We start from the raw sequence: 57671 nt of genomic DNA, 5'->3' as shown, positions 1-57671 counted from the left end.
ATCAACGAGCATGTTTCCTAGTGTCAATTGGCCGGGTGTGGAAGGGCAGGTGTCGACGGATTCGTCGGACTGCGTGTCGACTTTTACATATGTAGTAAACCGTTCAATAATCTCTTCTTTCATTTCCAATCATCTCCTTTCTCTTATTTTATCATGACAGGATGCGAGTTTTCTATTGCACAATACCGTTTCGAATCGCAAAAACGACTGCCTGTGTCCGATCTTGGGCATTGCATTTTTGCAGGATGCGGTGCACGTGAGTTTTCACAGTGCTTTCGCTGACGAAAAGCTTTTCACCAATGTCTTCATTTCTCAACCCATAGGCCATTTGCTGAAGAACCTCGAGCTCTCTTTTTGTAAACGGATCTGCCAGTTCTTCGGCTTGAGTTTGTTGCTTCGTGCGAAATGTGTCACTGATAATTTTAGCAGCTGTCGCTGTGCGGAAAATCGCTTCTCCTCTGGCCGCGGCGCGAATGGCGTCAATCAATTCTTCTGGAAGCGTATCTTTCAGCAGATAGCCGACTGCGCCCGCTCGAATGCCTTCAAATACATATTCTTCGGTATCAAAGGTAGTTAGAATGACGATCTTTGTATCCGGAAGGGCGGACATAATGTCTTTGGCCGCTTCGATACCTGAGCAATGTGGCATTTGGACATCCATCAGGATGACGTTGGGTTTTGTTTGCTTTGCCAGTGCAATAATGCCGTGCCCGTCGCCTGTCTCACCAGATACGGCCATATCCGGTTGTGCGTTGATGACATAGCGGAAGCCTTCACGCACAAGCGGCTGATCATCGGCAAGTGCGACGCGTATTTTATCTTTGTTCATCTTTTTGCTCCTTATTCGTTGTCGTAAGCGGCAATGCCAGTTCAATTTGCAAGCCGCTCGGCTGTACGGCGCTGAAAGAAAGGGAACCACCTGCTTTTTCAGCGCGCTTTTTCATTCCTGTCATTCCAAATCCGCAAGTAAGATTGCCGGTGAAATGTCCGTCATCGGTGATTGTGACATAGAGGTGGGTTTCGTCGTTAGAAATGACGGCAGCCGCATGGGAAGCGTGAGCGTGACGGATGATATTGGTCAGCGCTTCTTGCAAGATGCGGTAGATCGTTTCGCTTACGTTTTGAGGCCAAGACTCTTCTGATAGGGAGGAAGTGTCAAAAGAAACGTGCAATCCGCTTCGTTCCTCCACTTGATGGATAAGCCCCCGCAAAGCGGTAAGGCTAACCATCGATTCACTTCGGCCCATTTGGTGAACGACAGACCGTACTTCCTGAAGACACTCTCTGGCAATAGCCAGTACATTTTGAATGACTTTTTCAGAATCCTCCTTGCTGCTTTTCAGGATATAGGGAAGAGATTGAAGCTGAACAATTACAGAAGTCAGCTCATGCCCGATGCTGTCATGAATGTCTCGGGCAATTCTTGTACGCTCTTCAAGGACCGCGTACCTTAAAGAAAGGACAGAAGCCTCCTGCAGCTCAGCATGCGCTTTTTGAAGTTCTGCATGTGCCTGCTCCAGCTGCACATGCATTTTCGCTAATTCAGCATGATTTCGCTCAGCCTCTCTCCTCGCCTCCCGCCTAAAACGCATGGAGGAGAAAAAGACGTAGAGTCCGATCATGATAGTGATGTTGCCAATGATGGAATTTAAGCTGCCTTCAAGTGATGATAGTAATAATATATTGCCTCCAATTAAACATGCTGTAAATATAAAGGAAAGCCGTGAAGGGAGCCTGAAGGCCGCATAAATCATTAAAAACACAATCAAAAAATAGGCGGCTCCCTGGTTTTGGCCGGAAACAGCCCAAAGAAAAACGGTCAGGAGCCAAAGACCGAAGAATATGCCCAAATTGACAGCAGCGGATGCTACAAAGGGAGTGATCCAAATGAATGCTAGATACACCGCAAACACAAACACTAACAAAATGGGGTCAGCTTTGGTTGGATGAGATAAAAATTGTATGCAATTCAAAATGAGAATAAGGCTGAGCACTAGCTTCTTGTAGTGCCGAGCCGGAGATTGTCGGTTCATGCTGGTCCTTCTTTCAGTTATTGAATGGATACTTTGCCAGCGGCCAGCCGTCTGTATGCTTTGTAAAGCATGATGTTGCGGGCTGTGAAGGTGCCGAGGGGAATGAAGAACATAGAATGAATAATGGCAATAAAAATCTCGTTGCTCTCAGGCAGCCATGTTCTCGCAGCCATGCGCAAAGAAAGTATCACTAGAATGAGAATAACACTTCCAAGGGAACCGCGTGAAGTGACCTTTCCGGTCTCCGGATGAATCCTTACGTGTACCATCTTCCCAATGCCAAACCCGCACGCCAGCCCGATCAGTAATAAGATGCCGCTGATCGCCACGTGTAAAACAGACTGAAAATACGCCGGCCGAAATGAAGCTGATACGCCCCATAAGAGCAGCAGCGGAATGATCAGCAATTTCACGGGTTTTACCGTTCTTTCCCGGTACATAGATAAAATAATAAAAATAAATACAATCAAAATATAGGGGCTCATCGCCATGACACCAAATCCTTTCTGCATTAAGTATAGCGAATAGTGGAAAAGAAAACGTCAACCGGCAGATTGATTTTACAGCTGCTACACGTATTCGGCATAATATGGCGTGAAAAGGCTGAAAACCTATATCGGATAGCCTGCAAATATGAAAAAACTATTAATAAACGATTAAACTTCTTGAAAATGGATGTAGACCAGTCATAAACACTATATAATTAAATCAGGTCATTTTTTAGGAGGGTTTACATCATGGCAATACTTGTTACTGGCGGTGCCGGGTACATCGGAAGCCACACATGTGTGGAGTTATTGAACAGCGGCTATGAGATTGTTGTTCTTGATAATTTGTCCAACAGTTCAGCTGAGGCACTGAACCGTGTAAAAGAGATTACAGGAAAAGATTTAACGTTCTATGAAGCGGATCTATTGGATCGGGAAGCGGTAGATTCGGTTTTTGCAGAGAACAAGATTGAAGCTGTGATTCATTTTGCGGGGTTAAAAGCAGTCGGTGAATCTGTTGCGATTCCGCTCAAATATTATCATAACAACCTGACGGGAACGTTTATTTTATGTGAGGTCATGGAGAAATACGGCCTAAAGAAAATCGTATTCAGTTCGTCTGCGACGGTGTATGGCGTTCCGGAAACATCACCCATTACGGAGGACTTTCCATTAGGCGCGACAAATCCTTATGGGCAGACGAAGCTCATGCTAGAACAAATATTGCGTGATCTGTACACAGCCGACAATGAGTGGAGCGTTGCACTGCTTCGTTACTTTAATCCGTTTGGCGCGCATCCAAGCGGACGGATTGGTGAAGACCCGAACGGCATTCCGAATAACCTCATGCCGTATGTAACGCAGGTAGCCGTCGGCAAACTTGAGCAATTAAGCGTATTCGGCAATGACTATCCGACAAAAGACGGGACAGGCGTACGCGATTATATTCACGTCGTTGATCTCGCAGAGGGCCACGTCAAAGCGCTTGAAAAAGTATTGAACTCCACTGGAGCAGATGCATACAACCTTGGAACAGGCACAGGCTACAGTGTGCTTGAAATGGTCAAAGCCTTTGAAAAAGTGTCAGGGAAAGAGATTCCGTACCGTTTTGCGGACCGCCGTCCAGGAGACATTGCGACCTGCTTCGCAGATCCTGCAAAAGCGAAGCAAGAACTGGGCTGGGAAGCAAGACGAGGCCTTGAGGAAATGTGTGCCGATTCATGGAGATGGCAGTCTTCTAATGTGAATGGGTATAAGAGTGCGGAATAAGAATGGGGGCCTTCTCAACAGAGAAGGCCTTTTTTTTAGAATAACATTGCCTATATTATTTCACTTAGTCAATATAAAATTATGAATATCTTATAAATATCATCATTCACAGTTAATTTTACTTATAAAATATATGCTTTTTTTCTTATCGGTCATTTCTGTTATTTGTTAATAGGAAAATCTTTTTTTCTGTAGCTCATCTATCATCTGAATATATCTCCGCACATACCTCTTGAACCAATTCAAACCGTCCCTTATAATGCTAATATTGGAAAGTAAAGATGATATGATAAAAACAGTGGTTTTCTAGGGTTCCGCAATGCAAATTGGACTGTGACCGAGAGAAAACACATAGCAGCCCGGCTGTTATGACACGGTGGGATAAAAGCCCAGGAGTTTCTGCTCTTTTGAGAGAGCGTACTCCTGGGTTTTTTTGTTGATACTATATTGAGAAGGAGTGTTTTTGATGAAAAAGAAAATGCTTGATGTGCTAATGCTTCTGATTGGCGCTTTTTTCTTCGCGCTTGCAGTGAATTTGTTTGCGATTCCCAATGACCTTGGGGAAGGCGGGGTCACTGGGATTACGCTGATTTTGTATTATGTGTTTCAATGGTCTCCTGGGGTAACGAACTTTATCTTAAATGCACTTCTGCTTTTAATCGGCTACAAGTTTCTGGACGGTAAAACGACTGTCTATACAATCATTGCCGTAGCGGCGAATTCGCTTTTCCTTCATCTGACACATGGGTGGAGCACCCCGTCTGATGAATTGATCATTAATACGATTTTCGCGGGTGTATTTGCGGGTGTCGGTATCGGCATGATTATACGTGTCGGCGGAACGACAGCCGGCTCTGCGATTCTGGCCAGAATTGCTAATAAATATTTAGACTGGAATATCAGCTACGCGCTTCTGTTTTTTGATTTACTCGTAGTATTTAGCTCTTATTTTATTATTGGTGCGGAAAAAATGATGTTTACGATCGTAATGCTGTATATCGGAACGAAAGTGATGGACTTTATTATTGAAGGCTTGAATACGAAAAAAGCGATTACGGTCATTTCGGAAAATAAGGGTGAAATTGCCGAGCAGGTAAATACCTTGATGGATCGGGGCGTGACGATTTTATCAGGGAAGGGAAACTATACGGGACAAGCAAAAGAGATTTTGTACATTGTCATCAACAAACAGGAGCTTTCTATGCTGAAGAAAATTATCAGAAGCTGTGACAAAAAGGCGTTTGTGATTGTTCATGACGTACGCGATGTGTTTGGCGAAGGGTTTGTTGATATATCTAAATAATAAAATCCCTCTGCACTTGAAGCAGAGGGATTTGTTCGTTTAGAACGGATATTTGCGGTATTGCTTCTGGATTGATATCCATTTCGTCACAGTAAATTCCTCGACCACCCATGGATTTCCGAAGCGGCCGACACCGCTGGCTTTGTTGCCGCCAAAGGCGATATTCGGCGAGTCATTAACGGACTGGTCGTTGACATGGGTCATGCCGCTGTCAATTTGCAGGGCAAATGTTTCGCCTTTTTCTAAATCAGAAGTGAAAACAGCCGAGCTGAGGCCGTATTCTGTATCATTTGCCATATCAATCGCTTCCTGATCGCTGGAGGCTTTGATAATGGTGGCAATCGGGGCAAACAGCTCCGTTTGGGCAATTTTGCTGTTGTTGTCTGCACCTACAAAGACAAAAGGTGTGAGCACGTTTCCGACGCGTTTTCCTTCAACCGCAAGCTCAATGCCGTCTGCCTTTGCCTGCTCAATGATCTCCAGCGCTTTCTCGATTTGGCGCTCGTTGATCAGCGGGCCTACAACGGTTTTCGGATCGGTTTGGTCGCCGTACGGAAGCTGTTTGACACGTGCGGTGAATTTTTCAACAAACTCATCGTACACATCTTGATGAACAATGATTCTGTTGATAATCATGCAGATTTGTCCCTGGTGAATAAATTTTCCGAAAATCGCGGCGTCTACAGCACGATCGACATCCGCGTCTGAAAGGACGGCAAATGGGTTGTTGCCGCCGAGCTCAAGGGCCATTCGTTTAAAGTTACGCCCGGCGATTTCACCGATATGGCGCCCGACTGCGGTTGATCCCGTAAAGCTGATCAATTTTGGAATTGGATTGGTCAGCATGCCGTCCCCAATTTCCTTTAGGTCCGTCAACATGACATTGAGGACACCCGCAGGAAGACCGGCGTGTTCAAATGCCTTTGCAATGATGGTTCCGCCGGAAAGAGCAGTTTGAATATCAGGCTTGTGTACAATACTGTTTCCCAGCGCAATCGAAGGCGCAATTGTTCTCATTGATAAATTCATCGGAAAATTAAAGGGAGAAATCGATGAAATGACACCGAGCGGTAGGCGGTAAATCTTATTGATTTTCCCTTCAATGTCGGATGGAACCTCTTTGACACCGCCTAATTCGCCAGTATATGTCATGGCTTCATCTAAAATCGCAATTGTTTGTTCAAGCTCGATCGTTGCTTTCATGATTGTTCCGCCGGTTTCGCGGGAAATCATCATGATGATGTCATCGCGGTTTTCCTGTAAGTAGGCGCGCGCTTTTTGCAGAACTGCTTTTCGTTCTTCTGCTGTGCTCTTGGCCCACTTTTTTTGCGCCTGTTGTGCAATGTCAAACGCATCCTCCAGCTGTTTGTTTGTTGCCAACGATGCTGTTGTAATGACAGACTGGTCATACGGATTCAAAATGTCCTCCGTACGCCCGCTTTCCCCTTCGGTCCATTTTCCGTTAATAAAACTTTTGTTTAACGCTTCTAGTCCCATTATTGATCATCCTCCTTTGGTCCTGCATATCCTCTTCTATTTCTGTTAATGCCAATATGTAAACGAATGCGTCCATCTATGCCAAATATACTCTTTTTTATTGGAGAACAAAAGCGTTTCGCCTTATACTGGATATACAAATCCTTACATAAGAGAGGAGACCTTATGAAATCGCTGCTGTCTATTTATCCCGGTTTGAATGTGTCTGAGGAGCTTTGCGTAAAGGAAGACTATCTATGCTTTTTTGATGAGAACAGTCAGAAGTATATCTCCATTCCGAAAACGGAGATCAGTGAGAAAGAGACGTTGCTGCTGCAATCATTTTTGACGCCTGCGGATGAGGCCAATCAAATGTCTTTGAAATCGCCGGAAGAAAACAAGTGGTTTGCGTTTCTTTTTTCCAGAGGGGAAGTACCGGCGAATATAAAGAAGCGAACGAGATTTGTTCATTTTCATTTACTCGGTAAAATAGAGCGGGCATCTTTTGCGGAAGCGGTCCGCCATTTCTGGCCGGTTCCTTTTGTGATTGTGTGGATGCATGAGGACAGAGGCGTGATTGTCGAGCAGGAAAGTGAAGCGGCGGCTGGGAAGGACGAACTGGAATCACTAGCTAAGGTTCTTGAAAGTGATTTCTACTTCAGTGTCCGTTTTTACGCCGGGAGATTTTACGAGCCCGATGAAAGTCTGCGAACACATTACGCCCGTGAACAGACGTATTTTCTATTTGCTGAAAAACGGCTGCCTCAGGTGCAGAGTGTGACCTTTGAGATGATCTTTCCTTTTTTATTATTAGAAGCAGAAAAAGAAAAACTTGAAACGCTGCTCTCTGAAGAAGCTGAGCTTTTGTTCGGAGATGAATCTGACCTGAGGAAGACAATCAAGCTCTTTATTGAAAACAACTCAAACGTGACATTAACGGCGAAAAAGCTGCATCTGCACCGCAACAGCCTGCAATATCGAATTGATAAATTTATTGAGCGGTCAGGGATAGACATTAAAACGTATAAAGGCGCGCTGCTTGCCTATTTTATCTGCCTGCAAAGCGAAGTTTCAGAATAAATTGGAAACATGCATGAAAAATGGTTGCTGATTTTATGAATGCTGCCCATTTCAGCGATAGAGGAATGCTGTTACACTCTAGTTGAGAAAGCGTTTACAATAACAAAGGGGGATGTTAGATGGCTGAATTGCGGATGGAGCACATTTATAAATATTATGATCAGAAGGAAGCGGCTGTTGATGACTTTAACCTTCACATTGACGATAAGGAGTTTATCGTATTCGTCGGCCCGTCCGGCTGCGGAAAATCAACGACGCTTCGGATGGTCGCAGGGCTTGAGGAAATTTCGAAAGGCGATTTTTATATTGGAGGAAAACGTGTAAATGATGTAGCGCCAAAGGACAGGGATATTGCGATGGTATTTCAAAACTACGCGCTCTATCCGCATATGACTGTCTACGATAATATTGCATTCGGGCTGAAGCTTCGGAAAATGCCGAAGCCTGAGATCAAGAAAAGGGTAGAGGAAGCCGCTAAAATTCTAGGGCTGGAGGAATATTTGCACCGAAAACCGAAAGCGCTGTCAGGCGGGCAGAGACAGCGGGTCGCGCTTGGACGGGCAATCGTGCGGGATGCAAAGGTGTTCCTGATGGATGAGCCTTTGTCAAACCTGGACGCGAAGCTGAGGGTGCAAATGAGGGCGGAAATCATTAAGCTCCACCAGAGGCTGCAAACCACAACAATTTACGTGACGCATGACCAGACAGAAGCGCTGACAATGGCGACACGGATCGTGGTCATGAAAGACGGAAAAATCCAGCAGATCGGGACGCCGAAGGATGTATACGAATTTCCTGAAAACGTCTTTGTCGGCGGTTTTATCGGCTCACCGGCGATGAATTTTTTTAAAGGAAAGTTGACGGATGGCCTAATCAAAATCGGATCTGCGGCATTAACCGTGCCGGAAGGAAAAATGAAGGTGCTCCGTGAAAAGGGCTACATTGGCAAAGAAGTCATCTTCGGTATCCGTCCTGAGGATATTCATGATGAATTGGTTGTCGTGGAGTCGTATAAAAATTCTTCGATTAAAGCGAAAATCAATGTCGCTGAGCTGCTCGGTTCTGAAATCATGATTTATTCGCAGATTGATAATCAAGATTTTATTGCGCGGATTGACGCCCGCCTCGATATTCAATCAGGTGATGAGCTGACAGTTGCGTTTGATATGAATAAAGGCCATTTCTTTGACAGTGAGACTGAAGTGAGAATTCGATAAGCTCAAAAGCCGGACATAGAGACATGTCCGGTATTTTTGTGTTCTTTTTAAGGTTTACAGAAAAAAACACAGCGGGTAGTGGTTGGTAAGAAAGGGAGATAGAGATGTGGCATCCGGCAATGTGGGGCGGGATCTCAGGCTCTGCTGTATTACTGGGCGTGCCGGCGTCCATGTTTTTTTCGATTCACAAACAGATCATCGGCTATAGTATGGCTTTTGGCACAGGTGTATTAATTGGCGCGGCCGCTTACGAACTTCTCGGAGATGCAGTAGCAGAAGGCGGAATGGCAGCGACAGGCGCCGGATTTATTATGGGAGCTGCCGTGTTTACGGTTTTTGATTACGCGGTTTCCAAAAGAGGCGCGTCACAAAGAAAAAAATCGGGACAAGCAGCTGCCAGCGGCGGAGGAATAGCCATTTTTATCAGCAACATACCTGAAGGGCTGTCCAGTACAGCAGGAATGAAAAGCAGCGGGTTTTAGAGAACGAAAATGATACTGCTTTGGGCTGCGGTACTCGTGATATCCCTTTTTGCATCATGGTCAGGATACTTCTTTCTCCACGGTGCTTCTGAAGAAGTGATGTCAGCAATTGCAGCATTTGCAGGCGGGGGGATCATTGCGGTGATTGCTTCGACGATGATGCCTGAGGCGTACGAAGACAGCGGCCCGATGACAGGGTTAATCGCCGCACTTGGGTTGTTAACCTCGCTGGTTTTGAATCAGTTTTCTTAATTGTGAGCCGGTCATGCATCCATGTCCGGTTTTTTGTGCTTGAAAATCTCAGAAACAAACCGATGAAAAAAGGAGGAAGAAATAGACAGAAAGCAGGGAAACGATGAAACGTTTTATCCTAAGCATATTTCTTTTGGGAAGCTGCTTGGCTCTCGCGGCTTGCGATGATCAAGAGGCGAACGCGGAGCAGCAGGTGCCGAAAGCCGAACAAAAGAAACCGGAAGAAAAGACAGTACATGTACAGAAAAAAGAAGACGATACATCCGCATGGATTAAAACAGAGAAACCGGCAAAGCTGCCGATTTTGATGTACCACAGTATTTCCTCTGGAAACAGCCTCCGTGTTCCGAAGGAAGAATTCGAAGCGCATATGAAGTGGCTGCACGAAAACGGTTATCAGACATTAACGCCGAAAGAGGCGTATCTCATGCTGACGCAGGATAAAAAGCCGAGTGAGAAATGCGTGCTGATTACGTTTGATGACGGATACACCGACAATTACCTAGAAGCGTATCCGGTGCTAAAACAGTACGGGATGAAGGCGACGATTTTTATGATCGGCAACTCAATCGCACATAAACACCATCTGACAGAGGAGCAAATGAAAGAAATGGCGAAGCATGGCATATCCATTGAAAGCCATACGATTAACCACCTTGAACTGAACGGGTTAACGCCTGAACAGCAGTACAGTGAGATGGCTGATTCGAAAAAGCTGTTTGACAACATGTTTCATCAGCAAACCTCTATCATCAGCTATCCGGTAGGGCGCTACAATGAGGAGACGCTGAAGGCTGCCAAGGAAACGGGCTATCAAATGGGCGTGACGACAGAACCGGGCGCGGCATCTAGAGACCAGGGAATGTACGCCCTCCATCGCGTGCGTGTGTCCCCGGGCATGTCAGGCGCGGCTTTTGGCGCGTACATCGAATCCATGAAATAAAAAAAGGCGGCGCTCAATCGCCGCCCCCTCCGCCGCCACAGCCGGAATCGCTGAAACCTCCGTCACTGCCGCATCCATCATGGTGCGAGCTATGGCCAGAATAACCGGAAAACCCGCTGTCCGCCTGCTGGCGGCTTTTGTTTTCCGAGGGCTGCGGCTGGATGACTGAAAGAAAAACAATAATAGCTATAATCAATAAGATGATCACAATCACTTTGATCACTCCCTTTTTTCACCATATCTGTTATACGGGTGAAACGCAGATCAGTTTCACTTCAAAGAGATCGATTCTTTCAGACGGTCTCTGAGCCAGCGCTTCAGCACCCCGTGTCCTTTGTTTGACAATAACGTGCTGACACGCCAGTACATAGGGGGATGAGGAGCGAACTGAAAATCAATGAATCTGAAAAGCCAGCTTCTATCGCGGGTAAGAGAGTCGATCTGAAGCGCGTCCTCATCTGCTTCAGAGCTGTAGGCGCTTTGTTTCTGTATATTCCGATCCTGCCGAACCGCCAAGATTCTCAAAACTTCAGCCATTTGTTTGTGCCCGCCTTCCAGCAGTGATGCGCCAAGGTTGTCAGCACGCACCTCCATCCATTGTGAACAAAAGGATTGATAGAGCTGAAACAGGATGATGATTGCCATGATGAAAACCCAAAGCACAATTTTATGGGCCTCGGGATGGACGATATGCTGTTCAAATAAGAGGATGATCCCAACGACGGCTCCAAGATAGAGAAATCGCAAAAGCTGTGATGACAGTACGTCACGTTTTTTTATATGTATCGCCTCATGAGCCAGAATGCCTTCGATGACACGCAACGGAAGTGTTAGTGTGGCACTTGTCAGAATGACCATTGACCTCCCGACATTCATGCCGACTGCCATTCCGTTGTAATCATCACTCTCCGTTTCGTATATGCGGACATGGGAAATGCCGGCCTTGCTGAAAATCCTGTGGGCCGCTGCCTGTACATTCGGATGATGACAAGGCTTGGTATCCATTGCCGCCCGCAAAACACGGTCTGACAGATACATGTTGAGTATCCAGTACAGCATCACGGCAACGGCCATAATCCATGGAGAGGCATGTAATCCATATAAAACGAGCACCAATAAGGCGTAAGCCGAGACGCCTTTTACACTGGCGGCAAAATATAGCTTCCCAAGCAGCCGCTTCACATTTTTCCTATGATAAAACGGTAAAACAGAAATCACAGTATCCTCGTTGTTTTCCGATTCTGTGTATTGACGGAAGATCGCTTTCCATTTTTGCGGTTCCTTCACCGTCAGAAACAGCGTTTCACCGGGAAGAGACAGTTTGATGACTTGATGAAAGCTTGTTGTCAGGTCTAACCGGGATGAATACATCGTCAAAAGCGGATGAAGCTTTAAGAGATCAGCCGTTGATTCAAGCTGAATGTCTCTCAAATCGGAAAGCGGGTATGTACGGGTTTCATAAAGAGAGCTGATGTGCAATTTTTCTAAGGATGCTGAATACAATACGTGCACGCTGAAAACATTCAATATGCGTTTCACCAGTGCCCCTCCGCCGGATACCATGCCGAAGAAGATGACATATTTGAGAGGGCTTGGGTCAGGTCCATAGATGAAAAAAATGATGGCGCCCGCAAACACAACGGCGGTAAGCGTGATGTCTGACAGGAGGCGTGTTTTGTTTCTGGCAAGCTCGATTTCCTGCCAGTCTCCCGAAGGTTTTGCCGCACGATCTGAAACAGTGAGGTCCACCGCAGTCCAATAGCAATAGAACATTGTCGCGATCGAGACAATACCGTCCATAAATGATAGATGAGAGAAGATGTAAATAGCAGTGCCGACCCAAAGAACGATATCAATCCAGAAATCTATAAGTGGAATAAATTTAGTTGCCAGAGCTGATATAAAATATAATCCCAGCCCGAGAATCATACAGAGAAGTAGTTCAGTTCCCATAGGTATGCTAGAGTCCTTTCTATCTATTATTTCCAACTATTACTATAGCATGATGCGGGAACTTGAAAAAATAGGAACATGCAAAAAAGCAAGCTCTTTCATGTTACGAAGAGCTTGCTTGCGGTGTATCAATAAAACTGGTGAAGCAGCAATAAGGTTAAGGATACTGTAATTGCTCCCCCGATTCGGGTAGACACCTGGGCAAATGGCATTAGCTCAAGCCTTTCTGCGGCGCTTAAAATGGCGACGTCTCCGGTGCCTCCTTGTCCTGAGTGGCACGCATTGATAATGGCGGTCTCAATCGGATACATGTTCAGCCACTTTCCAGTGAAGAAGCCGACGGCCATCATGGTCACAACGACAGACAGAATCGTAATGATATTGCTAAGGTTAAAGGCAGCGATAAGCTTGTCCCACGGCGTCATGGACACCCCGATTGCAAAGAGCAGCGGATAGGTCACAGCGGTTGAAAAGAAGCGGGACACCCCAAACGCGCCATTTTCTATTGAGGCAGGCGCCAATCTAAACAGCTTAATCAGGACAGCCAGTAACAGCATGGCAACAGGTGCCGGAAATCCAAAAAAGTCGTGAGCGAGCATGCCGACTAAGTATAAAGAAACAGCAAGGATACCGCCTGACGCAAATAAGGAAAGGTTAAACATTTGCTGTCCGCTTTGCGATTCCTCCAGCGCAGGGGACTCCTTTTCAGAGCGGTCCACTTTGCCGTTGCCTGTCCATTCCGGTTTTTTCTTTCCGATTCTATTCAGCAATCCCGCTAGGATAATCGCGCACAGGCTCCCCAGCATAATCGACGGCAGAACAAGTGCGAATGCTTCCCCTTGAGACATGGGCATAATGTCAGAATAACCAATGGACAGCGGAATAGCACCTTCTCCGACTCCCCCTGCCATGATAGGAATAACAATGTACAGCAATGTATGCTGAAATCCGAGCCCAAGCAAAGTGCCGACAGCCAGTCCGACAATAGCGGCTGCGACAGAACCGGCAATAAGCGGAATAAAGATTTTCATGAATGCTTTTATGAGTGTTTCTCTTTTCATGCCGAGGATGCTTCCGACGACAATCCCGGCGATAAACAAGTATAGAAAGTTTGAGTTTTCTGTAAATTCTGTGGTGGATTTAACGATATCATTAGGCAGCAGGTGATAGTAGACGACAGCGGACGGAATAAAAGTAGCTAGGATGGCCGGGCCGCCGATAGAACGAACAATCGGGATCGATTTGCCGATTTGGGCAAAGGTGAACCCGAAAAATGCCATGACCGCAATGGATGTCAAGATGTCACTTTTTACATCGTGATGCATGACAAAAACAGTGATTAATATAAACAGCAAGACATACACAGGAAGCGGTATGATGCCTACTTTTATATTCATGGCTTTTGCAAACCAATTCCCTTTTCGAACCCCTTCGTGAATTGTATCCGTTTGCAATTGCATTTGTGTTTGAAGCTCTCCCATTGAAAAACCTCCCCTATTCTTGATGCAGTGAAATTGTTCACTACGTTAATTATACTAAAAAATTGAAATTATTAATATATTAAAAATTTACTATTCAACTTTATTCTTGTCCCGTTACTGATGAAAAGAGGCATTCTGACTAAAATCGGTCTATGACGGAGTGCTGAGAAACGAGTGCTGGTGCTGGACAAGCAATTTATTCGCAAGGAATGATATAGTTGATGTACGATAATAAAGGGCCATTTATCCTAGCAACCGTCATCAATCAGCAACAAAATAGACAATAATCCGTCACATAACGCGGGGCTTTTTAGGTATTTTAGGCTTTATTTTTGAAATGAATCGTTGTAAAGTACTTAATATGAACTAGTCAGAGAATGTGTCATTTGATCAGTCTGGCAATCTAGCATCATATTGAATGACTTACTGACACATTTGTGAAATATTGAGCAATATTTTTTTCGTCTATTTTGTGAAATACTGATCAAAGTCTCGGTGCTGATTGTGAAGTATTGAGCAAATTACTAACCGGAAATGGAGGAGAAAGCATGAGTGAATTGGTTTTAGCCCGCATTCAATTTGCATCAACAACGTTGTTTCACTTCTTGTTTGTGCCGTTGTCTATCGGGCTTGTGTTTATGGTTGCGTTGATGGAGACTCTTTATCTTGTGAAAAAAAATGAGCAGTACCTCAAAATGGCAAAGTTTTGGGGGCACTTATTCTTAATAAATTTCGCAGTCGGTGTTGTAACGGGGATTTTGCAAGAATTCCAGTTTGGACTGAATTGGTCTGATTACTCCCGTTTTGTCGGAGATGTATTTGGTGCTCCGCTTGCGATTGAAGCATTATTGGCGTTTTTCATGGAATCTATCTTTATCGGATTATGGATTTTCGGCTGGGACCGCCTGCCGAAAAAAATTCACGCTCTCTGCATTTGGCTCGTGTCATTCGGAACGATTATGTCATCTTTCTGGATTTTAACAGCGAACTCCTTTATGCAGGAGCCGGTCGGCTTTACGATTAAAAACGGCCGCGCGGAGATGAATGATTTTGGCGCGCTGATTACAAACCCTCAGCTTTGGGTTGAATTCCCGCACGTTATTTTTGGTGCGCTTGCCACCGGGGCTTTCTTTATCGCCGGTGTGAGTGCTTTTAAACTATTGAAGAAAAAAGAAGTGCCTTTCTTTACACAATCCTTTAAACTCGCAATGATCGTCGGCCTTTGTGCCGGTCTTGGCGTTGGCCTTAGCGGTCACATGCAGGCCGAGCACTTAATGGAATCGCAGCCGATGAAAATGGCTGCCAGTGAAGGACTTTGGGAAGACAGCGGCGACCCTGCTGCTTGGACGGCTTTTGCCACGATCGATACAAAAAATGAAAAAAGCTCAAATGAAATCCAAGTTCCGTATGCCTTGAGCTACCTGGCGTATCAAAAATTCAGCGGAAGTGTCAAAGGGATGAAAACACTTCAGGCTGAGTATGAAAAAATATACGGAAAAGGCGACTACATTCCGCCTGTCAAAACGACGTTCTGGAGCTTCCGCATCATGGTTGGCGCAGGTGTTGTTATGATTCTTGCTGCGTTAGGCGGCCTTTGGTTGAATCGGCGCAAAAAGCTGGAAAATAGCAAATGGTATTTGCGCATTATGATCGCATTGATTTCCTTCCCGTTTATGGCGAACTCCGCGGGCTGGATTATGACAGAAATCGGGCGTCAGCCTTGGACGGTTATGGGCTTGATGACTACAGCTCAATCCGTGTCGCCTAACGTAACGGCGGGCTCCCTGCTATTCTCAATTATCGCCTTCGGTGTGATGTACTTGATACTCGGCGCGCTGCTTGTCTTCTTGTTCATCCGTGAGATTAAAAAAGGTGCGGAGCATGGTGATCATCATGATGTTCCTGTATCAACAGACCCATTTAGTCAGGAGGTATACCATGTCTCTTCATGATCTATGGTTTATACTCGTTGCTGTATTGTTTGTAGGATTTTTCTTTTTGGAAGGCTTTGATTTCGGGGTCGGCATGGCGACCCGTTTTCTTGGCCATAATGAATTAGAGCGCAGAGTGCTGATCAACACGATCGGGCCGTTTTGGGACGCGAATGAAGTATGGCTTTTGACTGGTACAGGCGCCATTTTCGCGGCGTTTCCGAACTGGTATGCCACGATGCTGAGCGGTTATTATATTCCGTTTGTCATTGTGCTGCTAGCGTTAATGGGCCGCGGGGTCGCGTTCGAGTTTCGCGGCAAGGTTGATCATTTAAAATGGGTAAAGGTTTGGGACTGGGTCGTTTTCTTCGGCAGCCTGATTCCTCCATTTGTGCTTGGTGTGCTGTTCACGACATTATTCCGCGGGATGCCGATTGATGCCGATATGAACATTCACGCACATCTATCCGATTATTTCAATCTATACTCTGTACTTGGCGGTGTGACTGTAACACTCCTTTGCTTCCAGCATGGATTAATGTTTATCACGCTGCGTACGATCGGTGATTTGCAAAAACGCGCCCGGATCATGGCGCAAAAAATAATGGGTGTTGTTTTTGTAGCGGTTCTGGCCTTCGTGGCTCTTTCTGCCTATCAGACAGACATGTTTACACGCCGCGGCGAGATTACGATTCCGCTCGTTGTTTTGATTGTCATTTGCTTTATGCTCGCGGCTGTCTTTATCCGTAAGAAAAAAGATGGCTGGACATTTGGGATGACTGGCGCGGGGCTGGCGCTGACTGTAGGAATGATCTTTATTTCCTTATTCCCTCGAGTGATGGTCAGCTCAATTCAAAGCGCGTACGATTTAACAGTAGCTAACGCTTCTTCCGGTGATTATTCGCTTAAAGTCATGTCAATTTGTGCATTAACCCTATTGCCGTTTGTCATCGGCAGCCAGATCTGGAGCTATTATGTCTTCCGGAAGCGCGTCAGCCATAAGGAGCCTATGACTTATTAATGGGAAAAGACCTGTTTCGATATAAAGGAATGAAGCGGATTCTCACTGTGATTACTTGTTTAACGCTGATTCAGACAGCCGCTATTATTATGCAGGCAGAGTGGTTGAGTGAAGCCGTAACTGGACTGTTCAACGGGAAAAGCATTGCCTCGCTGTTTCCAGTGATCGGCTTTTTCCTCATCGCTTTTGTCGCCCGGCACGGGGTGACGGTGGCGCGCCAGAAAATCGTCTATCAATATGCCGCCCGGACTGGCGCAGATTTGAGAAAGAGTTTTCTTGATCAGCTGTTCCGATTAGGCCCCCGCTTTGCAAGGAAAGAGGGGACGGGGCAAATGGTGACCCTGGCGATGGAAGGCATCAGTCAGTTCCGCCGCTACCTTGAGCTGTTTCTGCCGAAAATGGTCAGCATGGCGATTGTGCCTGCGGCTGTTGTCATTTATGTGTTTTTTCAGGATCGCACATCAGCCGTCATTTTAGTCGCTGCTATGCCGATTCTGATCATCTTTATGATTCTCCTCGGCCTTGTCGCACAGAGAAAAGCGGATCGACAGTGGAAATCCTATCAGAGACTTTCCAATCATTTTGTAGATTCTCTTCGCGGACTGGAGACATTGCGTTTCCTAGGTTTGAGCAAGTCGCACAGCAAAAATATTTTTCACGTTAGTGAGCGGTACCGCAAAGCAACGATGAGCACGCTTCGGGTGGCGTTTTTATCTTCATTTGCCCTCGATTTTTTCACGATGCTGTCGGTGGCGACAGTCGCAGTGTTTCTGGGCCTGCGCCTTATTGATGGCGATATCTTGCTTGGCCCGGCTTTAACGGCGCTAATTCTTGCACCTGAGTATTTTCTGCCAGTGCGGGAAGTGGGAAATGATTATCACGCGACGCTGAACGGGCAGGAGGCAGGCAAAACCATTCAAGAGATTTTGTCGCAGCCTGGCTTTAAAGAAGAGGCGCCGCTTCGGCTTGGGACGTGGTCTGATCAAGATGAGCTGAAGCTGTCAGGTGTGTCAGTCGGCAGGTCCGTGTCCGATGTTGATCTGTCATTCAAAGGCAAGAAAAAAATTGGAATTATCGGTGCAAGCGGCGCCGGAAAATCTACACTAATAGATCTCCTCGGCGGGTTTTTGGAACCGGATGGCGGTACGATAGAAGTCAACAGTTCAGAACGGTCCCACTTGCAGGACGACAGCTGGCAGAAAAACCTCCTTTATATCCCGCAGCACCCGTACATTTTTGATGATACACTGGCGAACAACATTCGCTTCTATCATCCAAGCGCTTCGGCTGAGGATACAGCAGGCGCAGCTGCCGCGGCGGGGTTGGCGGAGCTGGTGGACAAACTTCCGGACGGATTAGAGGGCCGGATCGGGGAAGGCGGCCGGGCGCTCAGCGGCGGCCAGGCTCAGCGTGTCGCACTGGCCCGCGCCTTTTTAGGAAACCGCCCGATTCTGCTGCTGGATGAGCCGACCGCCCATCTGGATATTGAAACCGAATATGAGATAAAAGAAACGATGCTGGATTTATTTGAGGACAAGCTCGTCTTTTTCGCGACTCACCGCCTTCACTGGATGCTCGATATGGATGAAGTGATCGTGCTGGACGGGGGCAGGGTTGCGGAAATCGGGACTCACAATGAATTGCTGGAGAACAACGGTGTGTACACCAAACTCGTGGAGGCACAACTGGGGGAAAGAGCATGAGGAAAGAAGAATGGATCCTGCCGTATATCAAGAAAAATATCCGCCTGTTCGTTCTGGTTATCTTTTTAGGCGCTGTGACAATTTTTTCTGCTGCTTTTCTCATGTTCACCTCAGGGTTTTTAATCTCTAAGGCGGCGACAAGACCGGAAAACATCCTGCTTATTTATGTCCCGATTGTCGCTGTGCGTACTTTTGGGATTGCGCGGTCTGTGTCACGATATGTGGAACGCCTCATCGGCCATCACATCATTTTGAAGATCGTGTCCGACATGCGCGTCCGCCTTTACAATATGCTTGAGCCGGGTGCTTTGATGCTGCGGTCCCGTTTTCGCACGGGAGATATGCTCGGCATTTTGTCTGAGGATATTGAGCATTTACAGGATGCCTTCTTAAAAACAATTTTTCCTGCGATCTCGGCCTTGCTTCTGTATGCTGTGTCAGTGATAGCGCTCGGCTTCTTCTCTTGGCCGTTTGCCATATTGCTTGCGCTGTATTTGTTTGTTCTTGTTGTATTGTTTCCGATTGTGTCTTTGCTCGTAACGAGAGCGAAGAATGCGAAGCTGAAAAGCGGACGAAATGTGCTGTACAGCCGTCTGACAGATGCTGTGATGGGTGTCAGCGACTGGATGTTCAGCGGACGCCGGCATGCGTTTATTGATTCCTATGAAAAAGAGGAACATGATTGGTTTGAGCTTGAACGGAAAAAACAACACTTTACAAGATGGCGGGATTTCGCCGCGCAATGCCTTGTCGCCGGCCTTATTTTGTTGATGCTGTTTTGGACGGCGGGGCAGCATGCAGACGGCGAACTCGCCAAAACGATGATTGCGGCTTTTGTGCTTGTGGTGTTCCCGCTGACAGAAGCCTTTCTGCCACTTTCAGATGCTTTGGGCGAAGTGCCCGGCTATCAGGATTCCATCAAACGCATGAACAAGGTGGCTCCTCAGCCGGAGGTGTCACAAATCAGATCAGCGGCTGAAACGCTCAATCTCCAAGATGTCACCCTGTCCTTTCGTGATGTGACGTTCTCTTATGACAATAGCAGCCAAGTGCTGCACAGCTTTACCTTTACGCTGCGCCAAGGAGAAAAAATGGCGCTGCTCGGCCGGAGTGGGTCTGGGAAATCGACTTCGCTCGCTCTAATTGAAGGCGTCTTGAAGCCGGACTCAGGATCTGTGACGTTAAACGGTGTAGAGACAGCACTGTTACAGGATCAAATTGCCGATGCGGTGGCTGTGTTAAATCAAAAACCGCACCTGTTTGATACAAGCATTCTGAACAACATCAGGCTTGGAAACGGAGAAGCAAGCGAGGAGGATGTGCGCCGCGCCGCAAAACAGGTCAAGCTGCATGACTACATTGAGTCACTGCCTGATGGATATCACACCTCTGTACAGGAAACCGGCATCCGATTTTCCGGAGGCGAGCGGCAGCGGATCGCACTTGCCCGGATTTTGCTGCAGGATACGCCGATCATCATCCTCGATGAGCCGACAGTCGGCCTCGACCCCATCACCGAACGCGAGCTGATGGAAACGGTGTTTGACGTGCTGAAAGGAAAAACGATTCTATGGATTACGCACCATCTCACGGGAGTGGAAGCGGCCGATAAAATCGTGTTTCTCGAAAACGGAAAAACGGAAATGGAAGGAACGCATGAGGAACTGCTGGCGTCAAACGAACGGTATCGCCGCCTGTATCATCTTGATGTTCCTGTAAAATAAAAGACAGCCCCCAAAGGCTGTCTTTTTTGTTTGAAAAAGAAAAGGTATAGGAAAAATAGGAAGAGAAAGCAGAGGAGGGATAGTGATGAATATTCCAATGTGGACGGAAGAGCATGTGAGGGCCTCGCTTCCTGAAAGAGATGCAGAGAGCCATAAAGGCACATATGGTACAGCTTTGCTGCTGGCGGGCAGCGACGACATGCCGGGCGCAGCGCTTCTTGCGGGCCTTGGGGCCATGCGGAGCGGGCTCGGAAAGCTTGTCATTGGTACGTCTGAAAGCGTGATCCCGCTGATCGTTCCTGTTCTGCCTGAGGCGACCTATTGGCGTGACGGCTGGCAAAAAGCGGCGGACGCTCAGCTTGAAGAGACGTACCGGGCCATTGCTGTCGGACCGGGGCTTCCGCAAACCGAAAGCGTACAGCAGGCAGTTGATCATGTGCTTGCGGCGGATTGCCCCGTGATTTTGGATGCCGGAGCGCTGGTGAAGCGCACGTATCCGAAACGGGAGGCTCCCCTCATCCTCACGCCGCACCCAGGCGAGTTTTCCCGTATGACAGGGGTGCCGGTGAACGAACTGCAAAACAAAAGAGCGGAATACGCAAAGGAATGGGCGGCTCTGCTGCAGGCTGTCATAGTGTTAAAAGGAAATCAAACTGTTATCGCATTTCCCGATGGTGACTGCTGGCGCAACCCAACCGGAAACGGGGCGCTCGCCAAGGGGGGCACCGGTGACACGTTGACGGGCATGATATTGGGCATGCTTTGCTGCCACGAAGACCCGAAGCGTGCCATATTAAACGCAGTCTATCTGCATGGTGCATGCGCCGAGCTCTGGACGGACGAGCACTCCGCCCATACGCTGCTCGCTCATGAGCTTTCTGATATGCTGCCTCGTGTGTGGAAGCAATTTGAATGATAAAAAGCTGTCTTCATAGAGAAGACAGCTTTTCTTGATAACTCTGTTTTTTCAGACGCGGTTTCATCAATACATAATAAAGAACAGAAGGCACGGCCAAGCCGATAATCCATGCGATATCTCCGCCTCCAAACATTTTGGCCAGCGGCCCAATGTAAAAGGACGTATTGATAAACGGAATTTCCAGCAAGATGGACAGGACGAACGCAATCGTGGTAATCCAATTGACTTTTCCATACGGCCCGTTCACATCGAACATGGCCTTGACTTGATAGTTTCCGTGGCGGACAAAGTAGTAATCGACTAAATTGATTGCCGTCCAAGGTATTAAGAAATAACTGATGAAAAAGATAAAATTCAAAAACAGCTCCATAAAATTGCTTTGCCCGAGAAGGCTTAAGACTGTGCCGACAAGCGTGACGCCGAGGATCATGATGATTCTGACTCTGGGCGTGACTTTTAACTTCAGAAACGGCTCAAGCGTTGTAGTTGTAGACATGAAAGCTCCATACAGGTTAAAGACATTGATCGCCATTTGCCCAAATAACACAATGATCAGCATAATAGCCGAGAAGGGCCCGAACAATTGGACAATCTGGCTGCCTGAGTTTGCTGTAAAGTCAGGAAGTGCTGTCGTCAGCAAAGCGCCGAGCAGCATCATCCAGATGGAGCTGACAGATGTACCTGCATAGCTGTACCAAAATGTTTGAGAAGCCGGTGTTTTAACTGGCAGATATCTTGAATAATCGGCAACATAAGGTGCGTAGGCAAGCTGCCACGTCGCGACTGCGCTGACTGCCACTAAGAAAATTGGCAGATCAACCGCTCCGGGAATCCAGCTGCCTGCCGGAATCGGTAATTGAAAAATGAGTATCGTTGCAGCAAAAAATACAGCAAAAGACGTCCAAGAAAGGATTTTTTGCATTTTGTGAATCAAATCATGGCCGAAAATGGTGAGTAAAAAACATACGGCGCTTAAACCTATAATGCTCCATGATCCCGGGATGGGAACAAAGCTGCTTAAGGTTCCGGCCGCCAGAATCGTGCTGCTCGCGAAGAAACCAAGGTAGATAAACATAACTAAGAAGAGGGGAAGAATCGCTCCGATTACGCCGAATTGGGCACGGCTTTGAATCATTTGCGGGATGCCAAGCTGAGGGCCTTGCGCGGAATGAGACGCCATAAATATGGCACCGATTAAGGTTCCGCAAATAATAGCGGCAACACTCCAAAACAGATTAAGTCCCATTGCCACGGGAAGCGTACCGGTCACTAACGTGGTGATATGCATATTAGCCCCAAACCATACGGGGAATAAATCTTTCGCTTTACCATGTCTTTCTTCATTTGGAATATGTTCAATCGTTCGCCTTTCTACTTTCAATGCATCGTCCTCCATATATAATGAATTTTTTTGAAATAGACATAAAAACATAGCTTAACAGACTGTACTTCGCTTTACAAATTTAGATGTTGATGAAAACCGATGAGAAACCAGTGAAGTCAATAGATCAAAAGAATTATAAAAAAAGTTGAACGCTCTGAAATCCGGTGTCGTCTTATAAGTCAGAAAAACAAAAAAGGGGGGATCGCGGCTATTGAATACACACGAAGAACACCAGCTGATTCAACAGGCGAAAGAGGGAGACGATGAGGCATTTACAGCCCTATTCCACTATCATTATTCTTTTTTATATAAATACTTGTTGAAGCTTTCCCTTCACCCTGATCTCAGCGAGGAACTTGTTCAGGAAACCTTTCTAAAAGGGTACATTCATTTAAAGAGTTTCCAAGGCCGTTCCAAATTCTCCACGTGGCTGATCTCTATTGCATCGAGGCTCTACCTCGATCACCAGAAAAAGAGAAAGAGAGAATGGAAACGGAATCAGGCGGTTACAGAGGAAACAATACGCAAAATAAAGTGGGACATGTCGATGAAAGGATCTGAGTGGAGCGAAACGCTTGATCTCTTTTCTAAGCTTGACTCGAAGCTGCGCACGCCTGTTTTATTAAGGCACTATTACAGCTATACCTACGCCGAAATCGGGCTGATGCTGCAGATCAAGGAAGGCACGGTTAAGTCTAGGGTACATAAAGGGCTCCAGCAAATCAGGAAGGAGTGGACTGATGAATAAAGAAAAGCGATCTGTTCATTTAAAATCGGAATTACAGAAAATCGACCAATGCGCCAACCCGAACATACCGAGTCAAAAAGAGTTGCTTGATCAATTGTCACAAAAAAAAGCCGAACGAAGAAAAAACCTGCTGAAAGAAGTGATGTTATTTATGTTCTGTGCGCTGGGGATGGTAAGCGCGGCGATGCTGGGATTTCATCAAGTTCCCGCTGTTTTTGTTGTGCTTCAGGCCTGTGCGCTGGCTGTCCTGCCAATTTTGATTGCGGCTGAGAAAAAACGATACCTCGGCGAACGTGAGGTGAAGCGCTGATGTCCCAAACAGAAATGATCGTAGCGGTGGCTGCTTGTCTCATCCTATTGGCACAGGGAACCTTTTTATTCATTGATGCCAAAAAACGGGATCGTTTGGCATGGGTATGGGGAATTGTCGGGCTGATTCAAGCGCCGATGCCTCTGATTTGCTATTACTTTTTTGTGATTAAGCCGGACCGGGAGAAAAGGGGGATCAAGCAATGAATATTTCTTGGGAAATGATTTTGCCGCTGGTTGTATTGCAGCTTGTGCTGGCGGTATTCGCCCTTATCAGCTGTATAAAGGAAGAGCAGACAAACGGGCCAAAGTGGATGTGGGCAGCAGTTATTGTATGTATCAATATTATCGGGCCGATTCTATTTTTTACCGTCGGCAGAAAGCAAAGGTGAGCAGGCATGCTGTCTATTGAGTCATTATGCAAATCGTACCGGCATCATCAAGCTGTAAAGAAAATCAGTTTTCACGTGAATGAAAACGAGTGTGTCGCACTATTAGGCCCTAATGGAGCTGGTAAGACCACAACGCTGCAAATGCTGGCCGGGCTGCTTTCGCCAACTTCTGGAACGATCAAGCTGTTAGGGGAGAAAAAGCCGGACAGGCGTTTGATTGGGTACCTCCCGCAGTATCCTGCTTTTTATTCGTGGATGACTGCAAACGAGTTTTTAACCTTTGCCGGGAGACTGTCGGGTCTTTCGAAGAAAAAATGCCAAGAGGAAATCGGCGAGATGCTACAATTTGTCGGCTTGCAGGAATCCGCGCACAAAAGAATCGGCGGCTATTCAGGCGGCATGAAACAAAGACTCGGGCTGGCACAAGCGCTGCTCCATAAACCGAAGCTGCTGATATTGGATGAACCGGTGTCTGCTCTTGATCCATCAGGACGGTTCGAGGTGCTGGACATGATGCGGGAGCTAAAGAAGCATATGGCTATCCTTTTTTCTACACACGTTTTGCATGATGCGGAGCAGGTGTGTGATCAGGTGGTGATCATGAAAAACGGGGAGATTTCATGGAAAGGCGAATTACAGCAGCTTAAGAAACAGCATCAAACGAACGTTTTCACCCTTACAGTGAATGAGAAGCTGAAGGGCTGGCTAGAAGAGAAGCCTTACGTCTCAGCTATTGTCTATATCAATCCGTCTCAAGCTGTTTTCGAGCTGTCAGATATACAGGCTGGCCGGACTTTGCTGAGTGATTGTATCCGAACGGGATTGACCGTCACCCATTTTGAACAGAAAACGGAGTCGCTTGAAGACGTTTATCTAAAGGTGGTGCACGCATGAAGGTGATGATAACGCTATTGCAGAAAGAGTGGCTCGATGGGTGGAAAAGCGGCAAGCTGATCTGGCTGCCGATCGCGATGATGATTGTGGGGTTGACACAGCCGCTGACCATTTATTATATGCCGGAAATCATTGAACACGGAGGAAACCTTCCTGACGGCATGAAAATCAGTTTTACGATGCCTTCCGGGTCTGAAGTGATGGTCAGTACGCTTTCTCAATTCAACACGCTTGGCATGGCTCTAATCGTCTTCAGTGTCATGGGCTGCGTGGCGAATGAAAGAAATCAAGGCGTAACGTCTCTGATCATGTCGCGACCTGTGACGGCAGTCCATTATATCGTGAGCAAATGGCTTACCCAAAGCGTGATCGGCATTGCGTCGTTTGCAGCTGGATATGGTCTTGCTTATTATTACATCCAGCTGCTGTTTGAGGACACATCCTTCAGCCGTTTTGCCGGCAGCCTTGCCCTCTACGCTCTTTGGATCATGTTTATTGTGACTGCAGGCCTTGCCGGAAGCACGATGTTTCGGTCTCTCGGAGCAGCCGCGGCTGCCGGGATCGGACTGACAGCTGCAGTTTCCTTTGTTGTTTCGCTATTTCCTGATGGAGCGAAATGGCTTCCGGCCACGCTTTGCAAGCAGGCTGAGCACATCATTCTTCATGGAGAGCGGGCGAATTTTTTCGGGTGGTCGCTCACATTTTCCATTTTGTGCATCGTGCTTCTGGCCATGTTTTCAGTGTGGCGTTTCCGGCGGTATGAAAGCTATTAATTGATCATATTTCGTTTTTGCACAAGCATTACTAGAAGGGCGGCAAATGCCAGCGACCCGGCTCCATAAAAAACCTCTGCCAGCCCGAAAAGCTGTGCGATTTTTCCGGCAAGAAGGGGCCCGAGGAAGATGCCCAGCGCATAAAATGATTGATAAAATCCCATGGCCGACATTTTTAAACGGGCCGAGCTGATATCAACGACCCGGCTGAGCAGCAGAGGAAACACGAAACCGAGCGCCAGCCCGATGCAGGCGTGTGTGATGCAAACTGTGAACAATGTAGCTGAAAAAGGAACGAATAGCAAACAGGCTCCGGTGACAGCAAAACTGGTGAGCATCACGGAATAAGCGATTCGGCTTGTCATGCGCAGAAATACAAAGCTTAATGTGGCGGCTGCGTGAGGGAGGAAAAAGGCGCTCATCACCAAAAGCAGCTCCGCGTCGCCCATTCCGAGCTGATGAATGTAAAGCGGCGTAAAGCCAAACACTGTCATAAATAACACCGCATGGGCCGTCATAGACAGGATGGTGAAAAGCCTCAGCTTCGGCAGCCGCAAAGTGTCTTTGATATATTGCGGCACACGGATTGTGTCACGGTTCGCGGGCAGAGCCGACGGGTCTTTAATAAAACAGCAGATCACCAGACCGGCGACAGATGCTGCGAGCGCCATCCAAAACGGAACCTGCCTGCCTAAGCGGGCAGCCGCAAGCCCGCAGAATACAATGCTGACAAACTGAGGCATGACGGTGAAAAACTGCATGATGCCCATTGCTTTTCGTGCGTTGTCATTGTTGAAATAATTCGCGTATAAAATGGTCGCCATCACCCACATAGAGGCGGTTATCCCGGCAAACAGCCGTGCAGCCAGCACGAAGAAGAAAGAATCAAACAGCAGAAAAAGCAGGCTGCTGAGGACAGAAAACCCAAAACCGGCAATTAACAATTGTTTGCGCAGAGAAAACAGGATGTCTGACAGAAGGCCGAGCGGAAATCGAAGAAGGATTTGCGTCACCCCGTAGCCTCCGAGAATGATGCCGATGGCACCGTATGAAAAGTGCAGGTCCTCCAAATACAGGCTGAAAACAGGTACGTAAATATAGCCTGAAAACCAAAAACAAAATACCATGCATAAAAAAACGGCGTGGTCTAAAGCGCCGATTGTTTTTTTCTGAGACATCATGTCCTGCTGTAATTCCATCTTTCCTCTCCACCCTTTTCTTCCAGTACAACACAAATGCTGAAGGCGTTTCAATACAAAAATAAAAAACAGGACTGCAAATAAGTCCTGTTCATAACTTCTTCCCGCTATTTATGCTATCTTGTGGAACTGCTGCTTGTTTAGGCTGATACTCTGACGTATAAATGGCAAGAAGGATTAATATTGCACCAAGCCATTCAAAACCCTTTATCATTTCGTTTAATAACATAAACGCGAATAGAGTGGCAAAAATAGGTTCTGTTAATTCATAAAATTGAACTTGATTCGCTTTAAGGTAATTTAATGCTTTTGTTGTGCAGTAGAAACCTCCAATTGTCGGCAAAAGCGCAAGTGCTATGAGCGATGGATACGCATGAGCCTGAGGCAACACAAATCCTTCTGCAACAAACGGGAAAAAAAGATAGATGCTTCCGAAAAGTGTAAAATACCATACTAAAGCAAGCCCACTCTTTAAAGCGAACTTTTTAGTGGCTACTAAAAACAAGCCATAGCCCATACCAGCAATGATTGCCAACAAGGTACCGATTGAAAAATGAAAATTCATTGTTCCTTCGCCCATATGCATGAAAAGCAACCCGGCAATTAGTAAAATTAATCCAACCATTTGGAACATATTTTTTTTCTCACGCAGGAAGACTGCCCCGCAAAGAAATGTAGTAAGCGCTGAGGTTCCCAATAATATAAAGACGACGATCGAAACTTGATCATATTGATAAGCAGCTGTTTCAAAATAATAGAGAATAAATATGCCTAAGAAAGAGCAAATAATTAATTGTTTACTCCTACCCCTGAGTTCTCTTATTTCTTTTTGTATTCCTTTATGAAACAAAGCTGCAATTGAAATGAATAGAAAAGCAAATAAACATTTATAAAATGAGATGGCGGCGGAAGTTAGATTTGACATGAATAGATTTTTGCTGATGATTCCAACACTGCCGTTCAGTAAAGCTGCTAAAAGAGCCAAAATCGCTCCTATTACATAATGATTTTTCATCCTGCCACCTTTCCTGAAATCGGTAGTTTTTGATTCTTAATAAGATCTTTTATTAACGGCGGATTTGAATTGGAAGAGAAAAACACTCCGCCCATATAGCTGTTTAATGTTTTATAATTTTTTTCATCATGATGAGATGGGCTTTTTTTATGTTCCAATAGGGAATGCTGGCTTGAAGGTGATGGGTTAAATGATAGGCTTCTCCATGAATGCTTAAAAAAAAGGCTTCCAGCCAATGGCTATAACGATTGCGGGTCATTTTTAAACTTTCATTATTTCGATAAACTAACGGATAATGCTCGGCCAATTCAATAAACCAACCAATTGCCATAAATGAAGTAAAGAAGGGAACCACCCAGAATAATAGAAAATAATGAAACACGCCAAAATAAATGATAACTGCTAAAATGATAAGCCAGTAAACAGACATATAAAAATATTGTCTAGGGTGTTTTTTAAATTGAAGCATTCTATTTTTAAATACATAATAAGAATAACTTATAATATTTAATAAAAATAGGGGCTTAAGTATATATTTGTATAAAAAATGCTTATGGCTATTTAACTTGTATAAACCTATATCGAGATGGTATTGATAGTCGGGGTCCTTATCGGGATTGCCTAAATGGGTGTGATGGCCCTTGACGTGTGAATCTTTATAAATATTGAATTCTTGTCCAATTAAATAACCGGAGAGATATGTACCTAAGAAATAATTAAGTTTTTTGTTTTTTGCTAAGCATAGATGTGATGCATCATGAAGAATTGTGGCTAGTGCTCTTTGCCTCGACCCAATTAACAAAACTGATAAAGGGTAGAATAAATAATTAAGCTGGCATAAATAGATGGCAACAGCAATAACTAGAAAATTAAACAATACCTACCAGCCCGCGATAATTATTTGATTTGTACAAGGGCCTTAATTCAGTTGTGATTTCTTTTGAGAAACGGTAATGAAGATAATCCACGTCTGCACTCCTTTTTTGAGAATATTTACATGAACATATTAATCGCATTTTTGTTAAAATTCAACATTATATTCAAAAAGTATACAAAAATTATACAAAAAGAGCTGCCTGATCGGCAGCCTTTTTGTATATTAATACGGATCAGACGGATGGCTCTCCTGTTCAGCCTGCATGGCAGCCTGCTCAGTCTCTGTTGTGCCGATCGGTCCGTTACTATTGTTTTCTGAGACTTTTTTCAGCCCTTCCGCTACACGTTTTCCATAGTCGGGATCAGCTTTTGTAAAATTTTCAATCATCTGATCCTGAATTTCTTTTCGGCATGTGGAAAGGGTATTGACCAGATTTGTGATCAATTCGTTCCGTTCAAATTCAGTAAATCTCCGGTACGTTTCTCCGGCCTGTCCGAAGTTGTTCGGTCTGTCGATCGCTTCACGCTTTACATCACCTTCAACATGCGGCGTATGATCTTTTCCATCCTGCTTCGCTTCCTTTAGCCCGCCCATAATCGATGGTTCATAGTTGACGTGCGGGTTTTGGCCTTCTGCTCTATCGACCCGATATTGCATTTGCCCGCCTTCCTGATTGGTGGCAACATGTTTTTTCGGCGAGTTGATCGGAAGCTGCAGGTAATTTGCTCCTACACGGTAGCGCTGCGTATCTGAGTACGAAAACGTCCGCCCCTGAAGCAGCTTGTCATCTGAAAAATCAAGTCCGTCAACAAGCACTCCCGTTCCGAATGAAGCTTGTTCCACTTCCGCATGGTAGTTTTCCGGGTTTTTGTTTAGTACCAATTTGCCGATCGGCTTCCATGGGAAATCGTCTTTATACCAAAGCTTTGTCGGATCAAGCGGATCAAAGTCCAGTTCAGGATGCTCATCATCGCTCATGATTTGGGCATACACTTCCCATTCTGGATAATCGCCATTTTCAATCGCTTCATACAAATCCTGTGTGGCATGGTTAAAGTTTTTCCCTTGAATCTCTTCCGCTTCCTTTTGTGTCAGGTTGCGGATGCCCTGCTTCGGTTCGAAATGGTATTTCACGAGTACGGCCTTGCCTTCCTCATTCACCCATTTATAGGCGTGTACGCCCGAACCCTGCATTTGCCGGTAGTTGGCTGGTATGCCCCAAGGCGAAAACAAGAATGTGATCATATGTGTCGCTTCAGGAGATTGAGAAATGAAGTCGAAAATACGTTCACCATCTTGGATGTTGGTCACTGGATCAGGCTGAAATGCGTGCACAAGATCCGGAAATTTCAGTGGGTCGCGGATAAAAAAGATTTTCAGGTTGTTCCCGACCAAATCCCAGTTGCCGTCTTCAGTATAAAGCTTAACGGCAAAACCGCGCGGGTCTCTCAATGTTTCAGGTGAATGTTTTCCATGATTCACCGTAGAAAAACGGACAAATGCCGGTGTTTTCTTGCCTTTTTCCTGAAAGAGCTTGGCCCGAGTGTATTTTGAAATCGGTTCGTCTCCAAAGCTTCCATACGCTTCAAAATACCCGTGTGCCCCCGCTCCTCTGGCATGAACAACCCGCTCCGGGATGCGTTCACGGTCAAAGTGGCTGATTTTTTCGAGAAAATCGTAGTTCTCAAGTGTTGTAGGCCCTCTGTTCCCGACCGTTCTCACATTTTGGTTGTCAGTGACAGGGTGCCCCTGTCTATTCGTTAAGGTATCCTCTGACTCGTTTTCCCCGGATGTCTTATGAGAAAGCGCATCCTCACCGCGATGGGCATTGGTTCCGTGCTGTTTGTTTTGATGATCATCTTTCATTGGTTGACCCTCCTTTTTTGAACGGTAATAATATTCCCTTAATGGAAAGATTTTAATACAGTTTTTTTTCATCGGGGTCGGGAATGGTACAATGTACAAAAATCGGTAAAAGGAGAGGTCGATTTGTGACGAGAGAAAAAAATCCGCTGCCCATCACGTTTTACCAAAGAACCGCTCTTGAGCTTGCCCCGGCGCTTCTTGGCTGCCTTCTCGTAAAAGAGACAGATGAAGGCACAGTGTCAGGCTATATTGTGGAAACAGAAGCCTATATGGGTGCCGGAGACAGAGCGGCCCACAGCTTTAATAACCGCCGGACGAAGCGGACTGAGATAATGTTTGCAGAAGCTGGGAGGGTGTATACATACGTGATGCACACCCATACATTGCTGAATGTCGTTGCCGCAGAAAAAGATGTCCCGCAAGCGGTATTAATCAGGGCGATTGAGCCTCATGAAGGCCAGCTGTTAATGGAAGAGAGACGGCCGGACCGGCATCCGAGGGAATGGACAAACGGGCCAGGAAAACTGACGAAAGCGCTTGGTGTCACGATGAATGACTACGGTCGCTGGATCACGGAACAGCCGCTTTACATCGAAAGCGGGTATACACCGGAAGACATTTCAACCGGCCCGCGTATCGGCATCGACAACAGCGGAGAGGCGCGCGATTATCCTTGGCGTTTCTGGGTTACGGGAAACAGGTACGTATCACGGTAGAATGTTTAAGCACAAGGCAATCAGGGGAATGGTTGAGAAAAAAGAAGGGAGAATCGGAGCTTTGAAAAAGATGATCAAAACCGTTATCAAATGGGCGCCGGTCATTTACCCAGTTGTTCGAAAAATCATGAAGGATCGGAAGGCGTCTAAACGAAAGAATATGTCCGCATCCCGAGCAGCCGGCTGACCCCGGTTGTTTTTTATGGGTCAGTTTTCCCTCTAGTCTTCCCGATGTTCATTGACTTGCCATTCTCCCCATTATAGAATTTATATACATTTCGCATTCCTTCATCATCCTTTCTGCCTATTCACTTTATCCCTGCATCTACTTGATAGGAGGTTTTTCTCATGCTTCATGGGCGACTTCGTGATATTCTGCGCTTGCTGATGGCGGCTGAAACCCCGGTGACAAGCTCGTATTTTGCCGCGCATTTAAATGTGACGACGCGGACGGTCCGCAATGATATAAAGGAACTGCAAAGTGTGCTAAGCGGCTATGGCGCCTATGTCCAATCGGTAAGGGGCTCAGGTTACAAACTCCGCATTCATGACGAGCAGACATTCAGAACGCTGCTGCAAGATGTGTTTCAGCAAAAAAAGAGCCTGCCGGTATTGCCGGAGGAGAGAATGGCTTATCTCATGAAACGGCTGCTGCTGGCAGAGCATTACCTCAAACTCGATGAACTGGCTGAAGAACTATTTATCTCAAAGTCTACACTCCAAATGGATTTAAAAGAAGTAAAGAAACGGCTGCTGCCTTACCGCATCGTCATGGAAACACGCCCAAATTACGGCTTCAAGCTGCGCGGGGACGAGGTGCAGATGAGGTACTGTATGGCGGAGTACATTGTCGATGAAAGAGAAACGGAGATTGATGTTCTGAATGAAAAGGCTGATATTTTGCCAAATGAAGAAATTGAGATCATCCGTTCCGCCATCCTGAAAAAAATAAAAAACGACCGCATTCCTCTGTCCAACTTAGGGCTGAATAACCTCATTATCCATATCGCCATCGCCTGTAAACGGATCAGAACGGAAAACTATGTATCTCTTTTCCCGGAAGATATGGATCATATCCTGCATCAAAAAGAATATCAGGTTGCCGAAGCCATCGTAAAAGAGCTGGAATCAGTGCTTGCTGTTATATTTCCGAAAGACGAGACGGCCTATATCGCCATGCATCTCCTCGGCGCAAAACGAATGACACAACCACACTGCGGGGAGGACGCATTTTCAATAGACGAGGAAACCGATCAGCTGACATTTGCGATGATTGAAACCGTTGATCGTGAACTGAAGCTCGGCATCCTGCATGACAAAGAGCTGAAAATCGGCTTGGCCCTGCATGTGAAGCCGGCGATCAGCCGCAACCGATACGGCATGAACCTTCGAAATCCGATGCTGGCAGCGATCAAGGAACATTATCCTCTTGCTTTTGAAGCCGGGATCATTGCGGGGATGGTCATAAAGGAACAAACGGACATCGACATTCATGAAAATGAAATTGGGTACCTGGCTCTTCACTTTGGCGCCGCGATTGAACGAAAAAAAACAGAAAGTCCGCCAAAACGCTGTATCATTGTGTGCGCATCGGGTGCAGGAAGCGCCCAGCTACTGCGTGAAAAACTCCGCTCCCATTTCGGCAAGCGGCTCGATATTCTTAGTACTGCCGAGTATTACAGTCTTGACCAGATGTCCTATGAATCCATTGATTTTGTCATCAGCACCATCCCGATTAAAAAAGAGCTCCCTGTACCAGTGCTGAAGGTCAATACACTCTTAGGCGGAACTGACTTTGCAAAAATCGAATCCATTCTGAGTAATGAAAAAGAAAAAGCGGCCCGTTATCTTAAAAAAGAACTCGTTTTTTTCCAGAAGGATCTGCGCTCAAAAGAAGAAGTGATTCAATTTTTAGGGCAAAAAGCGGTCGAATGCGGCTATGCCGATGAAGAAATCATAGATTCCATTTTTGAAAGAGAAGATATGTCGCCAACATGCTTTGGTAATCTTGTTGCCATCCCGCACCCGCTCGTTCCGCAGACAAAAACTACGTTTTGGGCCGTTAGTACGCTCAAAAAACCGATAGATTGGGAGAATCAGCGTGTTCAATTTGTCTGTTTGCTTTGTGTCGAAAAGGAGAACAAAGCGGATTTGCAAAGCATGTATAAACTGCTTGGCAGTATTTTGGATGACCCGGCAGCAGTGAACCAGCTGATCAAATGCCGTTCGTATCAAGAACTATCTGATGTGTTTGACCAAAAATACTGAGCTGACAGCCTGTATACACCTTTTTTCCGTTTCCTGCGGAAAAACCTTGAGTGTTTATGAAAGCGATTTCATAATATGATGATATCAATAGCAGGACATGACAAAATTGATCAAACTCTAGGGGGTCTTTTACATGAATATCTTACTCGTTTGTGCAGCAGGAATGTCTACTAGCTTATTGGTGAGCAAGATGGAAAAAAGTGCGCAGGAACAAGGAAAAGACTATACCATTTGGGCAGTTTCAGGCGATTCTGTACAAAATCATATTGATAAAGCGGATGTATTGCTTCTCGGCCCGCAAGTCCGCTATATGCTTCCTCAGCTAAAAAAATTAGGAGAGTCAAAGGGGGTTCCGGTCGATGTCATTAATACCGTCCATTATGGCACGTGCAACGGGGCGGAAGTGCTGAAATCAGCCGAACAGCTTGGACATGTGTCATAGAGAGGGGCGGGCTATGTGAATAAAGTCAATCAGATCTTAGAAGAAAAGGTCATGCCTATAGCGGGAAGAATTGCGGGACAGCGCCATTTGCAGGCGCTGCGTGACGGTATCATCCTCACAATGCCGCTGATTATCATCGGTTCTTTTTTTCTCATCATCGGCAACCTCCCGATCCCGGGATACGCTGAGTTTATGGCAAAAACGTTTGGCAGCTCTTGGTCTGAAAAACTGGCCTACCCAGTTGACGCCACCTTTGAAATTATGGGTCTTGTCGCCGCGTTCGGCATCGCCTACCGGCTCGCCGAGAAATATGGCGTTGATGCCTTGTCGGCCGGAGCCATTTCCCTAGCGGCATTTTTGCTAGCGACACCGTATCAAGTGCCATTTATGCCTGATGGTTCGACCAAAGAAATCATGGTCGGCGGCGGGATTCCGCTCTCGCTGATGGGAAGCAAAGGCCTGTTTGTCGCCATGATTATCGCCATGCTGTCGACAGAGATTTACCGTCTCATTGTCCAGCGCCATTTGGTCTTCAAAATGCCGGATGGCGTTCCGCCGGCAGTCAGCAAGTCATTTGTCGCGTTAATCCCCGGCTTTGCCGTCATCTTTCTGATTTGGGCAGCCCGGCTGATTGTTGAAGCGACACCGTTTGAAAGCCTTCATAATATTGTAAGCGTTTTACTCGGAACCCCGCTTTCCATTCTGGGAGGAAGCCTCGGGGGAAGCCTTGTCGCAGAAGCTGTGAAAATGCTTTTATGGGCCTGCGGTCTTCACGGCGCTAACATTGTCGGCGGCGTCATGGCACCGATTTGGTATGGTGCCATGGATGCCAACCGGATCGCCTTCCAAGCTGGTGAGGCACTGCCAAACATTTTCACCCAGCAATTTTTCGAAATCTGGATCAATATCGGCGGAAGCGGCGCAACTTTGGCACTGGTTGTCACGATGTTCCTGCGCGCCCGAAGCAAACAAATGAAGCAGCTCGGAAAGCTTGCGATCGGCCCGGCCATCTTCAATATTAACGAACCGATTATTTTCGGAATGCCAATCGTCATGAACCCGATGCTTTTACTTCCGTTTATCATCACACCGCTTATCACACTGACACTCACTTATATCGGAATGAGCACCGGACTTGTCGCCAAACCGGCGGGGATCGCAGTGCCGTGGACCATGCCGCCAATCTTTTCAGGCTATTTGGCGACAGGGGGGAAAGTTTCAGGCGCGGTCATGCAAGCCATTAATATCGCCGTATCCTTTGTTGTCTACTATCCGTTCTTCAGAATGTGGGATAAACAGAAGCTGAAAGAAGAAACCGATTTGGAGCTGGTCCAAACGCCTGCAGCATCAGAGGGCAAAGAAGCTGCTCTGTAGAGAAAGGAAGTGTATCGCGTGAATGTAAAAATGGAGCAAATCATATTTCAGATTATCCTTCACGGAGGAAACGGAAGGAGCTCCGCAATGGAGGCCATTGCCGCTGCCAAAAGCGGTGACCCAGAAGAAGCGCGGAAAAAGCTTCAAGACGCGGCAGAAGAATTATCAAAAGCCCATCATTATCAGACAGAGCTGATTCAAAATGAAGCGGGCGGAGAAAAAACCGAAATGACGCTTCTGATGGTGCATGCACAGGATCATTTAATGAATGCAATGACAGTGAAGGATCTGGCGGCGGAGATCATTGAGTTATATGGAAAAACCACCGAGCAAAGGGGAGCAAGCATATGACAAAAGGATTGAAGATTGTAACGATTGGCGGAGGTTCAAGCTATACGCCTGAGCTCGTAGAAGGATTGATTAAACGGTATGATGAGCTTCCTGTTCGTGAATTATGGCTCGTTGATATTCCTGAAGGCGAGGAAAAATTGAACATTGTCGGCACGCTTGCCAAGCGGATGGTTGAAAAAGCCGGTGTCCCGATCGACATTCACCTCACTTTGGACAGGAGGGAGGCGCTGAAAGATGCAGACTTTGTGACGACTCAATTCCGGGTCGGACTGTTGCAGGCGAGAGCCAAGGATGAGCGCATTCCATTAAAATACGGTGTCATCGGCCAGGAAACGAACGGCCCGGGAGGCCTGTTTAAAGGATTACGCACAATTCCGGTCATCCTTGAAATCGCAAAGGACATAGAAGAGCTCTGCCCGAACGCTTGGCTCGTTAACTTCACAAACCCTGCCGGCATGGTGACGGAAGCTTTGCTTCGCTACTCCAACCTGAAGAAAGTCGTCGGTCTCTGTAACGTTCCAATCGGCATCAAAATGGGCGTAGCCAAAGCGCTTGACGTAGATGTGAACCGCGTAGAAGTCCAATTCGCCGGACTGAATCATATGGTGTTCGGGCTGGATGTTTTCCTGGACGGCGTCAGTGTGAAGGATCAAGTCATCGAAGCGATGGGTGACCCGAAAAACGCGATGACAATGAAAAACATCTCAGGCGCAGAATGGGAGCCGGAGTTTTTAAAAGCGCTCGGCATCATCCCTTGTGGCTACCATCGTTACTATTTCAAAACAAAAGAGATGCTGGAGCACGAACTGGAAGCATCACAAACGGAAGGCACCCGCGCTGAAGTTGTGCAGAAGGTTGAAAAAGAACTCTTCGAACTTTACAAAGATCCGAACCTCGCGATCAAACCGCCGCAGCTGGAAAAACGGGGCGGTGCTTACTACAGCGATGCAGCGTGTAATTTAATCAGCTCCATTTACAATGATAAACACGACATTCAGCCGGTGAACACAATTAATAATGGGACAATAGCCAGCATCCCAGACGATTCCGCAGTTGAAGTGAACTGTGTCATGACGAAAAACGGACCTATGCCAATTGCTGTCGGCGACTTGCCGGTGTCTGTCCGGGGCCTCGTCCAGCAAATCAAATCCTTTGAACGTGTCGCGGCAGAAGCAGCGGTCACAGGCGACTATCAAACAGCGCTCCTCGCCATGACGATTAACCCGCTCGTTCCGTCCGACACTGTGGCTAAGCAGATTTTAGACGAAATGCTAGAGGCACACAAAGCACATCTGCCGCAGTTTTTTAACAAAATTGAAGCGTAAACAAGCCGGCCCTCAGTGGCCGGCTTGTTTCTTACTTGCTTTCAGTCAGCGCTGCAACCTTGGTCGTCCATCCGAATTCATCTGCGACGGCGCCTTTTTGAATGCCTGTAATCGTGTCATATAGTTTTTTGGCGATTTCACCTGTTTCACCGTTGTTGATCGAAAGTGTTTCATCCTGCCAGATCAGTTCGCCGACTGGGGAGATAACAGCTGCTGTACCAGTTCCGAAGGCTTCTTCAAGGATGCCGTCTTTATGGGCTTGGATGACCTCATCGATCGCAATTTTCCGTTCTGAAACTTGAAGGCCCCAATGCTTAAGCAAGGCGATAACTGAATTGCGCGTAATGCCTTCCAGAATGCTTCCGTTTAGCATCGGCGTTACGATTTCACCGTTGATTTTGAAGAAGATGTTCATGCTTCCGACTTCTTCGATGTATTTCTTCTCAATGCCGTCCAGCCAGAGAACTTGAGAAAATCCTTTCTCTTCAGCTACTTGCTGCGCTTTTAAGCTTGAAGCATAGTTCCCCGCGGTTTTGGCATTTCCTGTTCCGCCTTTTACCGCACGGACAAATTCTCTTTCAACAGCGATTTTGACCGGCTTGATGCCTTCTTTGTAATAAGAGCCGACCGGTGAAAGAATGATAATTAGCTTATACGTATGAGAGGCCGCGACACCGAGGAAAGGCTCGGTTGCAATGATGAATGGACGGATATAAAGGGACGTGCCCTCCGCATTCGGAATCCAGTCTTTATCGATTGCGACAAGCTGTTTTAAGCCTTCCAGAACCTGTTCTTCATCAATTTGCGGAATGCAGAGGCGGTCGTTAGATTGATTCAGGCGCTCCATATTTTTTTCAGGTCTGAAAAGCAGGACATGGTCATCCTCTGACACGTAGGCCTTCAACCCTTCAAACACGGTTTGGCCGTAGTGATATACCATTGCGGCCGGATCCATTGATATGGGTTGATAAGGAATGATTCTTGGATCGTACCATCCTTTATCCGCCGCATAGTCCATTACAAACATGTGGTCTGTAAACACTCTTCCGAACGAAAGCTGATTTGGATCTGGTTTCGGTTTTTTTGTTGATGTCAATTCAACGCGAATTGTTTGTTTAGTCATGGTCAATCTCCCTGCTGTTAAATTGTTTATATTATCAAACTTATTTGAAAATAATTTATATTCTATTGTATACCTTCAACAAATATTCGCAATAGGTTTACTCAAATTTGTAAGAGATTCATAAGAAAAAAGCAGGAGAAATTAATTCTCCTGCGTGTTCATTTGTTCGAACACCCTGTCATAATCGGCCCGAGTGGCATTTCGAAGACCTTCAACACGTTCATTTGTAATCTCTAGTTTGCCTTCCTTCAGGCCGTCCAAGAAATACTGCACATATTCTTCAGCTGAAATGCCGCGGTATGTCAGACCTTGTTTATCGCGTGATTTTTGGTTTAAGCCCGTATCAACCATAGGCGGTGCCATTTCAATCACTTCCACGCTCGTGTCGCGGAGCTGGTGTCTCAGTGTAAGCGAGAACGAGTGAAGCGCCGCTTTCGTTGCGCAGTACACCGGATAAACAGCTAACGGGTTAAACGCTAGTCCCGACGTGACCTGAACGATTGCCGCCTCGGGCTGCTTCATCAAATGAGGTGTGAAAAGGGCTGATAAATGGACAGGCGCTTGGAAATTAAGCTCAATTTCATCTCCGTCCACAAACAGCTCTTCCGTCCCTTTTTTGAAGTCAATTTCCTTTTGAATGCCGGCGTTGTTAATGAGAACATTCAGGTTCGGAAATTCCTTTAAAGCCCATTCATACAATGCTTCCCGCTGCGAACGGTCTGAAACATCACATTGCTTTGTATGGGTGTTTGGGAGCTGCTGCTTCGCTTCTGAAAGCCTCGCCTCGCTGCGTCCGCAAATAATGACTTCATTGCCCAGTTCCAGCAGGCGCTTGGCCAGTTCAAGCCCGATGCCGGCAGAACCCCCTGTGATTAAAACCGTATTGCCTGTCATCTTCATTGATATACCACCTCTAACTAGTTGGCTGTGCTTCCCTTACTATTTCAAATCTTAGCAGGAAATATACAGCCGCGTCCTATGAGATGCTCAGGATGATGAGACTTTTCCGGTTTTATAAAATTCGTCAATAGCTTTATCGACATACACCCAGCCTTTCCAGCCGATGTGAATGGTGTCTTTCATGAAATACGGATCGTATTCATGCTCTGAGAAATCAGCAACCTGGAAGTCCTTCGCTCTGATCTGTTTATTCACCTTTTGGTAATAATCAGTACGTCCTTTTTTCGGGAAGCCAGTGTAGTCGTACCACTTTCCGTTAACAGGGATGGTGACAAACATAGGCTCTGCACCCGCATCCTTCAGGATATCAAGCATCATTTCAAAATCGCCGTATTCCGGTGACACTGCATACGATCTTCCTTTGTTTTTCCCTTTCAGCTTGGGCAACTTCGGCTTTAGCTTTTTATAAACAGGATTGTCAATGTAAAAATCGTTAGACCCAGAGTGGCTTTTGCCTGATTGATCTGCGAGCTTATTCAATTCAGACCATGACTTATCCTTTACAGACTGAGAGATATAACGCTTTGGCCTGAATGATTCCGTCGTTGAATAATACAGGTCTTTCTTTTCGAGCATGCTGTAATATACTTTTGCGGCCGGCTTCAGCGCGTTCACTTTCCACGTCTGGCCGTTTACCATTGCTTTGTACAGCTCAGAAAGAATGGCATCGTTTTGCACGGCTTTAAAGCGCAGCATGCGTTTCATCATTTTCTTTTTCACGTCAGGGTTGATCTGTTCGTTAAATGCCAAATCAAGCCCTTGCAGCGCAGAATAGTTCGGCGCGAAATGCTGCTCATCAGACCCGCGCTTAATAAACCATTGCGGAGACACGATGAATACGATTTTTTTGCCCTTCAGCTGATCCATATGGGCAGCGAAGTTTAAGGAATGAATCAATGACTGAGATCCGCCTTTGCCGACAAGGTATGGCGTGAACCCCTGATTGTTTACTTCAAAATAATTAGATGGGTGGAACTCGTCCAGCCTGGAAAGCTCAGAAGACCCGTAAATCGGAAGATATGACGGATCTTTGAGCATTTGATTTTGTAAATATAGCCCTTGAAACATACTCGGATTCAAGGCGGTTGCTGACTCTTTCACCCGCTTATCTGTGATGAAGCCTGTCAGCCATGAAGATGGAATGGCGATGGCGCCTGCGAATAGAATAAACGCCAAAATAATTGGACCGAAAAAACGCTTTTTCATTATTTCAACTCAGACAGCTGATTTACAATGTTGTTAGGCGTATTCCAAACATCCCGATCAAACTCAGTGATCGGCACTAAAATATCAAAACGGTTTTCAATCGCAAGCAGCAATTCTACTGTTCCAAAAGAATCAAGCAAACCTTCTTCAAAAATTTCAATATCAGGATTTTCCTTTACGATGTCATTCTGGCAAACCTCTGCTAAAACGTTTAATACCTCTTGTTTAAATTCCATAGCTTTCTAATCTCCTTTAATGGTGGTGATGAAATGGTTTTCCTGAGAAAATATAAAATCCTAAGCAAACGAAGTGGAACGTGATCACAACCGCAAGAATGGTTGTCCAGCGGTTGGACGGAAGCCATTTGTATTTCTTATTCCACTTCTCGAAAAAGTTGTAGCACGTCATCAGCACGGCGTGATAGAGGCCGTAGATGATATATTGCGGCGCAAGCCCGTGCCAAACCCCCATCAGCATAAACAGCAGGAAATACCCGAGGTTTGAAACGGCCATACGGTTTTTGATCCACTTTTTCTTTGTCATCCAAAATACGAATCTCATGAACACATAATCTCTGAACCAGAATGACAGAGACATATGCCAGCGATTCCAGAAATCTTTAATGTTTTTACTGATAAACGGTTTATTAAAGTTTTCCGGTGATTTAATGCCCATTATATAGCTGACCCCGACGGCAAACATCGTGTAGCCGGCGAAATCAAAGAATAAATACATGCTGTAGCCGTACATGTACAGCAGGTTCCCAAGAATCTTATTGTGCGTAATTGCTGGAAGATTCATGATGAAGTAGGTGTTGATTGCGTAGCCGATAATAAATTTGTACAGGAATCCGATAAAGATTTTATGAATCCCTGTATACAATAAGTCCGCGTATTCTTCTTTCGTCCAAGCCTTCTGTTCATCCTTGACGAACCGGCGGTATCTGTCAATCGGACCGGAGGAAATCGTCGGGAAAAACAGGATGAAATACAATAGGCGGTGCAGCGGCAGCTGTTCTTTTAGCAGGCCGTCTCTTGCTTCCATAATCAGCTGAACGCCTTTAAAGGTTAAATACGAAATCCCTAAAAAGCTGATCAGGTTATGTGGCGGATGATGCGGCTGCGGATGTGAAAGAAACGGCCATATTTTTGACAAAAATAAAGGCAGAATCGACGCGATAACAGCTCCGCAAAAGACAAAGCCGCTGTTCGCTTTCTGCCGGTACGCCAGATAACCGCTGATCAAAAGCACCTGCCATATCGTAAACAGACACAGTGCGATGACCCCGTGTAAATCGTGCGAAAAAATGATAGCCAATATAATGATAGATATGAACATGTTGTATGCTTGAAATCTTTTTCCGTTCAAGCCGAGAATGATCGTCGGCAGAAGAAGAATGCCAAGCAGTATAAAGAATAAAAACGAGCTGTAGGGCGTCATACAAGAACCTCTTCGCCGATGCGTTTCCGGTCAATTTTGCCGTTAGCCGTCATTTGAATGTGGTCCTGATAAATGAATTTTCTCGGGATCATATACGCCGGAAGGGAAGCGGCAAGCTCTTTTTTAATGGCGCTTGTCAGCTGGAATTCCTTCTGGAACTCATGCTCCTCAGGCACAATAGCAGCGATCAGGTATTCAACTGTTCCGTTTGGCTGATATGGGATCACGACAGCAGAGCGAACGTACTGAGATTGTCTGACATGGAACTCAATTTCCTCCAGCTCCATTCGGTAGCCGTGAAGTTTAATTTGGAAATCCAAACGCCCTTGGCAGAAAATCTGACCATCTTGGATATAGCCAGCATCGCCAGTCCGGTATGCCCACTGGCCCTCATAAGAGAAAAACGCTTTCTCCGTCAGCTCTGGCTCACCAAGGTAGCCTCGGCTTACGCTCGGCCCTGCAATGACGATTTCTCCTTTTTCTCCATCAGGAAGCGGCTGTCTCTGTTCATCCATAATGAAAATGTTCATATCAGGCTTAGCGAAGCCCACTGGAAGAGATTCGCTGCGGCTGATGACGTCATCCGTAATTTCAACAGATGTGACAGCCACTGTCGCTTCAGTCGGACCGTACGTATTAAAGATTCTTGCTTTCGGAAAACGCTCAAGCAGCGCTTTTGCAACAGAAACCGGAAGAACCTCTCCGCAAAACATAAATGTGTCCGCTTCAGGCATCAGGTCCTGTGAAAAACCCGGATCCATCAGGCACATCTGCACAAAGGAAGGAGTTGATGTCCAGACATTCAGCCCGGACTTTTTCAGCTCTTCGAATAAGATTTTCGGCTTATTCACCGCATCCTTTGTCACGCAGTGTAAAGTCCCGCCTGATTGAAGGCACGGATACAGATCCATGACAGATAAATCAAATGAAAACGGCGCTTGATTTAAAAATGTTTTTCCTCCGTTGACTGGAAAGTCTGCACAAATCCAGTCTGTGAAGCTTTGAAGATTCGCAGCGGAAATCTGCACGCCTTTTGGATTTCCTGTGCTTCCGGAAGTGTAAATGATATAAAACGTCTCGTGTTCCTTGACCCATTGATCTTGGCTGACAAAGCCGTCTGCGTTTTCCAGCAGTTCTTCTGCTGAAACCGTCTGAATCTGCTGGCTGACTTTGTCAATGGGATGTCCGGCTGTATGGATCAGCAATTCTGCTCCAGAGCTTTCGATAATTTTCGCAATCCGCTCGGACGGTATGGACAGATCAACCGGAATATAAGGCTGTCCCGCTTTAACGCTCCCTAAGAAGGAAACGATCATGTGCGGCTCCATATGGCCGTACACAAGGATAGGGGATTTCTTTTCTCCGGAAATGCGTTTTTGGATCGCGGCAGCCGCGCGGTCAGACTGCTCCCATAATTCCTGATACGTGAGCGACTGGCCTTGAGAGCGGAAGGCAACGGTTTGCGGATAAGATTCCGCATGTGTTTGAATAGCATGTAAAAGTTTCATCATTATTCTCTCTCCAATTAGAAATCGTTATAAATATATGAACCGGTATTCGCGGTGTGAAAACCATACATAAAAAACAAAACAAGCAGTATCATCAAATAAAATCCTGTATGACATGTCCACTTGATAGCGGGTTTTTCATACAGCTGTTTCATCAATTGCAGCATCTCAAAAATTCCCTTCCTGTTTTTTCGACAATCACATGAGTATTTGACGATTAGATGCTCAAAAGGTTTCAATATTTCCCTAATCTCCCTCAGATTAATATATCGGCGTTTTCGTTCGAAATGAATCTTTATCCCTGCAAGAGTTTGGGCTGATTTATAAAAGGAAAAGAGCAAGGGAGACAAAAGATCTTTCTTAACTTTTAAAAAGCATATTGCACTTAAAAAAATTTTTCTGTACCTGTTTGTTCAGGTAAAAGCAGAAACCTAATGAAATCGGGGCAGAAAGCGTATAATAGGAAAGAAAACGCCTTCTTGCGGTATCTTGTGAAATGAGGGAGAAGTCATTATGATAGATAAGGAAGCAAAAGGAGTTTTTATCAAACTGCCGGCTGAAAAAAGTAAGCCTTTTAATAGAAAGGAAGAGGAAGATGAACCAAACAAATAAGGGTGAGCGACAGACAGCGCCGGAAAAAGAAAGCATGGGGCAGATCCTTTGGCAGTTAACCCGTCCTCATACGTTAACCGCATCGTTTGTGCCTGTGCTGCTCGGAACGGTTTTGGCGATGTTTTATGTGAAGGTTGATCTGCTATTGTTTCTGGCTATGCTGTTTTCTTGTTTATGGATCCAGATCGCGACGAACTTATTTAATGAATACTACGATTTTAAACGCGGGCTAGATACAGCAGAATCTGTCGGAATCGGAGGTGCGATTGTACGCCACGGAATGAAGCCTAAGACGATTTTGCAACTAGCTCTCGCATCATACGGGATTGCCATTTTGCTCGGCGTCTATATTTGCGCAAGCAGCAGCTGGTGGCTCACTCTGATCGGCCTTGTCGGCATGGCGATCGGCTACCTGTATACAGGCGGGCCGCTGCCAATTGCGTACACGCCGTTCGGTGAGTTATTCTCAGGCATTTGCATGGGGTCGGTGTTTGTGCTGATTTCGTTTTTCATTCAGACAGATATGATCAACACGCAAAGCATTTTGATTTCGATCCCGATTGCGATTCTTGTCGGCGCGATTAACCTGTCGAACAACATTCGCGATATTGAAGAGGACAAAAAAGGCGGACGCAAAACATTGGCCATTTTAATGGGGCATAAGGGTGCTGTCACTCTCTTGGCTGCGTCGTTTGCTGTCGCTTATATCTGGGTTGTCGGCCTGGTTATTACCGGTGCTGCAAGCCCGTGGCTGTTTGTCGTCTTTTTGAGCGTGCCTAAGCCGGTTCAGGCAGTAAAGGGATTCGTCCAAAAAGAAATGCCGATGAATATGATTGTGGCAATGAAATCAACAGCCCAAACGAATACATTTTTCGGATTCCTGCTCTCGATCGGATTATTGATCAGCTATTTCCGATAAAAAGAAAGACCGCTTGTTTCGTGCGGTCTTTTTTTGTTACATTCGACCGCATTTTGTAAAAAAATTCATAAAACCATGCTGGAGGCAAGCACGTCTAGTACATGGACAGCGGATAACGATCCGTTAAAGGAGATGACGAACATGGATTTATCTGTAACACATATGGACGATTTAAAAACAGTAATGGAAGATTGGAAAAATGAATTATTAGTTTATAAATTTGCGCTAGATGCCTTGGATACTAAGTTCTCAATTATCAGCCAGGAATATAACCTCATTCACGGACACAACCCGATTGAACATACGAAATCCCGTGTTAAAAGTTTTGAAAGCATCGTGAATAAGTTAATGAGAAAGGGCTGCGAGATTACGACGAAGGAAATGAAGGAGCATATCAACGACATTGCCGGTGTACGTATTATTTGTTCCTTTATTTCTGATATTTATAATGTCGTTAACGTGTTAAAGCAGCATGAAGATTTGAGAATCATAAAGGTGAAGGATTATATTCAGACGCCAAAACCGAACGGCTACCGAAGCCTGCATTTAATCATTGAGATGCCTGTGAATCTAACAAACCGTGTGGAATACGTCAAAGCAGAAATTCAGATACGGACGATCGCGATGGATTTCTGGGCGAGCCTTGAACATAAGATTTACTATAAGTTGAACAATGACGTTCCTAAGCAATTAACAGACGAGCTGAAGGAAGCCGCGGAGATCGCACATTATCTTGATGAAAAAATGCTGGGGATTAAGAAAGAGGTGGATTAGAAAAGACGGCAGCAATGTGCCGTCTTTTTTTATTTGATATCTTCATAAATGTCAGAGGGTTTGGCCTTCATGTGTTTCTTATTGGTTTTCGGTTTCTTTTCTGTTTTCACAGCCTGATAGACAGCGGCTGTCACAAGATTGCCGGCTTGCTGGAGGCGTTCTTTGCTGATATGCTCGATCGTGTCTTCGGGAGTGTGGTACCACGGCTCAACTTCTTCGGTTTCCGGGTCTCCCCAAATAAAGTTGGCGGAATCAATGCCGGCTTCGTGGAATGGCACGTGATCAGATGATCCTCCCTGTGTGAGAGACAGGCTGTCAAACCCAATGTTTTCAGCGGCCGTATGGCTGAATTCCCAAACATCGTTCGATTGGCCGTCCAATGTGTTGACATACAACTCAGACGCATTCTCCCAGCTTGTGCCTACCATGTCTAAGTTAAAGTTCACTTCGCTTCGTTCAAGCTCTTTATCCGATAGGTGATCTACATAGTGATGGGAGCCGAGCAGCCCGAGCTCTTCAGCACCGAAAGCGATAAAGCGGATTTCTTTGTCAGAAGGAATGTTTTTTAAGACACGTGCCATCTCAAGCGTAACAGAGGTTCCTGAGCCGTTGTCATTTGCTCCGGGCGAAAAAGGAACACTGTCGTAATGAGCCGTCACGTACACAATGTCTGGATGTTTGATGTTCTTTGGTTTTTTGATTCCAATGATGTTCTGGGAGGTTTGGTTTGTGAACGCTTTTAGGTGTAAGGTTGCTTCTTTTTGCTGGAGAAGGGCTTCACCGTCTTCTTTCTTAATGCCGACGACAGGGATGCCGACTTCATTGCCTGACAGATTTGGCGTCATAGGCACGAGGCTTTCCTTGTTGTTATAAATGATGACAGCCTTGGCTCCGGCGGCCTCGGCATTTTTGGCTTTCTCATAATACGTAAGATCTCCTCTGGAAATCAAGGCGATTTTGCCCTTGGCGTCAGCGGTGAAATCCTTTGGATAACCCAATCCGGCATTGTAAAGCGGAGCCGTCAGGCCTTGTTCTTCAGTTGGAGCTGAGCCGGATGCCGTCCGGATAAGAATATCGTTTCCCCCTGAAGACAGCGTTCCCTCGAGACGGTCAGGAATATCGAATCGTTGTACCTTCACATCTAGCTTTAATTTTTTTAAGGATGAAGCGATGAACAGGGCACTCTTTTTTTCAGCGGCCGTTCCGGCAATTCTGGGACCGATTGCTTCACTAAGCTGAGAAATGGTTGAATACGCACGCTTTGCTTTGAATGGGAGCTCTCGTTCGCTATCTGATATTTGAACAGCGCGCGCGGCGGGGGTGACACTCTGTGCCGGCATGATAATCGTGCCAGCAGTTAAAACGGCCATCGTCATTACAGTCAAAAGCTTTTTCATCAGAAAAAAACCTCCCTAATGTCTGGATGGGGAATATTTCGGGATGCTAAAAGAATTTCCTGCAAAAGGGAGAGCGTTTTTGAAAAGACAGTGCTTTATACCTGCAAAAAAACGCTTATGAATAAAGAGTCATAAGCGTTTTGGAATATCAGGCTATCTAAGTTTTAGAAACTTGCGTTTGCCGACTTGGATAATCATATTTTCTTTTATCTCTGCAATGGCGTGAATATCTGTTATTTTTTCTCCGTTGATTCGGACACCGCCGTTTTGAATCATGCGGCGTGCCTCGCTTTTCGAAGAGAGAAGCTCTAGCTTGACGAGCAAATCAATAATCGCTATCTTTTTCTCGCCTTTCCAGTTTACAGCTGGAATATCCTCTGGCAGGCTGTTTTCCTGAAAGACTGTTTTAAATGAGTGTTCAGCAGCTTCAGCTCTTTCCGCTCCGTGATACATACGGACGATCGTTTTGGCTACATGCATTTTGGCATCCCTCGGATGAACGGCGCCGGTTTCTAAGTCTTTCACGAGCTGTTTTTTCTCTTCAAGCTCTATGTCAGTTGCCAAATGAATGTATTTTTTCATCAGGCTGTCAGGCAGTGACATCGTTTTCCCATACATGTCGTTTGGATGTTCATCAATGCCGATGTAGTTATGTTTAGATTTCGACATTTTCTCAACGCCGTCCAAGCCTTCCAAGAGCGGCATAAGGATGACGACCTGTTTTTCCTTGTTGTATCGTTCTTGGAAATGCCGGCCCATCAGCACATTGAAATGCTGATCTGTCCCGCCTAATTCAATATCGCTTTCGAGAACGACGGAATCATATCCCTGCATCAACGGGTAAAAGAATTCATGAAGCGAGATTGGCTTTTGCATGGCAATGCGTTCTTCAAAATCGTCGCGTTCCATCAGGCGAGCTACAGTTATTTTTCCTGCCAATTCAATGACATCCTCCAGTTTCAATGTTTTCAGCCATTTCGAATTGTAGTGAAGCTCGACTTTTTCAGGATCCAGCACTTTTCCGAATTGCTGAAAGTATGTTTTGGCGTTGTGCTGTACTTCTTCATCAGTCAGCTGCTTTCTGGCTGCTGATTTTCCGGTCGGATCACCGATTTTTCCTGTGAAATCCCCAATTAACAGCTGGACAATGTGGCCGTTTTCTTGAAATTGGCGAAGCTTGTTTAACACAACCGTATGGCCCAAATGTACATCCGGAGCAGACGGATCTAATCCGAGCTTAATTTTTAATGGTATTCCTGTAGAAATTGATTTCACGAGCTTGGCCTTTAATTCCTCCGGCGGTATGACCTCGTGGGCGCCTGTCATGTATAACTGAAGCTGTCTTTCGACTTCTTTTTGCTGTGCTGCTGTGAGTTGCTCAAAAGTTTTCATTATTCTTCCTCCTTTTTAAAAACACAAAAAGAGCCCATCCCGAAAAGGGACGTGGCTCTATGCACGCGGTACCACCCTGGTTGAAGACATTGTCTTCCGCTCATTCGAATAACGGTTTCCCGTTCTTTGCTACTAAGGTTCACAAAGAAAGCTCGGGGAGGTAATTCGCGTTTGCCTGTGTGCCGGCTCGCACCTTCCGCCGGCTCTCTGAAACAGGGAGACAAACCGCTACTGGATTCCCGTCAAAGCTTATGTTGTATGAAGATTGTCAGCTACCTTTCTAAGCAGCTCTGTCAATGTTTTTTGTTCGTCTATCGTCATGCCCGCAATAAGCTCAGTTTCCCCTTTGTGAAACTCCGGGTAGAGTTCTTCAATAGCTTGTTTGCCGGAATCAGTGATGGAGACAAAAACGAGTCGCCGATCTCTGGTGTCGATGCTTTTACGGCAAAAATTCTTTTTTTCGAGCGTTTTGATCACGTTGCTTGCTGTAGCTGTTGAAATGCCTGACAGCTCAGCAGCTTTTCTCGTTTCGAGTGCTCCCCATACCCATAAATCATAAAGGATGGAGAAAGCTGTCCAAGAAAGGCCATAGGAAGAAAGAACCTTAGTCTCCATTTTGATACGGAGCTTTTGCGCAGATCGATACAGATTCGTCGCAATCGATATGGCTTCCAGGTTGAGTGACTCGATGGGCATTTGTTTAAGCTTAGAAAGTGTGTCGTGTTCTTCTTTCCGAAGCTGTTGATGTTGATAGGAACGTTTCACTATTTATGCCTGCCTTTAATTATCAGAATCATTAGCTATGAAATGAATTGTAACAGAGTCTGATATAAACTTCAAGCCTATATATCGGTTGAATAAAAAAGGCCCATACAACACCACAATAAACAAAAAGCCGCAAACGGGGGTGTGCCATTTTGCAAAATTATGTTCAGTCCGTCTATAAACATGATCCGTTTCACCTTTTTTCTGCAGAGCATGTGGTGACGTTAGCAATTATCGCTCTTTTGGCTATTCTGTTGTTTCTGTTCCGCGAGGCGGTCAAGCGGCCTAAGGCCAGCCAGTTTTTGCGTTATTTGTTTGTGTTCCTGTTGCTTGGTTCGCAAATCGGTTATCAAATATGGATGATCGCCACGGACAGGTGGTCAATGCGCATTTCATTGCCTCTCCAGCTTAGTGACCTGTCTGTGTATTTGTCGGCCATCATGCTGGTGACCAAAAGCAGGAAGCTGTTTGTATTTTTATATTTTGTCGGCATCGGCAGTTCGATTCAGGCGCTTGCCACTCCTGATCTCGGTATGTATTCATTTCCGCATATTCGATATATCCTCTTTTTTATTTCGCACGGGTCCGTGTTTCTGTCCTGTCTGCTGATGGCGTTAATTGGGACGTACAGACTCAGACAGCGTTCTTTATGGGGGACTGTTCTCATTGTCAATGTGTACGGCGTCTGCATTTATCTGCTTGACCGGTGGCTTGGTGCGAATTATATGTATTTGACGAAAAAACCGGGCGGCTCTTCTCTTTTAGATGTTCTCGGACCTTGGCCGTGGTACATCGCCTCGGCTGAAGCCATAACGGTCGCCAGCTTTTACATCCTTTATTGGCTTTATCACATGTTCAAAAAATGACGCCTTTTTTGCTGTATAACACATTCTGTCTAAAAAAATATTGAAGAATGGTGTTTAATTTTCTGAAATCGGGAATGTAATTTGTACAACAAAAAGGGAGATGAATATCATTGAAGAAAGATGAAGTTATGCATATTGTGTCATGCGCAGATGATAATTATGCTCGTCATTTAGGTGGGATGTTCGTTTCTTTATTGACAAATATGGATCAGGAAAGAAAGGTAAAACTATACGTCATTGATGGCGGAATTAAGCCTGATAACAAGAAAAGACTGGAAGAAACCACATTGAAATTCGGCGTGCCGATTGAGTTTTTAGAAGTGGATACTAATATGTATGAACATGCGGTAGAGAGCAGCCATATTACAAAAGCAGCGTATTACCGCATTTCGATTCCTGACTTAATTAAGGATGAGAGCATCAAACGAATGATATATGTCGATTGTGATGCGATTATCCTTGAGGATATTTCGAAACTGTGGGATTTGGATATTGCGCCATATACGGTGGCTGCTGTTGAAGATGCGGGGCAGCATGAACGCCTGAAAGAAATGAATGTCACTGATACTGGGAAGTATTTTAATTCAGGTATCATGATTATTGATTTTGAACCTTGGAGAAAGCAAAACATCACAGAAAAAGTCATCAACTTTATCAATGAAAACCCATCTGAAGACTTTCTCGTGCTGCACGACCAAGATGCACTGAATGCGATTTTATATGATAAGTGGTATGAGCTTCACCCGCGCTGGAACGCTCAAACATACATCATGTTAAAATTGAAAACTCCCCCGACACTGTTAGGGCAGAAGCAATATAATGAAACGAGAGAAAACCCGGCAATCGTGCACTTCTGCGGCGGAGAAAAGCCTTGGAACTCCAATACAAAACATCCATATCGCGATGAGTATTTCCATTACATGTCCTATACGAAGTGGAATACGATCGGGAACCCGGCCATCAACCAATAAATTCAATATAAAAAACGCTTTTGATCATTTCAAAAGCGTTTTTTTGTTTGCCTCAGCGCGCAACTGACCGTTGGTAAAACCGCTGAATATGCATGGCAATATAGCATAATTCTTTTTCAGGAAACTCAAAACCGTATTCCTTCTTCACAAATGTGCCGATGCTTAGGGCACACAGGAAGGCATCCTTAAACTTCTCTTTAATAATGTCGATCATTTCTGCATCCAGCTCGTAAATGGATTCGCCCGCTTTGATGTGTTGAATCGCAAAGCGGAGATGGGTCACAAGCCGTTCATAAGAGATGGTATCTTCTACAATATTGATTGACAGCTGAGTTTCAATAATCTCGATAATATCACGGATCATCGTTGTAATATCAAGTGTCTGCGTCATGTCACCGGCATTGTTTCTAGCCGTATGGATATGCATGGCGATATTGCCGATTTCATCGTCAGGAATGTGAATCCCCAGTTTCTCTTGAATCAGCGCTCTGGCCCACAAGCCGATCTGGAATTCCTTCGGATAAAGCACTTTGATCTCATTCAGCAGCGGGTTTTTGATGACCATTCCATTGCTAAGGCGTTCGATCGCAAAGGAAAGATGGTCTGAAAAAGCGACATGAATACGCTCGTTGATTTTGATGTTCAGCTCTTTTTCGGCATGGGAGATAATTTGCTCAGAGATCTGAATATGGTCTTCCGGCAATGTTTCTAAAATCTCTTCGAACTGCTTATAGTCAGCTGTATCTTTTCTTACAAAGGTTTTTTCTATTTTTGATGGATCGACAATATCATTCTTCTTTTTGTCGAACGCAATTCCTGCGCCTAAGAGAATCTTCTCTTCATTTTGATCCTTTACGACGATAGCATTATGATTTAAAATTCTTTTAATTTTCATAGCTTTTTTGTCCTTTCATCCCCCGTTTTATGAATGAAATCGAATAAATCCAGTTATTCTGTCTCTTCTTTAAACCCGAGAAACAATGTAGCTATAAAAGCAGAGCCGGCCGCGATCAAAAAACCGATCATATAATGAACAAAATTAGCGGTCCCGAACGGCAGCACGATTGAAATCATCGGAATGCCTGTCAGTCCGTAGGAATTCGACACGACATGTACCGCAACCACGTATGCTCCGCCAATAGCGCCGCCGATGGCAGCTCCGATAAAGGGACGGATCAGTTTGACATTAACCCCGAATACAATCGGCTCTACAATGCCTAAAAACGCGGTCAGGGAAGCGGGGAGCGCAATTTTCTTCAGGCTTGATTGTTTCGTTTTGAAGAAAACAGCAAGCCCCGCTCCGCCTTGGGCCACATTCGCCATCGACCATATCGGCACTAGAAAGTTCACGCCGACATGCGGATCGGAAAGCAACGTTGCTTCAATTGCATAAAAGCTATGATGCAATCCGGATAGAACGATGGTGGAGTAGATGCCGCCGAACAGAGCTCCGGCAGCAATGCCGGCGTGATCATAAACATAGACAATCGACTGTGTCATAATTTGGCCGATGATGGACGCGGCGGGGTTCATCATAATCAGCGCGAGGCACCCTGTCACCATGACCGTAATAAAAGGAATGATGACGACATCAAGCGACTTCGGCACAATTGATTTTAATAGCTTCTCAATTTGGCTCATGACATAAACGGAGAGAAGAATTGGTATAATGGAGCCCTGGTAGCCCATCATTGGAATATGCAGCCCCCAGATGTCTAAGGAAGCGGGGGTTTTGCTGCCAAGCATAGACGGATCCAACAGATCAGGGTGCGTCAGGAGCCCAGCTATGACTGCCCCTAAATATGGGTTGCTGCCAAATTGCCGTGCGGCACTGAAACCGACCAAAATCGGCAGTAAAATAAAAGCTGTGCTGGATACGAGATCGAGCACTTTGATCCATGGACTGTCGGCTGCGAACCAGTGAAACACCTTAATCATTCCGATCAATCCCATAAGCAGGCCGCTTGCTGTGATTGCCGGGATAATCGGCACAAAAATATCGGATATTGTTTTCGCAAATACTGCGACAGGGCTCAGCTTCCGGCTGGCCTTTTTCTGTTGAACAGGCTTTTCAGAAGGCGCGGCCTCCCACACGTGAACGACTTCTTTATATACTTTATTGACGACGCCTGCTCCGAGGATAATCTGGAATAATCCATATCGGAAAAAGGTACCTTGTACACCTTGCAGATTTTCAATGCCATGTATATCGATTTTCGTCTCGTCTTTTACCTCAAAACGAAGACGGGTCGTACAATGGCTGATGCTGATAATATTGCTTTTACCTCCTGCGAGGAGCAATAATTCTTTTGCAATCTCTTTTTGCAAGCAATCAAAACCTCCTTTGCTGAAGAAAAGTCGGCTTGTTCATCGTATCAAATGAAAAGTTGACAATCAAAATGAAAAAAGTGAGAAATACCGTTTGAAAAATGACAAAAACGTGCAGGGACAACAAAAAATGCCCGCGTCGGTGACGGAGCATGAGAATAGGGATTGTCCATGGCGCCGTTATGAGCCCAACACGAAAAGAAGAGTTAAAATGCCCTGCTTTTTTGGCACTAATACTCCCTTTGCATCATGGGTCTTGCCTGCCTGCCAGTCACAATCCCTCCATATGTGGTGATAACTGTAATACCGTTCATTTTATGCTGTTCATGGCCTGATAGCAATAGTAGGAAAAGCCTGTGAACTGAATGGGAAAAAGGTTGTGCATACTGTTACTGGAATGGAAAAAGCCTGTAAGGCCCAGAATACAAGTCTTACAGGTTTTTGGTTACTTTTTCGGTTTGACGGCATTCAGCCGTTTTTGCAGCTTTGTTTTTTCATTGGATGCTTGTAATTGATTCACTGCAGACTGAGCGGATGACTTTGACTTTTTTGTTTTGTCTTTTTCCGCTTTTTTCACTTTTGCTTTGGCAGATTCGACTTTTTTTTGCTTCGGCTGCCGCCACTTTTTTTTTCACTTTATCTAACCGTTTTTGCAATGCCGTTTTGTCCTTGCCTGATTGAAGCTGATTGATTGCTGATTGTGCTTTTGCGGCATTTGCATCAGTCGATTTCTTTTCAGCTGCAGATACGGATTGCTGAGCTGTTTTCCAATTGGTGTTTTTCACTTTGCTAAGGCGTTTCTGCAACGATGTTTTTTCTGAACCTGCTGGCAGCTTGCTGACTGCTGATTGTGCGCTGTCGACATCTTTTTTCTTTTTGCTTTTTTCCGCTTTTGCTACTTTGTCTTTCGCTTGCTTTGATGCGATGTAGCGTTTTACTTGGTCTAAGCGTTTTTGCAGGTTCTTTTTGTCTGTTCCGTTCGGCAGCTTGTTAACGGCAGCTTGTGCTGTATCAACAGTTTGCTTTGTTTTATACTTTTCTGCCTTTGCGGCTTTGTCTTTCGCATCTTTTACATTTCTGTAAGACTGTACTTTATCCAGAATTTTCAGGGCTGTTGTGGCGTCAGAATCCGGCAGCTTGCTGACGAGTTCTCTCGCTTTATCGATATCGGTTTGTGTTTTTGTTTGTTCTGCTTTTTTCACGGCTTGCTCTGCTGTCACGTACGCTGAATCTGTTGCCTGCGCTTTATACTGGATGAAGCCGTAGCCGAATTGCTGGTCGCAGCCTTTGTTTCCGAGATCAACGATATGGTTCAGCATTTCTGCGCGAAGCTGCACGTTTGTCTCGGCAGGATCCCGCTGTTTTAACAAAGCAAACATGGCAGCGGCGTGTGGTGTCGCTTGGGAGGTTCCGCTTCCAGTTGCATAATATTGGTTTATATATGTACTCGTGATGTTCGTTCCCGGCGCTGAAAATTCAACTTCATCTCCAGTTGTTGAGAAAGAGGCAAGCTGATTCTTTTCGTTTGTCGCCGATACCGCAACGACACTGCTGTATGCCGCCGGATAGTTCACAGACTTGCCGTTCCCGCCGTTACCGCTTGCGGCAACGAGCAGAATGCCTTGTTCATATGCTTTGTCCACGGCGTCATGAAGGATTTTGCTGTCTGACGTCGTGCCAAGGCTCATATTGACGATGTCCATCCCGTGGGTGATTGACCAGTCAATTCCTTGGAGAAGGCTTTGAAGATCCCCCGAGCCGTTCTGATCAAGTGCTTTAACCGCGTATACTTGCGCTTCCGATGCGGTGCCATCAATTCCGTAGCCGTTATGCTTGGCCCCGATAATCCCTGCGACATGTGTTCCGTGGCCGTTATCATCTTTGTAAGAAGAGGTATAACTGACAGCTGAATACCCGCCGGCAATCGACAGGTCATCGTGGGGGGATATCCCGCTGTCAATGACTGCGATTTTGACATTTTTGCCTGTCAGTCCTGCCTTCCAAGCCTGTTTTACCTGAATGGGCTCAAGATTCCATTGCTCAAAGTTGTCAGAGGTGTCAGTGCCGTCTGACAGCACGTTGAAATCCGTGCTGCCTGCTGCGGTGAATGTGACATTGTTCTCCACATACAAAATATCAGGATCCTGTTTTAAATCTTTCACTGTCTCCTGATTTGCCGTGACCGCTACCGCCGGAAGATGCGTATACTGCTGTTCAACCTCAGCATCGCTGTCCAGAACGGTTTCCTTTCCAGCCTTGTTTTTATAAACCACAATAACCTCTTTTTCGCTGCTGATTTGCGCATGCGCGAGAGGGCCTATGACGAGAAAGCCGAAAAACAGAGTGACTGATACAACAAGCTTACATGACATGTTTTTCATGATTCATCTCCTTTCTTCTATGATGTTTGATATAAATATCGGAGAAAAAAGAGAGTTTGACAGTAAGGAGGAAAAATATTTTCATGGACTGGATTGTTCAGCAGCATGCAGATTTTTTCCGCAGGAAGAGGAAATTTTCCAAATGAATTTGTAAGCGTTTTCAAAATAAGATAAAGAAAACATTGCGAAGGTTGTTTACAAAGCAATGAAAAAGGGGGCTTTTTTAGATGAGCGCATTCACTCGGGTGATGGAAGAAAAAATCATGCCTGTTGCTGGGAAAATTGCCGGGCAGCGGCATCTCAGCGCTTTGCGTGACGGAATTATCCTAACCATGCCGCTGATTATTATCGGATCTGTCTTTTTGATTTTAACGAGCCTGCCGATTCCCGGTTATGCTGATTTCATGACGAGTGTGTTTGGAAAAGAGTGGGCGGATAAGCTCGGTTATCCAGTTAATGCTTCATTTGATATTATGGCGATGATCGCCGCTTTTGGGATCGCCTATCGTCTTGCGGAAAGCTATGGTGTCGATGCCCTTTCTGCCGGAGCGATATCAATTGCCGCATTTCTATTGGCCACGCCGTTTGAGGTGCCGTTTACGCCAGATGGCTCCACGGAATCCATTTTGGTTGGTGGCGGTATCCCGATTACACTGCTTGGCAGCAAAGGTTTATTTGTCGCTATGCTGATCGCTTTATTTTCAACTGAAATATATCGGTATATTATTCAAAAAAATATCGTCTTCAAAATGCCAGACGGCGTGCCGCCGGCGGTAAGCAAATCATTTGTCGCGTTGATTCCCGGCTTTATCATTGTGTTTCTCGTGTGGCTGGCGCGTCTTCTCATTGAAATGACGCCTTTTCAAAGCCTGCACAATGTCGTAGGAGACCTTCTTGGCACACCGCTTTCCATTCTTGGGGGCAGTCTTGGCGGGAGCCTGATTGCTGAATTTGTGCAGATGCTGCTTTGGTCGTGCGGGATTCACGGAGCTTCCATCATTGGCGGAATCATGGCGCCGATTTGGTACGGCGCGATGGATGCCAACCGTCTCGCGTTCCAAGCTGGAGAGGCGCTGCCGAGTATTTTTACAACACAGTTTTTTCAAATTTGGATTAATGTCGGCGGAAGCGGAGCGACGCTGGCACTTGTCCTGACGATGCTTGTGCGTTCCCGGAGCAAACAAATGAAGCAGCTTGGCCGGCTGGGGATTGGGCCTGCATTATTTAATATCAACGAGCCGATCATTTTCGGCATGCCGATTGTCATGAACCCGCTCCTCATCGTTCCATTCATCATTGCACCACTCCTCACAATTACCGCAACTTATATCGGAATGAGCACCGGACTGGTGGCAAGGCCAGCGGGAATCGCCGTGCCATGGACGATGCCGCCTCTCATATCAGGCTACCTGGCGACAGGCGGAAAGGTATCGGGCGCCATTATGCAGCTGGTGAATCTTGTAATTACCTGTGCTATCTACTATCCGTTTTTCAGGATATGGGACCATCAAAAATGGCGGGAAGAGAGTGCGGTTGATTCTTGAGATCTAGTGTTCTGTTAAAGCTAATCAGCCTGTTATAGGGATGATTAGCTTCTTTTAATCAAAAGTGAATGTTAAATATGTAAAGGGGGGGGTGCGGGATGCTAGAATACATATAGATAAAAAAGAACGTACATCACAAAATGTACGTTCTTCAGGCTGTCGAGAAAATCTCGACAGCCTTTATTTTTCCCTTAAAATATCCATTCTCCTGTAATAAAATAAAAGAAAGACTTCAAAAGGACGGTGTCTTTCTTATGTTCCACACAAGAAATTCTTC

53 protein-coding genes, 3 pseudogenes, 1 riboswitch and 1 other annotated feature (1 of these 58 running past the window's edge) are annotated in these 57671 nt (G+C 45.8%); of the genes and pseudogenes, 30 read left to right on the top strand and 26 right to left on the bottom strand.

The genetic code is table 11. From position 1 onward, the window contains the following. The 4 genes in view from pepT to Q3W56_RS14675 are tightly spaced (at most 49 nt apart) and all read right to left on the bottom strand, a layout consistent with a single transcriptional unit that may run on beyond the window. Nucleotides 1-123 carry the start of a peptidase T gene (gene pepT, locus Q3W56_RS14690; protein WP_302896000.1) on the bottom strand. The gene continues 1110 nt to the left of window position 1, outside the view, so 123 of the gene's 1233 nt are visible here — the first part of the coding sequence; it begins with the start codon at nt 121-123; its stop codon lies off the left edge, out of view. Between the two features lie 49 nt (nt 124-172). Further along, a complete protein-coding gene (gene yxjL, locus Q3W56_RS14685) occupies nt 173-829 on the bottom strand; it encodes a two-component system response regulator YxJL (RefSeq protein WP_302895999.1) in 657 nt (218 codons plus the stop codon). Further along, nucleotides 816-2033 carry a sensor histidine kinase gene (locus Q3W56_RS14680; protein ID WP_302895998.1) on the bottom strand — a complete coding sequence of 406 codons (1218 nt, stop codon included), beginning with the start codon at nt 2031-2033 and terminating at the stop codon, nt 816-818. The genes yxjL and Q3W56_RS14680 overlap by 14 nt, the downstream gene beginning before the upstream one ends. A 17-nt stretch (nt 2034-2050) precedes the next feature. Then, a complete protein-coding gene (locus Q3W56_RS14675) occupies nt 2051-2524 on the bottom strand; it encodes a DUF1453 domain-containing protein (RefSeq protein ID WP_302895997.1) in 474 nt (157 codons plus the stop codon). 246 nt (nt 2525-2770) lie between these two features. Here Q3W56_RS14675 and galE point away from each other — a divergent pair, with 246 nt between their 5' ends. Together galE and Q3W56_RS14665 are read left to right on the top strand one after the other, a co-directional pair. Continuing rightward, on the top strand, nt 2771-3790 hold the full coding sequence (galE, locus tag Q3W56_RS14670; protein ID WP_302895996.1) for a UDP-glucose 4-epimerase GalE: 1020 nt from the start codon (nt 2771-2773) through the stop codon (nt 3788-3790). A gap of 295 nt (nt 3791-4085) precedes the next feature. Continuing rightward, nucleotides 4086-4188, top strand: a riboswitch (guanidine-I (ykkC/yxkD leader). A gap of 68 nt (nt 4189-4256) precedes the next feature. After that, nucleotides 4257-5093 (top strand): YitT family protein, encoded by an 837-nt coding sequence (locus Q3W56_RS14665; RefSeq protein ID WP_302895995.1) that lies wholly within the window; start codon nt 4257-4259, stop codon nt 5091-5093. A gap of 39 nt (nt 5094-5132) precedes the next feature. Here the strand turns inward: Q3W56_RS14665 and Q3W56_RS14660 are convergent, their stop codons facing one another. After that, nucleotides 5133-6590 carry an aldehyde dehydrogenase family protein gene (locus Q3W56_RS14660; RefSeq protein WP_302895994.1) on the bottom strand — a complete coding sequence of 486 codons (1458 nt, stop codon included), beginning with the start codon at nt 6588-6590 and terminating at the stop codon, nt 5133-5135. Nucleotides 6591-6755: 165 nt separating this feature from the next. On the opposite strand from Q3W56_RS14660, the gene Q3W56_RS14655 reads away from it, so the two are divergent. The 4 genes and pseudogenes from Q3W56_RS14655 to Q3W56_RS14640 all read left to right on the top strand — a co-directional run bounded on the left by Q3W56_RS14655 (nt 6756) and on the right by Q3W56_RS14640 (nt 10543). Next, the gene (locus Q3W56_RS14655; protein WP_019716210.1) at nt 6756-7649 is read left to right on the top strand and encodes a PucR family transcriptional regulator; all 894 of its coding nucleotides are present in this window, start codon (nt 6756-6758) and stop codon (nt 7647-7649) included. Between the two features lie 119 nt (nt 7650-7768). Next, nucleotides 7769-8866, top strand: coding sequence for a maltodextrin ABC transporter ATP-binding protein MsmX (gene msmX / locus Q3W56_RS14650; RefSeq protein WP_019716209.1), 1098 nt, complete (start codon nt 7769-7771; stop codon nt 8864-8866). A 104-nt stretch (nt 8867-8970) separates the two neighbouring features. After that, nucleotides 8971-9600 (top strand): annotated as a pseudogene (locus tag Q3W56_RS14645) (ZIP family metal transporter). Between the two features lie 103 nt (nt 9601-9703). Further along, nucleotides 9704-10543 carry a polysaccharide deacetylase family protein gene (locus Q3W56_RS14640; protein ID WP_302895993.1) on the top strand — a complete coding sequence of 280 codons (840 nt, stop codon included), beginning with the start codon at nt 9704-9706 and terminating at the stop codon, nt 10541-10543. A gap of 13 nt (nt 10544-10556) precedes the next feature. Here Q3W56_RS14640 and Q3W56_RS14635 read toward each other — a convergent pair whose 3' ends face one another. From Q3W56_RS14635 to cimH, 3 genes are all read right to left on the bottom strand, one after another. Next, nucleotides 10557-10757, bottom strand: a complete 201-nt coding sequence (locus tag Q3W56_RS14635; RefSeq protein ID WP_268400410.1) for a hypothetical protein — start codon at nt 10755-10757, stop codon at nt 10557-10559. A gap of 56 nt (nt 10758-10813) precedes the next feature. After that, nucleotides 10814-12502, bottom strand: a complete 1689-nt coding sequence (locus Q3W56_RS14630; RefSeq protein WP_302896023.1) for a M56 family metallopeptidase — start codon at nt 12500-12502, stop codon at nt 10814-10816. Between the two features lie 122 nt (nt 12503-12624). Then, a complete protein-coding gene (gene cimH, locus Q3W56_RS14625) occupies nt 12625-13977 on the bottom strand; it encodes a citrate/malate transporter CimH (RefSeq protein ID WP_302895992.1) in 1353 nt (450 codons plus the stop codon). Nucleotides 13978-14525: 548 nt separating this feature from the next. Between cimH and cydA the strand changes: the two genes are divergently transcribed. From cydA to Q3W56_RS14600, 5 genes are all read left to right on the top strand, one after another. Continuing rightward, nucleotides 14526-15929 (top strand): cytochrome ubiquinol oxidase subunit I, encoded by a 1404-nt coding sequence (gene cydA / locus Q3W56_RS14620; RefSeq protein WP_302895991.1) that lies wholly within the window; start codon nt 14526-14528, stop codon nt 15927-15929. Beyond that, nucleotides 15916-16929 (top strand): cytochrome d ubiquinol oxidase subunit II, encoded by a 1014-nt coding sequence (gene cydB / locus Q3W56_RS14615; protein ID WP_302895990.1) that lies wholly within the window; start codon nt 15916-15918, stop codon nt 16927-16929. Before cydA ends, cydB begins: the two co-directional genes overlap by 14 nt. Continuing rightward, nucleotides 16929-18632, top strand: a complete 1704-nt coding sequence (cydD, locus tag Q3W56_RS14610) for a thiol reductant ABC exporter subunit CydD (RefSeq protein ID WP_302895989.1) — start codon at nt 16929-16931, stop codon at nt 18630-18632. The genes cydB and cydD overlap by 1 nt, the downstream gene beginning before the upstream one ends. After that, complete coding sequence (gene cydC / locus Q3W56_RS14605) at nt 18629-20356, top strand: thiol reductant ABC exporter subunit CydC (protein ID WP_302895988.1); 1728 nt, start codon at nt 18629-18631, stop codon at nt 20354-20356. Before cydD ends, cydC begins: the two co-directional genes overlap by 4 nt. An 85-nt stretch (nt 20357-20441) precedes the next feature. After that, a complete protein-coding gene (locus Q3W56_RS14600; RefSeq protein WP_302895987.1) occupies nt 20442-21272 on the top strand; it encodes an NAD(P)H-hydrate dehydratase in 831 nt (276 codons plus the stop codon). 13 nt (nt 21273-21285) lie between these two features. Here the strand turns inward: Q3W56_RS14600 and Q3W56_RS14595 are convergent, their stop codons facing one another. After that, nucleotides 21286-22656, bottom strand: a complete 1371-nt coding sequence (locus Q3W56_RS14595) for a cytosine permease (RefSeq protein ID WP_302895986.1) — start codon at nt 22654-22656, stop codon at nt 21286-21288. Nucleotides 22657-22870: 214 nt separating this feature from the next. Here Q3W56_RS14595 and sigY point away from each other — a divergent pair, with 214 nt between their 5' ends. Genes sigY through Q3W56_RS14565 form a run of 6 tightly spaced genes read left to right on the top strand, consistent with a single transcriptional unit; the run spans nt 22871 to nt 25775 of the window. Next, nucleotides 22871-23407 (top strand): RNA polymerase sigma factor SigY, encoded by a 537-nt coding sequence (gene sigY / locus Q3W56_RS14590; RefSeq protein ID WP_302895985.1) that lies wholly within the window; start codon nt 22871-22873, stop codon nt 23405-23407. Continuing rightward, the gene (locus tag Q3W56_RS14585; protein WP_302895984.1) at nt 23400-23717 is read left to right on the top strand and encodes a YxlC family protein; all 318 of its coding nucleotides are present in this window, start codon (nt 23400-23402) and stop codon (nt 23715-23717) included. The genes sigY and Q3W56_RS14585 overlap by 8 nt, the downstream gene beginning before the upstream one ends. Next, nucleotides 23717-23923 (top strand): sigma Y negative regulator YxlD, encoded by a 207-nt coding sequence (gene yxlD / locus Q3W56_RS14580; protein ID WP_019716196.1) that lies wholly within the window; start codon nt 23717-23719, stop codon nt 23921-23923. The genes Q3W56_RS14585 and yxlD overlap by 1 nt, the downstream gene beginning before the upstream one ends. Further along, entirely contained in the window at nt 23920-24108 is a 189-nt protein-coding gene (gene yxlE, locus Q3W56_RS14575; RefSeq protein ID WP_302895983.1) for a sigma Y negative regulator YxlE, read from the top strand. Before yxlD ends, yxlE begins: the two co-directional genes overlap by 4 nt. A gap of 6 nt (nt 24109-24114) precedes the next feature. Continuing rightward, a complete protein-coding gene (locus Q3W56_RS14570; RefSeq protein ID WP_302895982.1) occupies nt 24115-25002 on the top strand; it encodes an ABC transporter ATP-binding protein in 888 nt (295 codons plus the stop codon). Beyond that, nucleotides 24999-25775: an ABC transporter permease gene (locus tag Q3W56_RS14565; protein ID WP_302895981.1), complete on the top strand. Its 777-nt coding sequence runs from the start codon at nt 24999-25001 to the stop codon at nt 25773-25775. Before Q3W56_RS14570 ends, Q3W56_RS14565 begins: the two co-directional genes overlap by 4 nt. On the opposite strand, the gene Q3W56_RS14560 is transcribed toward Q3W56_RS14565, so the two are convergent. From Q3W56_RS14560 to katX, 4 genes are all read right to left on the bottom strand, one after another. Next, nucleotides 25772-26974: an MFS transporter gene (locus Q3W56_RS14560; RefSeq protein WP_302895980.1), complete on the bottom strand. Its 1203-nt coding sequence runs from the start codon at nt 26972-26974 to the stop codon at nt 25772-25774. The two genes, Q3W56_RS14565 and Q3W56_RS14560, sit on opposite strands and share 4 nt — an antisense overlap. Nucleotides 26975-27065: 91 nt before the next feature. Continuing rightward, the gene (locus tag Q3W56_RS14555) at nt 27066-27989 is read right to left on the bottom strand and encodes a DMT family transporter (RefSeq protein ID WP_302895979.1); all 924 of its coding nucleotides are present in this window, start codon (nt 27987-27989) and stop codon (nt 27066-27068) included. A gap of 103 nt (nt 27990-28092) precedes the next feature. After that, nucleotides 28093-28866: a fatty acid desaturase family protein gene (locus Q3W56_RS14550; RefSeq protein ID WP_302895978.1), complete on the bottom strand. Its 774-nt coding sequence runs from the start codon at nt 28864-28866 to the stop codon at nt 28093-28095. A gap of 222 nt (nt 28867-29088) precedes the next feature. Next, a complete protein-coding gene (katX, locus tag Q3W56_RS14545; protein WP_302895977.1) occupies nt 29089-30732 on the bottom strand; it encodes a catalase KatX in 1644 nt (547 codons plus the stop codon). Between the two features lie 125 nt (nt 30733-30857). Between katX and Q3W56_RS14540 the strand changes: the two genes are divergently transcribed. The 7 genes from Q3W56_RS14540 to licH all read left to right on the top strand — a co-directional run bounded on the left by Q3W56_RS14540 (nt 30858) and on the right by licH (nt 37208). Continuing rightward, nucleotides 30858-31448 (top strand): DNA-3-methyladenine glycosylase, encoded by a 591-nt coding sequence (locus Q3W56_RS14540; protein WP_019716191.1) that lies wholly within the window; start codon nt 30858-30860, stop codon nt 31446-31448. A gap of 28 nt (nt 31449-31476) precedes the next feature. Further along, entirely contained in the window at nt 31477-31635 is a 159-nt protein-coding gene (locus Q3W56_RS14535) for a hypothetical protein (RefSeq protein ID WP_302895976.1), read from the top strand. 161 nt (nt 31636-31796) lie between these two features. Continuing rightward, entirely contained in the window at nt 31797-33716 is a 1920-nt protein-coding gene (gene licR / locus Q3W56_RS14530; RefSeq protein ID WP_302895975.1) for a transcriptional regulator LicR, read from the top strand. Between the two features lie 133 nt (nt 33717-33849). Then, a complete protein-coding gene (licB, locus tag Q3W56_RS14525; RefSeq protein ID WP_003218755.1) occupies nt 33850-34158 on the top strand; it encodes a PTS lichenan transporter subunit IIB in 309 nt (102 codons plus the stop codon). A gap of 15 nt (nt 34159-34173) precedes the next feature. After that, nucleotides 34174-35532: a PTS lichenan transporter subunit IIC gene (licC, locus tag Q3W56_RS14520; RefSeq protein ID WP_302895974.1), complete on the top strand. Its 1359-nt coding sequence runs from the start codon at nt 34174-34176 to the stop codon at nt 35530-35532. Between the two features lie 18 nt (nt 35533-35550). Next, on the top strand, nt 35551-35883 hold the full coding sequence (licA, locus tag Q3W56_RS14515; RefSeq protein ID WP_302895973.1) for a PTS lichenan transporter subunit IIA: 333 nt from the start codon (nt 35551-35553) through the stop codon (nt 35881-35883). Next, complete coding sequence (gene licH / locus Q3W56_RS14510) at nt 35880-37208, top strand: 6-phospho-beta-glucosidase LicH (RefSeq protein ID WP_302895972.1); 1329 nt, start codon at nt 35880-35882, stop codon at nt 37206-37208. Before licA ends, licH begins: the two co-directional genes overlap by 4 nt. A 31-nt stretch (nt 37209-37239) precedes the next feature. On the opposite strand, the gene Q3W56_RS14505 is transcribed toward licH, so the two are convergent. The 7 genes from Q3W56_RS14505 to Q3W56_RS14475 form a co-directional block, all read right to left on the bottom strand. Further along, entirely contained in the window at nt 37240-38331 is a 1092-nt protein-coding gene (locus Q3W56_RS14505; RefSeq protein WP_302895971.1) for a branched-chain amino acid aminotransferase, read from the bottom strand. Between the two features lie 141 nt (nt 38332-38472). Beyond that, nucleotides 38473-39231 (bottom strand): SDR family oxidoreductase, encoded by a 759-nt coding sequence (locus tag Q3W56_RS14500; protein WP_302895970.1) that lies wholly within the window; start codon nt 39229-39231, stop codon nt 38473-38475. An 87-nt stretch (nt 39232-39318) separates the two neighbouring features. Further along, the gene (dltD, locus tag Q3W56_RS14495) at nt 39319-40497 is read right to left on the bottom strand and encodes a D-alanyl-lipoteichoic acid biosynthesis protein DltD (RefSeq protein ID WP_302895969.1); all 1179 of its coding nucleotides are present in this window, start codon (nt 40495-40497) and stop codon (nt 39319-39321) included. Next, a complete protein-coding gene (dltC, locus tag Q3W56_RS14490; RefSeq protein WP_302895968.1) occupies nt 40497-40733 on the bottom strand; it encodes a D-alanine--poly(phosphoribitol) ligase subunit DltC in 237 nt (78 codons plus the stop codon). The genes dltD and dltC overlap by 1 nt, the downstream gene beginning before the upstream one ends. 16 nt (nt 40734-40749) lie before the next feature. Then, entirely contained in the window at nt 40750-41937 is a 1188-nt protein-coding gene (gene dltB / locus Q3W56_RS14485) for a D-alanyl-lipoteichoic acid biosynthesis protein DltB (RefSeq protein WP_302895967.1), read from the bottom strand. After that, nucleotides 41934-43445: a D-alanine--poly(phosphoribitol) ligase subunit DltA gene (gene dltA / locus Q3W56_RS14480; protein ID WP_302896022.1), complete on the bottom strand. Its 1512-nt coding sequence runs from the start codon at nt 43443-43445 to the stop codon at nt 41934-41936. The genes dltB and dltA overlap by 4 nt, the downstream gene beginning before the upstream one ends. 17 nt (nt 43446-43462) lie before the next feature. Beyond that, nucleotides 43463-43612, bottom strand: coding sequence for a teichoic acid D-Ala incorporation-associated protein DltX (locus Q3W56_RS14475; protein ID WP_029317146.1), 150 nt, complete (start codon nt 43610-43612; stop codon nt 43463-43465). A gap of 187 nt (nt 43613-43799) precedes the next feature. On the opposite strand from Q3W56_RS14475, the pseudogene Q3W56_RS14470 reads away from it, so the two are divergent. The 3 genes and pseudogenes from Q3W56_RS14470 to ywaC form a co-directional block, all read left to right on the top strand. Then, nucleotides 43800-43880: pseudogene (locus Q3W56_RS14470) on the top strand (hypothetical protein); the annotation flags it as partial. A gap of 160 nt (nt 43881-44040) precedes the next feature. Then, nucleotides 44041-44976, top strand: a complete 936-nt coding sequence (locus Q3W56_RS14465) for a 1,4-dihydroxy-2-naphthoate polyprenyltransferase (RefSeq protein WP_302895966.1) — start codon at nt 44041-44043, stop codon at nt 44974-44976. A gap of 141 nt (nt 44977-45117) precedes the next feature. Beyond that, nucleotides 45118-45750 (top strand): GTP pyrophosphokinase YwaC, encoded by a 633-nt coding sequence (gene ywaC / locus Q3W56_RS14460; protein WP_019716176.1) that lies wholly within the window; start codon nt 45118-45120, stop codon nt 45748-45750. 29 nt (nt 45751-45779) lie between these two features. Here the strand turns inward: ywaC and Q3W56_RS14455 are convergent, their stop codons facing one another. From Q3W56_RS14455 to Q3W56_RS14445, 3 genes are all read right to left on the bottom strand, one after another. Further along, the gene (locus tag Q3W56_RS14455; protein WP_302895965.1) at nt 45780-47147 is read right to left on the bottom strand and encodes a M28 family metallopeptidase; all 1368 of its coding nucleotides are present in this window, start codon (nt 47145-47147) and stop codon (nt 45780-45782) included. A 153-nt stretch (nt 47148-47300) separates the two neighbouring features. After that, entirely contained in the window at nt 47301-48542 is a 1242-nt protein-coding gene (gene tyrS / locus Q3W56_RS14450) for a tyrosine--tRNA ligase (RefSeq protein ID WP_302896021.1), read from the bottom strand. A gap of 39 nt (nt 48543-48581) precedes the next feature. Further along, nucleotides 48582-48794: a binding site (T-box leader), on the bottom strand. Then, entirely contained in the window at nt 48789-49304 is a 516-nt protein-coding gene (locus Q3W56_RS14445) for a MarR family transcriptional regulator (protein WP_019716173.1), read from the bottom strand. (Overlaps the previous feature by 6 nt.) Nucleotides 49305-49456: 152 nt before the next feature. Between Q3W56_RS14445 and Q3W56_RS14440 the strand changes: the two genes are divergently transcribed. Next, nucleotides 49457-50170 (top strand): YwaF family protein, encoded by a 714-nt coding sequence (locus tag Q3W56_RS14440; protein ID WP_302895964.1) that lies wholly within the window; start codon nt 49457-49459, stop codon nt 50168-50170. 110 nt (nt 50171-50280) lie between these two features. Beyond that, on the top strand, nt 50281-51141 hold the full coding sequence (locus Q3W56_RS14435) for a glycosyltransferase family 8 protein (RefSeq protein ID WP_302895963.1): 861 nt from the start codon (nt 50281-50283) through the stop codon (nt 51139-51141). A 52-nt stretch (nt 51142-51193) separates the two neighbouring features. Here the strand turns inward: Q3W56_RS14435 and sacY are convergent, their stop codons facing one another. From sacY to Q3W56_RS14420, 3 genes and pseudogenes are all read right to left on the bottom strand, one after another. Beyond that, on the bottom strand, nt 51194-52036 hold the full coding sequence (sacY, locus tag Q3W56_RS14430; protein ID WP_302895962.1) for a transcription antiterminator SacY: 843 nt from the start codon (nt 52034-52036) through the stop codon (nt 51194-51196). A 53-nt stretch (nt 52037-52089) separates the two neighbouring features. Next, a complete protein-coding gene (locus tag Q3W56_RS14425; RefSeq protein WP_302895961.1) occupies nt 52090-53469 on the bottom strand; it encodes a sucrose-specific PTS transporter subunit IIBC in 1380 nt (459 codons plus the stop codon). A gap of 445 nt (nt 53470-53914) precedes the next feature. After that, nucleotides 53915-55850: pseudogene (locus tag Q3W56_RS14420) on the bottom strand (S8 family peptidase). A gap of 227 nt (nt 55851-56077) precedes the next feature. On the opposite strand from Q3W56_RS14420, the gene celB reads away from it, so the two are divergent. Continuing rightward, nucleotides 56078-57394: a PTS cellobiose transporter subunit IIC gene (celB, locus tag Q3W56_RS14415; RefSeq protein WP_302895960.1), complete on the top strand. Its 1317-nt coding sequence runs from the start codon at nt 56078-56080 to the stop codon at nt 57392-57394. The last annotated feature ends 277 nt before the right edge of the window (nt 57395-57671 follow it).

The organism is Bacillus sp. C28GYM-DRY-1, assembly GCF_030519405.1.
GTDB lineage: Bacteria > Bacillota > Bacilli > Bacillales > Bacillaceae > Bacillus > Bacillus spizizenii_A.
This window is presented reverse-complemented; position numbering and strand designations above follow the sequence as displayed.

Coding starts and splice junctions, on each gene's coding strand:
- cydC (WP_302895988.1), top strand. CDS start 18,629: ATGAGGAAAGAAGAATGGATCCTGCCGTATATCAAGAAAAATATCCGC.
- ywaC (WP_019716176.1), top strand. CDS start 45,118: ATGGATTTATCTGTAACACATATGGACGATTTAAAAACAGTAATGGAA.
- Q3W56_RS14600 (WP_302895987.1), top strand. CDS start 20,442: ATGAATATTCCAATGTGGACGGAAGAGCATGTGAGGGCCTCGCTTCCT.
- yxjL (WP_302895999.1), bottom strand. CDS start 829: ATGAACAAAGATAAAATACGCGTCGCACTTGCCGATGATCAGCCGCTT.
- licB (WP_003218755.1), top strand. CDS start 33,850: ATGAATATCTTACTCGTTTGTGCAGCAGGAATGTCTACTAGCTTATTG.
- Q3W56_RS14585 (WP_302895984.1), top strand. CDS start 23,400: ATGAATAAAGAAAAGCGATCTGTTCATTTAAAATCGGAATTACAGAAA.
- Q3W56_RS14560 (WP_302895980.1), bottom strand. CDS start 26,974: ATGGAATTACAGCAGGACATGATGTCTCAGAAAAAAACAATCGGCGCT.
- cydA (WP_302895991.1), top strand. CDS start 14,526: ATGAGTGAATTGGTTTTAGCCCGCATTCAATTTGCATCAACAACGTTG.
- galE (WP_302895996.1), top strand. CDS start 2,771: ATGGCAATACTTGTTACTGGCGGTGCCGGGTACATCGGAAGCCACACA.
- Q3W56_RS14680 (WP_302895998.1), bottom strand. CDS start 2,033: ATGAACCGACAATCTCCGGCTCGGCACTACAAGAAGCTAGTGCTCAGC.
- dltD (WP_302895969.1), bottom strand. CDS start 40,497: ATGAAAAAGCGTTTTTTCGGTCCAATTATTTTGGCGTTTATTCTATTC.
- Q3W56_RS14675 (WP_302895997.1), bottom strand. CDS start 2,524: ATGGCGATGAGCCCCTATATTTTGATTGTATTTATTTTTATTATTTTA.
- msmX (WP_019716209.1), top strand. CDS start 7,769: ATGGCTGAATTGCGGATGGAGCACATTTATAAATATTATGATCAGAAG.
- Q3W56_RS14455 (WP_302895965.1), bottom strand. CDS start 47,147: ATGAAAAAGCTTTTGACTGTAATGACGATGGCCGTTTTAACTGCTGGC.
- Q3W56_RS14465 (WP_302895966.1), top strand. CDS start 44,041: ATGAACCAAACAAATAAGGGTGAGCGACAGACAGCGCCGGAAAAAGAA.
- yxlD (WP_019716196.1), top strand. CDS start 23,717: ATGTCCCAAACAGAAATGATCGTAGCGGTGGCTGCTTGTCTCATCCTA.
- dltA (WP_302896022.1), bottom strand. CDS start 43,445: ATGAAACTTTTACATGCTATTCAAACACATGCGGAATCTTATCCGCAA.
- cydB (WP_302895990.1), top strand. CDS start 15,916: ATGTCTCTTCATGATCTATGGTTTATACTCGTTGCTGTATTGTTTGTA.
- Q3W56_RS14660 (WP_302895994.1), bottom strand. CDS start 6,590: ATGGGACTAGAAGCGTTAAACAAAAGTTTTATTAACGGAAAATGGACC.
- yxlE (WP_302895983.1), top strand. CDS start 23,920: ATGAATATTTCTTGGGAAATGATTTTGCCGCTGGTTGTATTGCAGCTT.
- licR (WP_302895975.1), top strand. CDS start 31,797: ATGCTTCATGGGCGACTTCGTGATATTCTGCGCTTGCTGATGGCGGCT.
- Q3W56_RS14500 (WP_302895970.1), bottom strand. CDS start 39,231: ATGAAGATGACAGGCAATACGGTTTTAATCACAGGGGGTTCTGCCGGC.
- licH (WP_302895972.1), top strand. CDS start 35,880: ATGACAAAAGGATTGAAGATTGTAACGATTGGCGGAGGTTCAAGCTAT.
- cydD (WP_302895989.1), top strand. CDS start 16,929: ATGGGAAAAGACCTGTTTCGATATAAAGGAATGAAGCGGATTCTCACT.
- Q3W56_RS14535 (WP_302895976.1), top strand. CDS start 31,477: ATGGTTGAGAAAAAAGAAGGGAGAATCGGAGCTTTGAAAAAGATGATC.
- Q3W56_RS14555 (WP_302895979.1), bottom strand. CDS start 27,989: ATGAAAAATCATTATGTAATAGGAGCGATTTTGGCTCTTTTAGCAGCT.
- Q3W56_RS14655 (WP_019716210.1), top strand. CDS start 6,756: ATGAAATCGCTGCTGTCTATTTATCCCGGTTTGAATGTGTCTGAGGAG.
- katX (WP_302895977.1), bottom strand. CDS start 30,732: ATGAAAGATGATCATCAAAACAAACAGCACGGAACCAATGCCCATCGC.
- cimH (WP_302895992.1), bottom strand. CDS start 13,977: ATGGGAGAGCTTCAAACACAAATGCAATTGCAAACGGATACAATTCAC.
- Q3W56_RS14475 (WP_029317146.1), bottom strand. CDS start 43,612: ATGCTGCAATTGATGAAACAGCTGTATGAAAAACCCGCTATCAAGTGG.
- Q3W56_RS14665 (WP_302895995.1), top strand. CDS start 4,257: ATGAAAAAGAAAATGCTTGATGTGCTAATGCTTCTGATTGGCGCTTTT.
- Q3W56_RS14505 (WP_302895971.1), bottom strand. CDS start 38,331: ATGACTAAACAAACAATTCGCGTTGAATTGACATCAACAAAAAAACCG.
- Q3W56_RS14565 (WP_302895981.1), top strand. CDS start 24,999: ATGAAGGTGATGATAACGCTATTGCAGAAAGAGTGGCTCGATGGGTGG.
- dltB (WP_302895967.1), bottom strand. CDS start 41,937: ATGACGCCCTACAGCTCGTTTTTATTCTTTATACTGCTTGGCATTCTT.
- sacY (WP_302895962.1), bottom strand. CDS start 52,036: ATGAAAATTAAAAGAATTTTAAATCATAATGCTATCGTCGTAAAGGAT.
- Q3W56_RS14570 (WP_302895982.1), top strand. CDS start 24,115: ATGCTGTCTATTGAGTCATTATGCAAATCGTACCGGCATCATCAAGCT.
- Q3W56_RS14640 (WP_302895993.1), top strand. CDS start 9,704: ATGAAACGTTTTATCCTAAGCATATTTCTTTTGGGAAGCTGCTTGGCT.
- celB (WP_302895960.1), top strand. CDS start 56,078: ATGAGCGCATTCACTCGGGTGATGGAAGAAAAAATCATGCCTGTTGCT.
- dltC (WP_302895968.1), bottom strand. CDS start 40,733: ATGGAATTTAAACAAGAGGTATTAAACGTTTTAGCAGAGGTTTGCCAG.